At 60.6% G+C, this 57,671-nt stretch carries 39 protein-coding genes, 2 pseudogenes and 2 riboswitches (1 of these 43 cut by a window edge); of the genes and pseudogenes, 23 read left to right on the forward strand and 18 right to left on the reverse strand.

Features of this window, described 5'->3' with window-relative positions; translation table 11 throughout:
- Nucleotides 1–230: 230 nt before the first annotated feature.
- Nucleotides 231–1,097 (reverse strand): LysR family transcriptional regulator, encoded by an 867-nt coding sequence (locus tag FBY04_RS03795; RefSeq protein WP_145314558.1) that lies wholly within the window; start codon nt 1,095–1,097, stop codon nt 231–233.
- Nucleotides 1,098–1,262: 165 nt separating this feature from the next.
- On the opposite strand from FBY04_RS03795, the gene FBY04_RS03800 reads away from it, so the two are divergent.
- The gene (locus FBY04_RS03800; protein WP_145314559.1) at nt 1,263–2,804 is read left to right on the forward strand and encodes an MFS transporter; all 1,542 of its coding nucleotides are present in this window, start codon (nt 1,263–1,265) and stop codon (nt 2,802–2,804) included.
- On the opposite strand, the gene FBY04_RS03805 is transcribed toward FBY04_RS03800, so the two are convergent.
- Nucleotides 2,788–3,198 (reverse strand): MerR family transcriptional regulator, encoded by a 411-nt coding sequence (locus tag FBY04_RS03805; protein ID WP_084322817.1) that lies wholly within the window; start codon nt 3,196–3,198, stop codon nt 2,788–2,790. The two genes, FBY04_RS03800 and FBY04_RS03805, sit on opposite strands and share 17 nt — an antisense overlap.
- A gap of 77 nt (nt 3,199–3,275) precedes the next feature.
- Here FBY04_RS03805 and FBY04_RS03810 point away from each other — a divergent pair, with 77 nt between their 5' ends.
- The gene (locus FBY04_RS03810) at nt 3,276–4,499 is read left to right on the forward strand and encodes an NADH:flavin oxidoreductase/NADH oxidase family protein (RefSeq protein ID WP_084322816.1); all 1,224 of its coding nucleotides are present in this window, start codon (nt 3,276–3,278) and stop codon (nt 4,497–4,499) included.
- A 179-nt stretch (nt 4,500–4,678) separates the two neighbouring features.
- On the opposite strand, the gene FBY04_RS03820 is transcribed toward FBY04_RS03810, so the two are convergent.
- The 5 genes from FBY04_RS03820 to cobW all read right to left on the reverse strand — a co-directional run bounded on the left by FBY04_RS03820 (nt 4,679) and on the right by cobW (nt 13,198).
- On the reverse strand, nt 4,679–6,325 hold the full coding sequence (locus FBY04_RS03820; protein WP_145314561.1) for a phospholipase D-like domain-containing protein: 1,647 nt from the start codon (nt 6,323–6,325) through the stop codon (nt 4,679–4,681).
- Nucleotides 6,326–6,509: 184 nt separating this feature from the next.
- Nucleotides 6,510–7,055, reverse strand: a complete 546-nt coding sequence (locus FBY04_RS03825; protein WP_167362957.1) for a VWA domain-containing protein — start codon at nt 7,053–7,055, stop codon at nt 6,510–6,512.
- A 119-nt stretch (nt 7,056–7,174) separates the two neighbouring features.
- Nucleotides 7,175–8,173, reverse strand: a complete 999-nt coding sequence (locus FBY04_RS03830) for an ATP-binding protein (RefSeq protein WP_145314563.1) — start codon at nt 8,171–8,173, stop codon at nt 7,175–7,177.
- A 165-nt stretch (nt 8,174–8,338) separates the two neighbouring features.
- A complete protein-coding gene (gene cobN, locus FBY04_RS03835; protein WP_145314564.1) occupies nt 8,339–12,133 on the reverse strand; it encodes a cobaltochelatase subunit CobN in 3,795 nt (1,264 codons plus the stop codon).
- Between the two features lie 3 nt (nt 12,134–12,136).
- Complete coding sequence (gene cobW, locus FBY04_RS03840; protein WP_145314565.1) at nt 12,137–13,198, reverse strand: cobalamin biosynthesis protein CobW; 1,062 nt, start codon at nt 13,196–13,198, stop codon at nt 12,137–12,139.
- A 99-nt stretch (nt 13,199–13,297) separates the two neighbouring features.
- Nucleotides 13,298–13,511: riboswitch (cobalamin riboswitch) on the reverse strand.
- A 175-nt stretch (nt 13,512–13,686) separates the two neighbouring features.
- Nucleotides 13,687–13,915, forward strand: a riboswitch (cobalamin riboswitch).
- A gap of 118 nt (nt 13,916–14,033) precedes the next feature.
- On the opposite strand from cobW, the gene FBY04_RS03845 reads away from it, so the two are divergent.
- The 4 genes from FBY04_RS03845 (at nt 14,034) to cobM (ending at nt 16,180) form a co-directional block, all read left to right on the forward strand.
- Nucleotides 14,034–14,225, forward strand: a complete 192-nt coding sequence (locus tag FBY04_RS03845) for a CbtB-domain containing protein (RefSeq protein WP_084322810.1) — start codon at nt 14,034–14,036, stop codon at nt 14,223–14,225.
- Nucleotides 14,226–14,236: 11 nt separating this feature from the next.
- Nucleotides 14,237–14,941 (forward strand): CbtA family protein, encoded by a 705-nt coding sequence (locus FBY04_RS03850; RefSeq protein WP_145314566.1) that lies wholly within the window; start codon nt 14,237–14,239, stop codon nt 14,939–14,941.
- Nucleotides 14,938–15,351 carry a cobalamin biosynthesis protein gene (locus FBY04_RS03855; RefSeq protein WP_084322808.1) on the forward strand — a complete coding sequence of 138 codons (414 nt, stop codon included), beginning with the start codon at nt 14,938–14,940 and terminating at the stop codon, nt 15,349–15,351. Before FBY04_RS03850 ends, FBY04_RS03855 begins: the two co-directional genes overlap by 4 nt.
- A gap of 82 nt (nt 15,352–15,433) precedes the next feature.
- The gene (cobM, locus tag FBY04_RS03860) at nt 15,434–16,180 is read left to right on the forward strand and encodes a precorrin-4 C(11)-methyltransferase (protein ID WP_145314567.1); all 747 of its coding nucleotides are present in this window, start codon (nt 15,434–15,436) and stop codon (nt 16,178–16,180) included.
- A 171-nt stretch (nt 16,181–16,351) separates the two neighbouring features.
- Here cobM and nfuA read toward each other — a convergent pair whose 3' ends face one another.
- From nfuA to FBY04_RS03875, 3 genes and pseudogenes are all read right to left on the reverse strand, one after another.
- A complete protein-coding gene (nfuA, locus tag FBY04_RS03865; protein ID WP_028621370.1) occupies nt 16,352–16,936 on the reverse strand; it encodes a Fe-S biogenesis protein NfuA in 585 nt (194 codons plus the stop codon).
- A 57-nt stretch (nt 16,937–16,993) separates the two neighbouring features.
- Nucleotides 16,994–17,637 (reverse strand): annotated as a pseudogene (locus FBY04_RS03870) (hypothetical protein).
- 172 nt (nt 17,638–17,809) lie between these two features.
- Nucleotides 17,810–20,104: a fatty acid cis/trans isomerase gene (locus FBY04_RS03875; RefSeq protein WP_145314568.1), complete on the reverse strand. Its 2,295-nt coding sequence runs from the start codon at nt 20,102–20,104 to the stop codon at nt 17,810–17,812.
- A gap of 155 nt (nt 20,105–20,259) precedes the next feature.
- Here FBY04_RS03875 and metH point away from each other — a divergent pair, with 155 nt between their 5' ends.
- Nucleotides 20,260–23,970, forward strand: coding sequence for a methionine synthase (gene metH, locus FBY04_RS03880; protein ID WP_084322805.1), 3,711 nt, complete (start codon nt 20,260–20,262; stop codon nt 23,968–23,970).
- A 62-nt stretch (nt 23,971–24,032) separates the two neighbouring features.
- On the opposite strand, the gene FBY04_RS03885 is transcribed toward metH, so the two are convergent.
- Nucleotides 24,033–31,022 (reverse strand): NEL-type E3 ubiquitin ligase domain-containing protein, encoded by a 6,990-nt coding sequence (locus tag FBY04_RS03885; protein WP_145314569.1) that lies wholly within the window; start codon nt 31,020–31,022, stop codon nt 24,033–24,035.
- A gap of 140 nt (nt 31,023–31,162) precedes the next feature.
- On the opposite strand from FBY04_RS03885, the gene FBY04_RS03890 reads away from it, so the two are divergent.
- Nucleotides 31,163–31,381, forward strand: a complete 219-nt coding sequence (locus FBY04_RS03890) for a DUF2970 domain-containing protein (protein WP_084322803.1) — start codon at nt 31,163–31,165, stop codon at nt 31,379–31,381.
- Here FBY04_RS03890 and FBY04_RS03895 read toward each other — a convergent pair.
- Complete coding sequence (locus FBY04_RS03895) at nt 31,378–32,451, reverse strand: ABC transporter substrate-binding protein (protein WP_084322802.1); 1,074 nt, start codon at nt 32,449–32,451, stop codon at nt 31,378–31,380. The genes FBY04_RS03890 and FBY04_RS03895 overlap by 4 nt on opposite strands.
- A 523-nt stretch (nt 32,452–32,974) precedes the next feature.
- Between FBY04_RS03895 and FBY04_RS03900 the strand changes: the two genes are divergently transcribed.
- Nucleotides 32,975–34,633, forward strand: coding sequence for a nitrite/sulfite reductase (locus FBY04_RS03900; RefSeq protein WP_084322801.1), 1,659 nt, complete (start codon nt 32,975–32,977; stop codon nt 34,631–34,633).
- Nucleotides 34,617–35,111 carry a DUF934 domain-containing protein gene (locus tag FBY04_RS03905; RefSeq protein WP_017339176.1) on the forward strand — a complete coding sequence of 165 codons (495 nt, stop codon included), beginning with the start codon at nt 34,617–34,619 and terminating at the stop codon, nt 35,109–35,111. The genes FBY04_RS03900 and FBY04_RS03905 overlap by 17 nt, the downstream gene beginning before the upstream one ends.
- Nucleotides 35,112–35,152: 41 nt before the next feature.
- Here FBY04_RS03905 and FBY04_RS03910 read toward each other — a convergent pair.
- Both FBY04_RS03910 and sohB read right to left on the reverse strand, forming a co-directional pair.
- Nucleotides 35,153–38,999, reverse strand: a pseudogene (locus FBY04_RS03910) (dermonecrotic toxin domain-containing protein).
- A 188-nt stretch (nt 39,000–39,187) separates the two neighbouring features.
- Nucleotides 39,188–40,210 (reverse strand): protease SohB, encoded by a 1,023-nt coding sequence (gene sohB / locus FBY04_RS03915; protein WP_145314570.1) that lies wholly within the window; start codon nt 40,208–40,210, stop codon nt 39,188–39,190.
- A gap of 198 nt (nt 40,211–40,408) precedes the next feature.
- Here sohB and FBY04_RS03920 point away from each other — a divergent pair, with 198 nt between their 5' ends.
- From FBY04_RS03920 to FBY04_RS03945, 6 genes are all read left to right on the forward strand, one after another.
- A complete protein-coding gene (locus FBY04_RS03920; protein WP_084322797.1) occupies nt 40,409–41,119 on the forward strand; it encodes a histidine phosphatase family protein in 711 nt (236 codons plus the stop codon).
- A 64-nt stretch (nt 41,120–41,183) separates the two neighbouring features.
- Nucleotides 41,184–41,498 (forward strand): SCP2 sterol-binding domain-containing protein, encoded by a 315-nt coding sequence (locus tag FBY04_RS03925; RefSeq protein ID WP_145314571.1) that lies wholly within the window; start codon nt 41,184–41,186, stop codon nt 41,496–41,498.
- Nucleotides 41,499–41,791: 293 nt separating this feature from the next.
- Nucleotides 41,792–43,639, forward strand: a complete 1,848-nt coding sequence (locus FBY04_RS03930) for an amidohydrolase (protein WP_145314572.1) — start codon at nt 41,792–41,794, stop codon at nt 43,637–43,639.
- Nucleotides 43,640–44,586: 947 nt separating this feature from the next.
- Nucleotides 44,587–45,450 carry a LysR family transcriptional regulator gene (locus FBY04_RS03935; protein WP_084322794.1) on the forward strand — a complete coding sequence of 288 codons (864 nt, stop codon included), beginning with the start codon at nt 44,587–44,589 and terminating at the stop codon, nt 45,448–45,450.
- A 105-nt stretch (nt 45,451–45,555) separates the two neighbouring features.
- The gene (locus FBY04_RS03940) at nt 45,556–46,695 is read left to right on the forward strand and encodes an SRPBCC family protein (RefSeq protein WP_145314573.1); all 1,140 of its coding nucleotides are present in this window, start codon (nt 45,556–45,558) and stop codon (nt 46,693–46,695) included.
- Between the two features lie 68 nt (nt 46,696–46,763).
- Nucleotides 46,764–47,792: an SMP-30/gluconolactonase/LRE family protein gene (locus tag FBY04_RS03945; RefSeq protein ID WP_371927702.1), complete on the forward strand. Its 1,029-nt coding sequence runs from the start codon at nt 46,764–46,766 to the stop codon at nt 47,790–47,792.
- 109 nt (nt 47,793–47,901) lie between these two features.
- Here the strand turns inward: FBY04_RS03945 and FBY04_RS03950 are convergent, their stop codons facing one another.
- Together FBY04_RS03950 and FBY04_RS03955 are read right to left on the reverse strand one after the other, a co-directional pair.
- Complete coding sequence (locus FBY04_RS03950) at nt 47,902–48,123, reverse strand: hypothetical protein (protein ID WP_145314575.1); 222 nt, start codon at nt 48,121–48,123, stop codon at nt 47,902–47,904.
- A gap of 108 nt (nt 48,124–48,231) precedes the next feature.
- On the reverse strand, nt 48,232–48,474 hold the full coding sequence (locus FBY04_RS03955; RefSeq protein WP_033061630.1) for a DUF465 domain-containing protein: 243 nt from the start codon (nt 48,472–48,474) through the stop codon (nt 48,232–48,234).
- A 216-nt stretch (nt 48,475–48,690) separates the two neighbouring features.
- Between FBY04_RS03955 and FBY04_RS03960 the strand changes: the two genes are divergently transcribed.
- Nucleotides 48,691–49,212, forward strand: coding sequence for a DUF4142 domain-containing protein (locus FBY04_RS03960; RefSeq protein WP_145314576.1), 522 nt, complete (start codon nt 48,691–48,693; stop codon nt 49,210–49,212).
- Between the two features lie 63 nt (nt 49,213–49,275).
- On the opposite strand, the gene FBY04_RS03965 is transcribed toward FBY04_RS03960, so the two are convergent.
- Nucleotides 49,276–49,464 (reverse strand): hypothetical protein, encoded by a 189-nt coding sequence (locus FBY04_RS03965; protein ID WP_090473922.1) that lies wholly within the window; start codon nt 49,462–49,464, stop codon nt 49,276–49,278.
- Nucleotides 49,465–49,666: 202 nt separating this feature from the next.
- Between FBY04_RS03965 and FBY04_RS03970 the strand changes: the two genes are divergently transcribed.
- From FBY04_RS03970 to FBY04_RS03995, 6 genes are read left to right on the forward strand one after another with little or no spacing between them, the layout of a single operon-like run.
- Nucleotides 49,667–50,518 (forward strand): STAS domain-containing protein, encoded by an 852-nt coding sequence (locus tag FBY04_RS03970; RefSeq protein WP_084323447.1) that lies wholly within the window; start codon nt 49,667–49,669, stop codon nt 50,516–50,518.
- A 4-nt stretch (nt 50,519–50,522) separates the two neighbouring features.
- Entirely contained in the window at nt 50,523–50,885 is a 363-nt protein-coding gene (locus FBY04_RS03975; protein WP_084323448.1) for an STAS domain-containing protein, read from the forward strand.
- Nucleotides 50,882–51,286, forward strand: a complete 405-nt coding sequence (locus tag FBY04_RS03980) for an ATP-binding protein (protein WP_145314577.1) — start codon at nt 50,882–50,884, stop codon at nt 51,284–51,286. The genes FBY04_RS03975 and FBY04_RS03980 overlap by 4 nt, the downstream gene beginning before the upstream one ends.
- Nucleotides 51,283–52,293 carry an ATP-binding protein gene (locus FBY04_RS03985; protein ID WP_084323467.1) on the forward strand — a complete coding sequence of 337 codons (1,011 nt, stop codon included), beginning with the start codon at nt 51,283–51,285 and terminating at the stop codon, nt 52,291–52,293. Before FBY04_RS03980 ends, FBY04_RS03985 begins: the two co-directional genes overlap by 4 nt.
- Complete coding sequence (locus FBY04_RS03990; protein WP_145314578.1) at nt 52,286–53,161, forward strand: sensor histidine kinase KdpD; 876 nt, start codon at nt 52,286–52,288, stop codon at nt 53,159–53,161. Before FBY04_RS03985 ends, FBY04_RS03990 begins: the two co-directional genes overlap by 8 nt.
- Nucleotides 53,151–55,094: a response regulator gene (locus tag FBY04_RS03995; RefSeq protein WP_145314579.1), complete on the forward strand. Its 1,944-nt coding sequence runs from the start codon at nt 53,151–53,153 to the stop codon at nt 55,092–55,094. Before FBY04_RS03990 ends, FBY04_RS03995 begins: the two co-directional genes overlap by 11 nt.
- A gap of 93 nt (nt 55,095–55,187) precedes the next feature.
- On the opposite strand, the gene uvrA is transcribed toward FBY04_RS03995, so the two are convergent.
- A protein-coding gene (uvrA, locus tag FBY04_RS04000; protein WP_145314580.1) for an excinuclease ABC subunit UvrA crosses the window boundary here: on the reverse strand, nt 55,188–57,671 show its 3' portion. Its footprint extends 147 nt past the window's final position; 2,484 of the gene's 2,631 nt are visible here — the last part of the coding sequence; the start codon falls outside the window, past its right edge; its stop codon occupies nt 55,188–55,190.

Here is a 57,671-nt window from a genome sequence, read left to right on the forward strand (position 1 = left end):
TTAAGAAGTGCTAAAAATAGCACTCCAAAGCGTGCCTGGCTTCCACCCTTCAACATCAAAGCCGCGACAGCTACCCGTTACGACCGAACAAAAAGTATCACGCCACACGCTTCCTGATTTCCGCGTTCAATGTCGGGTACTTCCTGAAACACAATCGAGTATGTCCAGGTTGGAGTAGGAATTTTCCATTGAAGAAAAAAGGGCTGGGAAAGTCGACATCCTGTCTGTAGTCAGCGGTTTTTGACCCGCTCGATATACCGCACCACCGCCGCCGATTTCTCAAACCGCCGATAAACCAACGACAGCCACGAGCTCGCCTCGCAGCCCTTGATCGACCGGTACAGGACGCCGGGCAATCCGACATGCCCGACCACCGATTCCGGCACCACTGCCACGCCCTGCCCCAGCGACACCAACGCCAGCACCGCCACCAGCCCGCCGGGTTGCGCGCCCAGTTTCGGCGCAAACCCGCCTTCGGCAGCCACTTGCAAGGTGCCGCTGATCTGCTCCGGAAGAATGAACGTCTCGGCCTGCAAATGCTCCGGGCCGATCTCGGTCAACCGGCACAGCCACGACTCGGTCGGCAGCGCCAGCACAAAGCCCTCGGCATCCAGGCGGATAGCCTCCAGGCCTTCAGGCAAGGTCATGGGCGAGCGGACATAACCGATGTCGAATCGCCCCTCGAGCACCATCGTCGGCAACGACACCATGGGGCTTTCGCGCACATTCAGGCTGACGTCCGGACACTCGCGACTGAAGGCCTGTACCTGTTTTTGCAGCAAACCCGAGTACACCGCCGAGGCCACGTAACCCAGCTCGATATGGCCAATGTCCCCTCGCCCGGCGCGTTGGGCATTTTGCTGGGCATATTCGAATTGCCGCACCGTCGCCTCGGCTTCGATCACCAGCGCGGCGCCGGCTTCGGTCAGGCTGACTTCCCGTGTCTGGCGCACGAACAGGCGCGTGCCGAGTTCGTTCTCCATGTCCTGGATCTGCCGGGTCAGGGTCGGCGGCGCGATACCCAGTTGTTCGGCGGCGCGAGTGAAGTTGCCGTGCCGGGCAACGGCCAGAAAATAGCGAAAATGCCGTATATCCATCGGTGCATTAGCTCAAAGGTAATGAAGTTCCGTTTTCCGGCTAACGATGAGGCCAAACGGTCGCGATAAGCTCGCGGTGCAATCACAGTAGAGAGCCCATGCCATGCACGTCAAACCTCTTAGCGCCTCCGCGATCAACGGCCTTGCCCAAAAGGCAATCACATCATGAGCCGTGTCAGTCCTCGCCTGACACTGCTGACAGCATCGGGCGTCTGTTCGCTGATCGTCCTCGACACCAACATTGTCGCCGTCACGCTGCCGACGATCGCCCGGGACCTGGGTGCGAACTTTGCCGACATCGAATGGGTGGTCAGCGCTTACATGCTCGCCTTCGCCGCCCTGCTTTTACCGGCAGGCAGCATTGCCGACCGCTTTGGCCGGCAGAAAACCCTGCTCTGTGGCCTGGGCCTGTTCATTCTCGCCTCGATCGGTTGCGGCGCGGCACCCACGGCGTTGTTCCTCGACATCGCACGGGCGGTCAAAGGCGTCGGTGCGGCGTTATTGCTGACCTCGGCGCTCGCCTCCATCGGCCACACTTTTCACGATGAAGTTGAGCGGGCGAAAGCCTGGGCGTTCTGGGGCGCGTGCATGGGCGTGGCGATGACCGCTGCGCCGACCATCGGCGGGCTGATTACCGAGTACATCGGCTGGCGCTGGATTTTTTACCTCAATTTGCCGGTGGGCCTGTTTCTGATGCTGATGGTCTGGCGCGCTGTGCCGGAATCCCGCGACCCTCAATCGGCACGCCTCGATCCGTGGGGCAGCCTGGCGTTCAGCGCCAGTTTGCTGTGCCTGATCTGGGGCCTGATCGAGGCCAACCGGATCGGCTGGAGCAACCCGACCACCTACGCCCGGATGATCGGCGGCGCGCTGTTGTTGGGTCTGTTCGTCGTGATCGAGCGAATGCAGCAGCGGCCGATGGTTGACCTGCAATTGTTCAAACACCCGCGCTTCATCGGCGCTCTGTTGGGTATGTTTGCCTATGCCGGCTGCGCCCAGGTGATGATGACGCTGCTGCCGTTCTACCTGCAGAACGGCCTGGGTTTCTCGGCCATCGCGTCAGGCCTGGGCATGTTGCCGTTTGCCCTGACCATGCTGATTTGCCCGAGAATCGGCGTGCGCCTGGCCAGCCGTTTTGCCCCGGCGACGTTGATGGCCACCGGTTTGACCCTCGTAGGAAGCGGCAACCTGCTGAGCGCCTGGGCAGTCAGCAGCGGCGGATACCTGCCCTTTGCCCTGGCGATTGCCGTGACGGGCGCCGGTGCCGGACTGCTCAATGGCGATACGCAGAAAAACATCATGGCCTGCGTGCCACGGGAACGTACCGGCATGGCGTCGGGCATGAGCACCACCATGCGCTTCAGCGCCATCGTGTTGGCTATCGGCGTGTACGGAGCATTGCTGTCCAGTCATACCGAGCAATTGCTGCGCACCAGTCTGTCGGCACAGAGTACGCAATGGCTCGACCAAACTCAGGGCATCGCCTCGCGGGTGGTGGCCGGCGACATGACGGCGGCGCTGGGCCTGCTGCCGGAAACCGCTCGCAACGCGGTCGAACCGTTGGCCCGACAGGCGTTCGTCGGTGGCTTCAGTCTCTTGCTGTTGGTGGCCGGCTTACTGGCCTTGCTGGGGGCGTTGGTGGTGGGCACGCTGATGCGCAATCCGATCCCCGCCCCCTCCGCTGCCGTCATCAACGCGAATGCTTGAATGAAGCCAGCACCCGCTCGGCATTGGCATCGCAGCCCATGCCGGCGGGTTTTGCCTGAATATCGTCGATCACCGCCAACAGCTTCGCCTTGCTCTGCGCCAGGTGCAGCTGCATTTCTTCGATCTGCTCGACTTTGCGCGTGAGCCCCGCCAGCAGTTCGTCGTGCTTGAATTCCCCGGTCGCGGTGTCCGGCATCAACTGCTTCAACTCTTCCAGACTGAACCCGGCCTGCTGCGCGCACTGGATGAGGTACAGCGTTTGCAAAACCTGCTCGGGATAATGCCGGTAGCCGTTCGCCCGGCGCTCCACTTTCTGGATCAGGCCCTGGGCTTCGTAAAACCGAATACGCGACGGGTTAAACCCGCTTAACTGCGCCAATTCACCAATCTTCATCTCAGCCTCATTTGCCTGCTTGACATTAAAGTTAACTTTAAGCTTAGCCTCTGCTCTTCACTGATGAGGAGTCAAGCATGTCGCCCTTCCAAGCGTTGAATTTGCCCAACGGCCAGACCATCGGTAATCGCATTGCCAAAGCGGCGATGGAAGAGAACCTTGCCGATACCGGACAGGCGCCGTCCGATGCGCTGTTTCGGTTGTATCAGGCCTGGGCCGGGGGCGAAGCCGGATTGCTGCTGACCGGCAACGTGATGATCGATCGTCGTGCGATGACCGGCCCCGGTGGTGTGGTGCTGGAAGATGAACGCGACATGGAACGCTTTCGCCAATGGGCAACGATTGGCCGTTCCGGTGGCGCGCAGTTCTGGATGCAGCTCAATCATCCGGGGCGCCAGACCATGGCCAACCTCGGCCAGCAAGCGTGGGCACCTTCGGCGGTGGCGCTGGATCTCGGCTCATTTTCCAAGATGTTTGCCGAACCCAAACCGATGTCCGAGGACGATATCGCCGAGGTGATCACGCGCTTCGCCACCAGCGCTGCGCTTGCTGAAAAAGCCGGATTCACCGGCGTGCAGATTCATGCGGCCCACGGTTACCTGATCAGTCAGTTCCTGTCGCCGCTGACTAACCGTCGAACTGACTGTTGGGGCGGCCCCCTCAAAAATCGCGCGCGTCTGCTGCTGGACGTTGTCCGCGCCGTTCGCCAATCCGTGTCGCCGCAGTTTTGTGTGGCGGTGAAGCTCAACTCTGCCGACTTCCAGCGCGGCGGATTCGATGCCGACGATGCCCGACAAGTGATCCAGTGGCTCAACGATTCGCAGATCGATTTGTTGGAGTTGTCGGGCGGCAGCTACGAAGCCCCCGCCATGCAAGGCGAGGCGCGCGATGGCCGGACTCTGGCGCGGGAAGCGTATTTTCTGGAGATGGCCGGCGAACTGGCGAGCGTGGCGCGCATGCCAGTGATGGTGACAGGCGGAATTCGACGCCTGGCGATCGTCGAGCAGGTGCTCGCCAGCGACATCGCCATGGCCGGTATTGGCACGGCGCTGGCCCTTGAACCGCAGTTGGTCAAACACTGGCGCGAAGGCCGGAACAGCCACCCGCAACTGCCGCCGATTCGCTGGAAACGCAAGCCGTTGGCCGCGCTGGCGAGCATGGCGGTGGTGAAATTCCAGCTCCATCGCCTCAGCCGTGGACGCAAGCCGCGGCCCGACGTGTCGGCAGTCTGGGCGCTGATCCTCGACCGCGTGTACATCGGCCGCCGCACGCGGCAGTACCGGCAGGCGATGAGTAAGTAATCGAGCGCGGGCGTGGGAACGAGGCGATGGTGAGGCTGGTGAAGATCAAATGTGGGAGCGGCGGTGCGACGATTCGACTTGCTTGCGAAGGCGTCGTGTCAGCCAACATCAATGTTAAATGACCCACCGCGTTCGCGAGCAAGTCGAATCGTCGCACCGCCGCTCCCACAAGGAGACCTTTATCGCCCGGAGAATCGTAATCTGGACAGCTGCCGCAAATCCCCCGAGAGGTAATAGTCATTGGTCCAGCTGTCATCCGCCGCCAGTGGATGAACCTGCTTCAGTGCAAGCTTTTTGGCGAAATATCGAAAGCGGTAATGCTCGTAAAACCGCAGCAACTCCAAACCGTAACGATCAGCCAGGTCAGTATCGCCGCGAACGATCAGGTAGTTCTCGTCGTTGCCATTGCTGGCCGCAGCACTGAGGTTGTGACTGCCGCTGATGATCGTCGGCGCATCGCTGGTGAAGTCGGTGACTACGGCTTTGGTGTGCACCAGCAGGTTGCCCTTCTGGCCTTTCATGTTTTCGCGAAGCCAGCCCTCCAGCCCGGTGTTGAGCAGTGCGGTTGCGGCGAACTCCGCGCTGCGATCGGCGTGGAAACCGGTAATGCGGCTCGCGGTGTTTTGCAGGCCGTAACGCAAAATGTCGTCGTGGGGCTGGCCAAGCAAGGCGTTGAGGATGTCGTCGGGTAACGCGAACGCCGTGACGAACAGTACGTCTTTTTTCGCGGCGGTGATGATCTCGACGAACTCACGTAAATCGCCCTGACCCGAACGCGGTGAGAAGCCGGCGAACATCGGCTGCTGTGGGTCCATCGGGTTGTGTTGCGTGATCCATTGCCGGGTGGCGCCGACATCGCCCGGTGTCGCCCAGACTTGCTCGAAAGTGCGCAGATAGCTCGCACTGACACTGGCATCATCCAGCACATGCACCACGTTCGCCTGACGATAAACGCCATTGGGCGTGAAGTTGGTGCTGCCGCAGAGCACCGCTTCGGGCTGAAGCTGCCCGGCGGCATCGACCCGGCTCAGCACCATGAATTTGTTGTGGAAAATGTTGTGGGTGATTCGACCGCGCTTGTTCGCCGCCGGGATTTTTTCCAGGCTGGCTTCGTTGATGGCGGTGTCGTCATCGTCGGGTTGCGCGTGATACAGCACGCGAACCTTCACGCCACGCTCGAACGCTGCGTGGACGGCATCGACGATCACCTGCAACTCGTATTCGTAAATGGCGATGTCCAGCGCCCACTGATCATCCACCGCCCGCTCGATGAACCCCAGCAAGCGTCCGAGCAAACCGTTTTCCAGCCATTGCCGAGGCGCATCGGGCCAGGCTTCGATGGGCAGGTTTTTGTTGGCACTGATCAGCGCGTCGAGTTCGGGAAATTTGCGCTGGAACGCCTGACTGGCGGCCACCGCACGGTTGAAGATCACGCTTTGATGCTGTGGCAGGCCATTGTCGGACGTGACGCTGACTTCCAGGTACTCGCCCAGCTGCGGTGCATCAGCGCTGCCGTACGCCAGGTGAACCCGGTAATGGAGGGTCATTCCCGGATTGACTGCGTAATCGGCCCAGCGAAATTTCTGCAACGGCGCAAGATCGCTCGGGGTGGCGTGAAACTGCGGGAATGTATGCGCCTTGCCGGGGAACGTCAGGCTGTTGAAGAGGAACAACCAGGGCTTGCTACCCTGCTGTTTCTCGATGGCGAAACCCAGCAGGCCTGTGCGACGGGATTCGGCCAGGTCCATGGCCAGCAACACGCCGTTGGTGCCGGCGTAGGCTTTGACGCGAAAATCGTCCTGACTGTTTGTGGCGAGAACACGCATGCTTCACTCCTGTGAATGGCTTGCTTTCAGAGCATAGGGCAGCGCTGCGGATTGGTCGTGATTATCCGATACCGAGGTGATGCCTTCGCGAGCAAGCCCGCTCCCACATGGGATCCGTGAACGCCGCAGATCAAATGTGGGAGCGGGCTTGCTCGCGAAGAGGCCAGCACAGACACTGTAAAACTCAACCTGAAATCAACTCATCGATATGCCGATAATCCGCCTGTAGCTCCGCCGCCAACTGCTGCGCCCGCCCCAACCGAATCGGCCCGCGCTCGATATCGATCAACAACCCTGGACACTCCAGCGCCGGCAAACTCGACCACTCCTTCAATCGCCCATCCGTCACCAGCAACAACCGCTGCTGTTCCGCCGGAAAGCGTTTTTGTCGTGCCGCGAGCCATCGCCCCGCCTCGCCGAGCGCCGCCAGCAACGGCGTGCCGCCGCCCGCGCCGAGGCCATCGAGCCAGTGGCGTAAACCGCTGGACGCTTTCAACCCCTGCACTTGCCACGCTGGGGCATGACCGCTGGCCGTCAACAACGCCAGGCGCGCGCGTTGGCGGTAAGCGTCATCGAACAGTTGCGCCAGCAACCCCTTGGCATCGCTCAATGCCTGGTGGCGACGCGTCGAGGCCGAGGCGTCGACGATCACCAGCCACAGTTCGTGGGGCGAACGGGTGCGTAAATGAAACAGCACATCCTGGCGTTGACGAGGACGGCCATTGAGCAAGGTGCCGGGCCAGTTGATCGAACCACTGCGTGCAGCCTGACGTGTGCCCTGTTTGCCGTTGGCCAGCGATCCGGTGCGGGGTCTGGCATTCGCCCCCGCATCAGATCGAGGGCGAATGCCTAGGGCTTTTTTGGCCAGCTCGGCACTTCGCGTCGGGCACCGACCGGCAACGCCTGGGCCGGCATTTCGCCCCATTGGCCCTGGCCTTCACTCGGGTCGGAATGTTGTGGTGAGGGTTGTCGGGCCTGTTGCGGCGCCGGTGGCGATTGTTCGCGACGACGGTGACGCAAGGCGAATTCGGCCACCGCGTCGATATCCTCGTCGGCAATGGCGCTCGCCCCCCGCCACGCCGCGTGGGCACGGGCGGCGCGCAGCCAGACCAGATCGGCGCGCAGGCCATCGACACCCGCAGCGAAACAGCGCTCGGTAATCTGTGCCAGCGCTTCATCGTCGAGGGGAATGCTCGCCAGCGTGCTGCGCGCGTTCTCACAGCGTTCACGCAAAGACTGCTGCTGGCCCTCCCACTCGGCGCAGAACCGTTGCGGATCACTGTCGAAATCCAGACGCCGGCGGATGATCTGGCCACGCTGGGTCGGTGCAGTATGACCACTGAGCGCCACGTTCAAGCCAAAGCGGTCGAGCAGTTGAGGCCGCAACTCACCCTCTTCCGGGTTCATCGTGCCGATCAGCACGAACTTCGCCGCATGCCGATGGGAAATGCCATCGCGCTCGATCAGGTTGGTGCCGCTGGCGGCGACGTCGAGCAGCAGGTCCACGAGGTGATCGGGCAGCAGATTGACTTCATCGACGTAAAGCACACCGCCGTCAGCCTTGGCCAACACACCGGGAGAAAACTGTGCGCGTCCTTCACTCAGGGCCGCGTCGAGGTCGAGGGTGCCGACCAGGCGTTCTTCCGTGGCACCGAGCGGCAAGGTGACGAATTGACCGCTGGCGAGCAGGTCCGCGAGGCCGCGGGCCACGGTGGACTTGGCCATGCCGCGCGGGCCTTCGATCAGCACGCCGCCGATTTTCGGGTCGATGGCGGTGAGGTACAGGGCAAGTTTCAAGTCGTCGGCGCCGACCACGGCGGATAAGGGGAAATGCGGGGTGTCGGTCATCTTCAATTCTCGTTCATGGTCGGTGGGTGGATCAGTGCAATTCACTGACAAACCTCTTACCTGTGGGAGCGGGCTTGCTCGCGAATGCGGCCTGACATTCACCAATGGTGTCAACTGACACACCGCTTTCGCGAGCAAGCCCGCCCCCACAGAGTCGGCGGCGCATCAGCTGTCTTCTTCTATGTCCAACAACAAGTTCTCCAGCGCCTCGCGGTACTCGCCAGGCTCCTTCCACATTCCGCGCTGCTGCGCTTCCAGCATGCGTTCGGTCATGTCGCGCAAGGCATGCGGATTATGCTCGCGAACAAAATCCCGCGTCGCCGGGTCCAGCAAATACGCATCCGCCAGCAACGCGTACTGGTGATCGTCGATCAACTGCGTCGTCGCATCGAAGGCAAACAGGTTATCGACCGTGGCTGCCAGTTCAAACGCGCCTTTGTAGCCGTGGCGTTTCACGCCGTCGATCCACTTCGGATTGGCCGCCCGCGAGCGAATCACCCGGTTCAGCTCTTCCTTCAACGTGCGAATCTTCGGCAAGTCCGGCTGACTGTGATCGCCATGGTAACTGGCCGCCGCTTCGCCGCTCAGGCTTTCCACGGCGGCGAGCATGCCGCCCTGGAACTGGTAATAGTCGTTGGAATCGAGCAAGTCATGCTCGCGGTTGTCCTGGTTTTGCAGCACGGCCTGAACCTGGCTCAGGCGTTGGGCGAACTGTTCGCGGGCGGCGGTGCCTTCGTCGGAACCGCCGTAAGCGTAGCCGCCCCAGTTCAGGTACACCTCGGCCAGGTCCTCGCGGCTTTGCCACAGACGCCCGTCAATGGCGCCTTGCACACCTGCGCCGTAAGCACCGGGTTTGGCGCCGAAGATGCGCCAACCGGCCTGACGCCTGGCCGCCTCCTCATCGAGCCCCGATTGCAACAGCGCTTCACGCTCGGCGCGGACCTTGGCGGCCAATGGATTGAGATCGTCCGGCTCCTCCAGCGCGGCGACCGCTTGCACGGCGGCGTCGAACAGACGGATCAGATTGGCAAACGCATCACGGAAGAAACCGGACACGCGCAAGGTCACGTCGACCCGCGGACGGTCCAGCAGACTCAGCGGCAGAATTTCAAAATCATCGACGCGCTGACTGCCCGTCGCCCAGACCGGGCGCACGCCCATCAGCGCCATGGCCTGCGCGATGTCATCGCCGCCGGTGCGCATGGTCGCAGTGCCCCAGACCGACAGGCCGAGCTGACGCAGGTGATCGCCGTGATCCTGCAAGTGCCGTTCAAGAATCAGGTTGGCCGACTGGAAACCGATGCGCCACGCAGTGGTGGTCGGCAGGTTGCGCACGTCTACCGAATAGAAGTTGCGTCCGGTCGGCAGCACGTCCAGGCGACCGCGACTTGGCGCGCCGCTAGGGCCGGCCGGGACGAAGCGGCCGCTGAGGGCGTCGAGCAGACCGCGCATTTCTGCGGGGCCGCAGGCGTCCAGTCGAGGTGCGACGACTTCGTGCAGGTTGTCGAGGATGGCGCCAACCTCGTCCCAACTCGCCTCCTGTGGGAGAAGGCCCCCTCGCCACAAGGGTTCGGGGTCGGGATTCAGGGTTTGCGCGATGAGTTGCGCGGCGAACAGCTCCAGGCGCTCGCGGGTGTCCCCCGCCGTGCGCCAGGCTTCATCGCCAAGCGATTGCAGTTCAATTGGACGCGGCCCGGCCCAAGGCTCGGCCAACGCACAATCCAGTGGATCAAACCCCAACTCGAACGCCTTGGCCAACGCTCGCAACAGACTTGATTGCGCCCCACGGCCATCGCCACGAGGAATGCGCAACAACGCCAACAACGTATCAATGCGCAAACGCCCGGAGGGCGACTCGCCAAAGATGTGCAGGCCATCGCGGATCTGCGACTCTTTCAAATCGCACAGGTAAGTGTCGAGACGCGGCAACCAGATCGCCGCATCGGCGTCGCTGTCGAGTTTCTCGTCCAGTTGCAGTTCGCGGTCGATGTGCGTGTCGCGCACCAGTTGCAGGATGTCGCGCTGCAACTCCCGGGCGCGACGCGGATCCAGCAATTGCGCTTCGTAATATTCGTCGGCCAACAGTTCGAGGTTGCGCAGTGGCCCGTAGGTTTCGGCGCGGGTCAGCGGCGGCATCAGGTGATCGATGATCACCGCCTGAGTGCGCCGCTTGGCCTGGGCGCCCTCGCCCGGATCGTTGACGATGAACGGATAGATGTTCGGCAGCGGCCCGAGCAAGGCGTCCGGCCAGCAGGTGTCCGACAGCCCGACGCCTTTGCCCGGCAGCCACTCGAGGTTGCCGTGCTTGCCGACATGGATGACGCCGTGAGCGCCATAGGTGTTGCGCAACCAGAAGTAGAACGCCAGATAGCCGTGGGGCGGCACCAGGTCCGGGTCGTGATAGACCGCGCTCGGATCGACCTGATAACCGCGCGCCGGTTGAATGCCGATGAAGGTCAGGCCCAAACGCAGTCCGGCGATCATCATCCGCCCGCCGCGGAACATCGGGTCGCTTTCGGGTGTGCCCCAGCGCTCCAGCACGGCTTGGCGGTTGGCCTCGGGCAAGGCGTTGAACATCGAGTTGTAGTCGTCCAGGGCCAGGCTTTGATGACACGGACGCTGGTCGAGGGTATCGAGGTCGTTGCTGACACCGCCGAGCAATTGCTGGATCAACGCGGTGCCGCTGTCGGGCAGTTCGGCGGGCAGCGGATAACCTTCTGCGTGCAACGCACGAAGGATGTTCAACGCTGCGGCGGGTGTATCGAGGCCGACGCCATTGCCAATGCGCCCGTCGCGGGTCGGGTAATTGGCGAGGATCAGGGCGATGCGTTTTTCGCTGTTCGGCAGCCGCGCGAGATCGATCCAGCGCCGCGCCAGTTCGGCGACAAAATCCATGCGCTCAGGTGCAGGGCGGTAACAGACCACATCGGACTGACTGCGCTCACTGCGCCACGCCAGGTCCTTGAAACTGATCGGGCGGCTGATGATCCGGCCGTCCAGTTCTGGCAGCGCAATGTGCATCGCCAGATCCCGCGGACCAAGACCTTGCTCGCTGGCACGCCAACCGGGTTCATTGTCCTGGGCGCAGATGGCCTGGATCACCGGGATATTGCGGCGGAACGGCCGCAAATGCGGCGCTTCGGGGCTGGATTGAGCGAAACCGGTGGTGTTGAGAATCACCCCTGCTTCGACTTCATCCAGCCAGTCCTCGACCACCGCCAGGCAGCCGGGCTCTTTCAAACTGGCCACGGCAATCGGCAAGGGGTTCAACCCCGCCGTTTGCAAACGCTGGCAGAAAACATCGATGAACGCAGTGTTCGCCGCCTGCAAATGCGAGCGGTAAAACAGCACCGCCGCCACCGGTTGACCGGCTTGCCAGTCGGCGTGCCAATCACTCAATGCGGCGGGGCTTTTTTGTGGGTGATAGATCGCGGTACGCGGCAGGGTTTGCGGTTCGGCCCACGCATAGTCGCGATCCAGCCAGCGATTGGCCAGACAGCGAAACAGATCGAGGGCGTTGGCCATGCCGCCCTGGCGCAGGTAATGCCAGAGCCGGTCGCGGTCTTCGACGCCAACCGTGCTGAGGTCGCTGAGCTCCGGGTCCGGGCGATCATCGCCGGGCACCAGAATCAGCTGCACGCCGCGCTGCGAAAGCTCGACCAGACGCTCGACGCCGTAACGCCAATAGGCAATGCCGCCATGCAGCGAAATCAGAATTACCTTGGCGTGGCGCAGCACTTCATCGACATACAGGTCGACCGACGCATGGTTCTGCACCTGCATCGGATTGGCCAGGCGCACGCTCGGGTAATGGTCCGGCAATTGCTGCGCCGCTTCGGCGAGCAGCGCCAGGCTGGAATCACCGCTGCACAGGATCACCAGCTCGGCGGGGGTTTGTCCAAGGTCGGCAATGTTGTCGTCCGACACGAAAGCGCCGGGCTGGGTCCTGAGCAGGTGCATGGGTTAAACGCTGAGCGCGGCGCGCAGTTGCACTTCGAGTTGCGCGGCGTCCAACTCCTGACCGATCAACACCAGACGCGTGGTGCGCGCTTCATCAGTGCCCCACTGACGATCGAAGTGCTTGTCGAAACGCGTGCCCACGCCCTGGATCAACAGACGCATCGGTTTGTTCGGGATGGCGGCGAAGCCTTTGACCCGCAGAATGCCGTGCTTGACCACCAGTTGGGTCAGCGCGTCCAGCAGCAGGCTTTCGTCGGCTTGTGGCAGTTCGATGGAAATGGAGTCGAACGCGTCGTGATCGTGATCATCTTCGCCTTCATGGTGGTGATCATGATGGCTGTGACGGCTGTCGATGTGCTCTTCGGAACCGGCGCCGAGGCCGATCAGCACGTCCAGTGGCAGGCGACCGCTGCTGGCTTCGATGACTTTCACCGCCGGCGGCAGTTCTTCGGCGACTTCCAGGCGTACGCGAGCCAGGTCTTCCGGGCTGATCAGGTCGGCCTTGTTGAGAATCACCAGGTCGGCGCTGGCCAGTTGGTCGGCGAACAGTTCGTGCAGGGGCGATTCGTGGTCCAGGTTCGGGTCGAGTTTGCGCTGGGCGTCGACCTGATCCGGGAAGGCCGCGAAAGTGCCGGCGGCAACAGCCGGGCTGTCGACCACGGTGATCACCGCGTCAACCGTGCAGGCGCTGCGGATTTCCGGCCACTGGAAGGCTTGCACCAAAGGCTTTGGCAGGGCCAGGCCGGAGGTTTCGATCAGGATGTGGTCAAGGTCGCCGCGACGAGCGACCAGTTCGCGCATCACCGGGAAGAATTCTTCCTGGACGGTGCAGCACAGGCAGCCGTTGGCCAGTTCGTAGACCCGGCCGTTGGCTTCTTCTTCGGTGCAGCCGATGGAACATTGCTTGAGGATTTCGCCGTCGATGCCCAGTTCGCCGAACTCGTTGACGATCACCGCAATGCGGCGGCCCTGAGCGTTGTCCAGCATGTGCCGCAGCAAGGTGGTTTTGCCCGAGCCGAGGAAGCCGGTAACGATGGTGACGGGGAGTTTGGCCAGTGTTTTCATCGGATGCCCTTTGGCAAGGTGGCGGGCATACGGGACGACGACCGCTGCAACGAATGCGCGCGCGGAAGATTTCGCCACCGGATCACCCCGCCCGGTTGTAGTGAGAATTCGTGTCGAGGCAGGTCTCCTGGCTGACGGTGTGCCAGTCGCTGGACTGGCGTTTGCTGCGCCTTCCCGCGGGCTCCAGGGCTGGAGCGTGCAGTGGCGTGGCAGCGAACATCACCGTTCACAGTTGCGGGGGCAGCCGCGGCATCGACCGCGTTCCCTTCTTAGCTTCGGCAAACGCCGAAGAACCTCGAAAGCGCAAGGCTACGCATCGTCTTGGGGCGGGTCAATGTCTGTAGGCGCTGACGAAGGCTGCGATCTTTTGATTTTGCTTTTAAAAAACAGGATCAAAAGATCGCAGCCTTCGGCAGCTCCTACAAATCATCATTTCAATCCCAATTGAGAACCCCTGCCAATTGACGCCCAACCCCTGCCCATGCTCTCCTACGCACCTTGTTACGGGTGCCCTTCACAGGGTGAAACGGGAAACCGGTGAATCATGTGCTTTACTCAAAGCCATGTCAGTCCGGTGCTGCCCCCGCAACGGTAAGCGAGCGAAGCGTCAGATCCACTGTGCCAGCAGTTAGGCATGGGAAGGTGACGCTTGCAGGTTTCGGCTGACGCCCAAGCCCCTCGCGAGCCCGGAGACCGGCCCGCAACACAAAGTGACGTTCTGTTCACTGAATAACAAACCCGCGGTGGGCGGGCGCTGTTTGAATCTCTGCGAGCCCGATTCGCAGGGATCTTCCATGCGCTCTATTCACCCGCTGACAGACCAGAGGGAAGCGCCATGTCGATCATCAGCAGCACCGGCCACAGCACCGCCAGCACCACAACAACCCTGAGCCAACGCCTGACCGCCGCCGTGTGTGCGTCGATTCTTGGCGCGTGCCTTGTGTATTTCGCCGGTTTTTCGCACATCGAAGCAGTGCACAACGCAGCGCACGATACCCGCCACAGCTCTGCCTTCCCGTGCCATTGAGACCTGCCGACATGATCAAGCGTATTGCGCAAACCGCGGGTTTCACCGGGCTGCTGGCCGCCCTGTTGCTGACTCTGCTGCAAAGTTTCTGGGTCGCCCCGCTGATTCTGCAGGCTGAGACTTACGAAAAATCCGAGCCGGCTGCGGTTGAAGTTCACGAACACGCCGCCGGTACCGCCGCTCACACCCATGATGCCGAAGCCTGGGAGCCGGAAGACGGCTGGCAGCGCGTGCTGTCGACGACTGGCGGCAACCTGGTGGTGGCTGTCGGTTTCGCGCTGATGCTCGCCGGCCTCTACACCTTGCGTGCGCCAACCAAAACCTCCCAGGGTCTGCTTTGGGGTCTGGCTGGTTACGCGACGTTTGTACTGGCGCCGACCCTGGGCCTGCCACCGGAACTGCCGGGCACTGCCGCGGCGGACCTGGCACAACGGCAAATCTGGTGGATCGGCACTGCAGCGTCCACCGCTGTCGGCATCGCGCTGATCGTGTTCAGCCGCCACTGGCTGATGAAGATCCTGGGTGTGGCGATTCTCGCCGTTCCTCACGTCATCGGTGCGCCGCAACCGGAAGTGCACTCGATGCTCGCGCCGGAAGCCCTGGAATCCCAGTTCAAAATCGCTTCGCAGCTGACCAACGTGGCGTTCTGGCTGGCCCTTGGCCTGATCAGCGCCTGGTTGTTCCGCCGCAAAAGCGATGGCCAATACCACGCATGACGGATACCGGCACAGCGCCGACTTTGGTGGTCGGCCTGGGCTGCCAGCGCGGCTGCCCCGTCAGCACGCTGCGGGCGTTACTCGATCAGGCATTACAGGCGCATCAAATCGGACTTCACCAGATCAAGGCCCTGGCCAGCATCGACCTGAAGCGCGACGAGCCTGGCCTGATCGAACTCGCCGCACAACTCGCGCTGCCCTTGATGTACTTCAGCAGTGAGCAACTGGCTGGTTATCAACCTCAACTCAGCCACCGCTCGGACATCGCTTTTGAGCGCACCGGCTGCTATGGCGTAGCGGAAAGCGCCGCCCTCGCCCTCGCAGAACAACTGGCTCAGGCACCGGCAAAACTGTTGATCTCACGACAAAAATACGCCCAGGCGACCCTGGCATTGGCCAGCGCTGCGTAAAATCCTCGATAATCCCGCCCTCGATCATGAGCAATCTTCATCTGTAGCTTTGCCCAGACCCTTTTTCTGACAGGAAACGACGATGACCGTCTACTTCATTGGCGCAGGTCCCGGCGACCCGGAACTGATCACCGTCAAAGGCCAGCGGCTGATCCGCAGTTGCCCGGTGATCATCTACGCCGGCTCCCTGGTACCTGCCGCGGTGCTGGAAGGCCATCGCGCCGAACGGGTGGTCAATAGCGCCGAACTGCACTTGAAACAGATCATCGAACTGATCAAGACCGCCCATGCCAATGGCCAGGATGTGGCGCGGGTGCATTCAGGCGACCCAAGTCTTTATGGCGCGATTGGCGAACAGATTCGCTACCTGCGCGAACTCGATATTCCGTTTGAGATCATTCCCGGTGTCACCGCCACGGCGGCCTGCGCGGCGCTTTTGGGTGCGGAGCTGACATTGCCGGACGTGTCACAGAGCGTGATTCTGACTCGCTACGCTGACAAGACTGTGATGCCCGCGGGTGAAGAGTTGGGGAGTCTGGCGCAGCATGGGGCGACCATGGCGATTCATTTGGGGGTCAATCATCTGCAGAAAATCCTCGTGGAATTGCTGCCACATTACGGCGCGGACTGCCCGATTGCGGTGATCCATCGGGCGACCTGGCCGGATCAGGATTGGGTAGTAGGAACGATTGCGGATATTGCCGGGAAGGTCGAGGCGAAGGGGTTTCGGCGCACGGCGTTGATTCTGGTGGGTCGGGTGTTGGGGAGCGATCACTTCAGTGAGTCATCGCTGTATCGCGCCGGGCATGCGCATTTGTATCGACCGTAGGGCCCCATCGCGAGCAAGCCCGCTCCCACATTAAATCTTCAGCGAACACAACATCTGTGAACGACGGCGAACAAATGTGGGAGCGGGCTTGCTCACGAAGGCGTCAGTGAAATTCACCCATAAAAAAACGGCACTCACGGGTGCCGTTTTTTCGTTTCTGCAGCGAACACCTTAGTAGTAGGCGTTTTCTTTCTGCGTATGGTCGGTCACGTCGCGAACACCTTTCAGTTCGGGAATGCGCTCGAGCAAGGTGCGCTCGATGCCTTCACGCAGGGTGACGTCCGCCTGGCCGCAGCCTTGGCAACCGCCGCCGAACTTCAGCACGGCGATGCCGTCATCAACCACATCGATCAGGCTGACCTGACCGCCGTGGCTGGCGAGCCCCGGGTTGATTTCGGTTTGCAGGTAATAGTTGATGCGCTCGTTGACCGGGCTGTCGGCGTTGACCATCGGGACTTTGGCGTTTGGCGCCTTGATGGTCAGCTGGCCGCCCATGCGGTCGGTGGCGTAGTCGACAACCGCGTCGTCCAGGAAAGCTTCGCTGAACGAATCGATATAAGCAGTGAAGCTTTTCAGCCCCAGCGCGGTGTCTTCGGGTTTTTCTTCGCCCGGCTTGCAATAGGCAATGCAGGTTTCGGCGTATTGGGTGCCAGGCTGGGTGATGAAGACGCGGATGCCGATGCCCGGGGTGTTCTGCTTGGAGAGCAGATCAGCCAGGTAATCGTGGGCGGCGTCGGTGATGGTAATAGCGGTCATGGAAACTCCTCGCAGGCTTGGGCGCAGTTTACGCCAATCATCGCGCCGTACAAAGTCCTAGTATTTTTGTCGGGAAAGCGCCAGTTCGCCGCGATCAGGCAGTTCGCCGCCAATCCGCGCTTTAAGCCACCGATAGCTGCTTTTTTCCACCCATTCGTAACTTGCCCACGACGCCACGCCAATGGTCGCAACGCAAACGGTGAACATGACGTAGGGGTTTACGCCATAACGTTGTGCGACAAAACCTCCGGCAGACAGCACCAACACGTGCATCAGGTACATCCGGCGGTTCTCGAAAAAGCGTTCCAGCGCCATGCACGCCAGCGCCAGCAATGGCAACCATAAAACGGGTTTGATCCAGCCACGGCGGTAGGTCATGCCGATGGCAATCCCCAGCAGAAACTCATAAACAATGTCCGAACGGTAAAACTCGCTGATCCAGCCGTAACCGGTCCACGCCTGGCACACTGCAAACAGCAGCGCAGCGACGATCAGCAACCGTGCCTGCAAACGGAACAGCAACGCCCGGGACAGAAACCGCCCCGGCGGCAGCGACTTGCCCTCGGTGGACAGGAATATCACCAGACCACTGATAACGAAGAAGACATCAACGCCCACCGCGCCTTTGTCGATGAACATCTGACCGATCGGCCCACCGTCCAGGCCGAGAGAGCGCGCAGTGCCTGTACCGAAATCAACATCGACCGCCCTGCAAACCACCGCATTTCCCTTGTAGGAGCCGGCTTGCTGGCGATGGCGGCGTCACGTTCAACATCAAGGTGACTGCGAGGAAGCCATCTCCAGCAAGCCGGCGCCTACAGGGGATCGGCGGTATCCATGAAACTGGGACACCGAGCCCTCATCAAAAGTCGATCAAAGATTCTCGTAGCGGTTCATGTCCAGCACGCCCTCTTCCACCGGGTCGGTTTCGTGGACGTACGTGCTCAGGTCATGGAAATAAAACCAGAACTGCGGATGGCTGCGGCGAATCCCCCAGCGTTCGACGATTTTCTCGAAACGGTTGGCGTCCTTGGCATTTTCCATCGCCTCCACAAACGCTGGCACTTGCCCGGCGGGAATGTTGAACATGAAGTTCGGGTAGCTGCTGAGCACGCCGGGGAAAATGGTCAGGGTATCGAGCCCTGGCTGATAGCGCAGCGACTCGCCCAGCAGAAACGCCACGTTGCTGTGCGCGCGGTTGCGCAACAGACTGTAAACCTCACGCTTGCCGCTCTTGGCCTCAATACGCAACATCGTTGCTTCCGGCAGTTGATCGATCACCTTGAGGCCCGCTGCCGGGCGCGACGTCAGGCGGCTCAAGGCCTGCTCGGCACTTTGCAGGTCCGGATCGATATTCGGCCTCGAGCAATAAGCGCCGTCACAGCGGTTGATCGGATCAGGCCTGGCGTTGAGCTCGCCGTAGCGAGCCAGCAGCTGCATCGCAAAGTCGTGTTTCGGGTCTTTCTCGTCGAGTTTCAGCGCGGTCGGTTTGTCGTTGTCGATGGCTTCATAGTCCAGCCACATCTTGAATTTTCCGCCGCTCTGATACCAGTCGTCGAGATAACCGTCCCGCGAATCGGCGGGCATCAGGCGCAGGAAATTCTGCTCGGCGCCGTTGCGAATCAGGTCGAAGTACAGGCGCGTCTGCGCTTGATGGGAAACGTTGCCGAACACGTCGAAATTGACCGCCAATTGATAATACGTGCGCTCCAGCAGCGGAAAATCGAACAGCCACATCGTTTGCGGGACTTCGCCGATCAGGCCCTTGTCCACCGAGGCGCTGTCGAAATGCCGGAAGATGGTCAGCAGCGCGTTATCGTTGCCTGCCCACAAGGTCGACCAGCTCGGCGCGGGCGCATCGGCGTAGTTGTCGCGACGCAGCGCCTCGTACTCGTTGCGCTTGTCGCGGTAGTCATGCCACAGGCTCAGGACACTGCCGACGTCATCGTTCTGGCCCGGCATCGCCAGCAATGGCGTGGCCTGCCCGCGGTAGTTCGGGTCGATGATGTAGAGGTCGTGTTCCGGCGCCTGGAACAGCGCCCAGAAGTTATCGCGGATCACGTCGGTGGCGATCTGGCCGCGGCACACCGGCCCACGGATAAACGTGCGCACGAAGTACTCGGCGTTATCGAGCATGAACTGATAACGCGCCTGCGCCGGGATCGCCTCGAACGTGGTGAATGGATTGGCCCGGCGCTCCGGCCCGTAACCCGGCAACGCGTTGACCTGCCAGTTGCCGTTGTAGAACAGGCTTTTGATCCGCGCCATCTTCGCCGCGCTCAGCGGATAAGTGATGTGGGTCTTCTGCACGATCACACCCGGCACCGGCCACAAGCGGTAATACACCTGGGTGCCCGGATCGTCATTCGGGCGGCGCGTGTTGATCAGGTCAATCGGCTGGCCGGTCGGCGTGCGCGAACGCACCCACTGGAAGAAATGCCCCGGCTCGCCGTCCTTGAAGTAAATGTGGGCGAGGAACCAGTGCTCGAACAACCAGCGCCCCACCAGGCTCTGGCGGGCGCCCGGCGAGTTGAGCAGGTTTTCCCATTGCACCACTTGCAAGGCTTCTTTCGCCGACGGCACCAGACCTTGCTCATCGATCGGCGCGCCCGAGGCCAGCCAGCGTTGCAGCGTCTGGTACTGCTGATCGGTCAGGCCGGTGACCGCCAGCGGCATGCCTTCCTTCGGATGAGCGCCGGCGTAACCGTCGAACTCGGCCGGCATCGCGCAACTGTTTTCCCGGTTCAGACCCAGGACGATGTCTTCCGGCAACCTGGCGTTGGGCGTCAGCGGCGTTTTGTGCCCCAGCTCCAGCATCCGCGCCATCAACGCGGCTTGGCTGCCCTGAGCGTCGAGCACCGGATAGAAGCCTTTTTTCTGCCAGGCGTGCTTGCCGAAAGCGTCATAAAACAATCGGGTCGGCGCGGCAGCCTGCCTGCGTTCGCCGTCGTAGACAGGGACTTTCGACGCGCCGCGCGCAGCACCCTCGCCGCTGCCCAGATTGAGCTGACAGGCGGCGTCATTGCAGGCATGGCAGGCCACGCACTTTTCGGTGAAGATCGGTTGAATGTCGCGGGTATAAGAAATGGCAGCGGAAACGGCCGGATCCTGCGCGGCGGCGCCCCAGCTTAAAAACAGCAAAACACTGCTGATGACGCGAAAAGACATGTCCCTGGTCCTGATCGTGAAAAAACGCCGCGATTCTACCGGTATGGCCTCGCTGCCAACATGAGCGATATTCATGCAAAAACCGCACATGCTCTAAAAGCGCACAGGTTTGCTATGATCCCGGCCCTTCGTCATGGTCTTTCCGAGTAGTCCCAATGTCCGATCGCAGTGTTCGCCTTCAAGCTCTCAAGCACGCCCTCAAAGAGCGCATCCTGATTCTCGATGGCGGTATGGGCACGATGATCCAGAGCTACAAGCTCGAGGAGCAGGATTACCGTGGCAAACGCTTCGCCGACTGGCCGAGCGATGTCAAAGGCAACAACGACCTGTTGGTGCTGACGCGCCCGGACGTAATCGGTGGCATCGAAAAAGCCTACCTGGATGCCGGCGCTGACATTCTGGAAACCAACACCTTCAACGCCACCCGGATTTCCATGGCCGATTACGGCATGGAAGAACTGGCCTACGAACTGAACGTAGAAGGCGCTCGCCTGGCGCGCAAGATCGCCGACGCGAAAACCCTCGAAAACCCGGACAAGCCGCGCTTCGTCGCCGGCGTGCTCGGCCCGACCAGCCGCACCTGCTCGCTGTCGCCGGACGTCAACAACCCCGGCTACCGCAACGTAACCTTCGATGAACTGGTGGAGAACTACACCGAGGCCACCAAAGGCCTGATCGAAGGCGGTTCCGACCTGATCCTGATTGAAACCATTTTCGACACACTGAACGCCAAAGCCGCGATCTTCGCCGTGCAAGGGGTGTTCGAAGAGCTGGGCGTCGAGCTGCCGATCATGATTTCCGGCACCATCACCGACGCCTCCGGCCGCACCCTGTCCGGCCAGACCACCGAAGCGTTCTGGAACTCCGTGGCCCACGCCAAGCCGATTTCGGTCGGTTTGAACTGCGCCCTCGGCGCCAGTGAGCTGCGCCCGTACCTGGAAGAGCTGTCGAACAAGGCCAACACCCACGTGTCGGCGCACCCGAACGCCGGCCTGCCGAACGAATTCGGCGAGTACGACGAACTGCCGTCGCAGACCGCCAAGGTCATCGAGGAATTCGCCCAAAGCGGCTTCCTCAACATCGTCGGCGGTTGCTGCGGCACCACGCCGGGCCACATCGAAGCCATCGCCAAAGCCGTGGCCGGTTATGCGCCGCGTGAAATCCCGGACATTCCGAAGGCGTGCCGCCTCTCGGGCCTGGAGCCGTTCACCATCGATCGCAGCTCGTTGTTCGTCAACGTCGGCGAGCGGACCAACATCACCGGTTCGGCCAAATTCGCCCGCCTGATCCGTGAAGACAACTACACCGAAGCGCTGGAAGTCGCCCTGCAGCAGGTCGAGGCCGGCGCCCAGATCATCGACATCAACATGGACGAGGGGATGCTCGATTCGAAGAAGGCGATGGTGACCTTCCTCAATCTGATTGCCGGTGAACCGGACATCTCCCGCGTGCCGATCATGATCGACTCCTCCAAATGGGAAGTGATCGAAGCCGGCCTGAAGTGCATCCAGGGCAAGGGCATCGTCAACTCGATCAGCATGAAGGAAGGCGTCGAGCAGTTCATTCATCACGCCAAACTGTGCAAACGCTACGGTGCCGCCGTGGTGGTGATGGCCTTCGACGAAGCCGGCCAGGCCGACACCGAAGCGCGCAAGAAAGAAATCTGCAAACGCTCCTACGACATTCTGGTCAACGAAGTCGGCTTCCCGCCGGAAGACATCATCTTCGACCCGAACATCTTTGCCGTGGCCACCGGTATCGAAGAACACAACAACTATGCCGTGGACTTCATCAACGCCTGCGCCTACATCCGTGACGAGCTGCCGTATGCGCTGACCTCGGGCGGCGTGTCCAACGTGTCGTTCTCGTTCCGTGGCAACAACCCGGTGCGTGAGGCGATTCACTCGGTGTTCCTGCTGTATGCGATCCGCAATGGCCTGACCATGGGCATCGTCAACGCCGGTCAGCTGGAGATCTACGACCAGATCCCGGTGGAACTGCGCGACGCCGTCGAAGACGTGATCCTCAACCGCACCCCGGAAGGCACCGACGCCCTCCTCGCCATCGCCGACAAGTACAAGGGCGACGGCAGCGTCAAGGAAGCCGAGACCGAAGAGTGGCGCGGCTGGGACGTCAACAAACGTCTGGAACACGCGCTGGTCAAGGGCATCACCACGCACATCGTCGAAGACACCGAAGAATCGCGCCAGTCGTTCGCGCGCCCGATCGAAGTGATCGAAGGCCCGCTGATGTCCGGCATGAACATCGTCGGCGACCTGTTCGGCGCCGGCAAAATGTTCCTGCCGCAGGTGGTGAAATCCGCCCGCGTGATGAAGCAGGCCGTGGCCCACTTGATCCCGTTCATCGAACTGGAAAAAGGCGACAAACCGGAAGCCAAGGGCAAGATCCTCATGGCCACGGTGAAGGGCGACGTGCACGACATCGGCAAGAATATCGTTGGCGTGGTGCTGGGCTGTAACGGCTATGACATCGTCGACCTCGGCGTGATGGTGCCGGCAGAGAAAATCCTGCAGGTGGCCAAGGAGCAGAAATGCGACATCATCGGCCTCTCCGGCCTGATCACGCCTTCGCTGGATGAAATGGTCCACGTGGCCCGCGAGATGCAGCGTCAGGATTTCCACCTGCCGCTGATGATCGGTGGCGCGACCACCTCCAAGGCGCACACGGCGGTGAAGATCGAGCCGAAGTACAGCAACGACGCGGTGATCTACGTCACCGACGCCTCCCGCGCCGTAGGCGTTGCCACGCAATTGCTGTCCAAGGAATTGAAACCGGCGTTCGTCGAGAAGACCCGCCTGGAATACATCGACGTTCGCGAGCGCACCGCCAACCGCAGCGCCCGCACCGAACGCCTGAGCTATCCGGCCGCCATCGCCAAGAAGCCGCAGTTCGACTGGAGCACCTACGTGCCGGTCAAACCGACGTTCACCGGTTCCAAAGTGCTGGACAACATCGACTTGAAAGTCCTGGCCGAATACATCGACTGGACACCGTTCTTCATCTCCTGGGACCTGGCCGGCAAATTCCCGCGCATCCTCGAAGACGAAGTGGTCGGTGAAGCCGCTACCGCGCTGTACGCCGACGCCCAGGAAATGCTCGCCAAACTGATCGACGAGAAACTGATCAGCGCCCGTGCGGTGTTCGGTTTCTGGCCGGCCAACCAGGTGCGCGACGACGACATCGAAGTCTACGGCGATGACGGCAAGCCATTGGCCAAGCTGCATCACCTGCGCCAGCAGACCATCAAGACCGACGGCAAGCCGAACTTCTCCCTCGCCGACTTCGTCGCGCCGAAGGACAGCGAAATTACCGACTACGTGGGTGGTTTCATCACCACCGCCGGCATCGGCGCCGAAGAAGTGGCCAAGGCTTATCAGGACGCGGGCGACGATTACAACTCGATCATGGTCAAGGCGCTGGCCGACCGTCTGGCCGAAGCTTGCGCCGAATGGTTGCACCAGCAAGTGCGTAAAGAGCACTGGGGCTATGCGAAGGACGAAACCCTCGACAACGAAGCGCTGATCAAAGAGCAATACACCGGCATCCGCCCTGCCCCGGGTTACCCGGCGTGCCCGGATCACACCGAGAAAAGCACCCTGTTCGCCTTGCTCGACCCTGAAGCCAGCGAGATGCAGGCCGGCCGCAGCGGCGTGTTCCTCACCGAGCACTATGCAATGTTCCCGGCGGCGGCGGTCAGCGGCTGGTACTTCGCTCACCCGCAAGCGCAGTATTTCGCCGTGGGCAAGATCGACAAGGATCAGGTCCAGAGCTACACGTCGCGCAAGGGCCAGGAGTTGAGCGTGACCGAGCGCTGGCTGGCGCCGAACCTCGGCTACGACAACTGATTGATCCGAAGCCGTGGGCTCTGAAGGCAGATGTGCTGACTCCAGAGCCCACGGCTGGCCGATCAGGCCTGTGCACCCAACACGGCTATCTCACGCTCGCTGAGCGTGGTCAGCAGTTGCAGGCGGTTGGCTTTATTGACGGTATCCAGGGCGTCCATCTCCTGTAGGTAGGCCGTATTGAGCTCCGGGTACTTGTCCTCCAGCTCACTGACCTTGTCCTGAAAACCCTGCTGCACCCTGGTAAATTCCCCAGGGTATTTCTCCTCCAGATAGTCTCGCCAGTATTTACGCGCGGTCAGTTGTTCGATGAACACGGGCGTCTTTTCCTCGGCGATGATCTTTGCGTACGCTTCGTCCAGATCCGCTGGCGCCACCTGCGCCAGGTTCTCATACACCATGCCTTTGGGCTGACTGGGCAATTCAAGACGCTGAGCCAGACCGATTCGATAGGCCAGGCGAATCTCGGCAGGATCGATAGCGGGCCTGAGCTGGATGCGCGTTTTGGCGATCTCCTCGACCTGCGCCAGGCGAAACAGGTTTCTCGACAGTTTCAGCAGCTCGCGACCTTTGTGTTCGGGGGCAATGGCCTTCAAGGCATTGAACTCATAGACCTCGATTTCCAGCTCGTTGAACAACAATATCCGACCGTCACCACAGGTCGCGCGATTCCTCAATGCCTTCGACAGAACCATCAACCGTTCGCTCAGCGCTTGATCGCCATAAGCGGCTTCAAGGACACGCCAGACGCGCTGCGTGAGATCCAGGCGATCGGCGGCAAAGTCCCGGGTGTGCTGAAGTTGCGAGAGAATGTATGAAAAGTCCTGGGTGGTGTCCTGCTCCATCAAGGCATTCCACATCCGGTGTTTTTCCGAGTCTGCCGCCACGCCGGAAAACCACCGCGCTTTTTCTACCTCCGGCGTCTCATGGTCGGGATGATCCTCCAAGTCAGAGCTCTCGGAACCGTCGACCGATTCAGGCCCGTAGCCCTCAAGCAGTCGCTCAATCTCTTGCGCGGTGAACCCCAAGCCACGGCCAGTGTCCGCCAGGTACTCCTGCAGTCGTAACATTTCATCCAGTTCCAGATTGACGTTGTCGGTCAAGTTGGTGCCGGCCATCAAAGTTTCGTGCTGAGGCAGCAAGGCAGCGCGAGGAATGACCTCTATCTGGTTGCCACTCAGGTTGAGGGTTGTCAGCGCCGGCGCTTCCAGCACACCCTCCGGCCATTCCCAAAGATTGTTATTGCTCAGATTCAGCCCCTGCAACTGGTCAAGATCAGTGACATCAAAGCTGGCGATGCGGTTCTCGCTCAAGTCCAGCCATTGCAAATGCCTCAGCGAGCGCAACTGGCGCGACAACTCATCACTGGCACGCAGATCGTTATATGTGGCGCTCAACCGGGTGAGGTGTTCACATTGCCCCACTGCCTCGGGCAAGGTGCCCAGGCCGTTGTGATTGAGTGTCAGACTGCGCAGCCGGGGAAACGAACGCAGGAACGCATCCGAGCTTTCCGTGAGTCCGACACCGCTCAGGTCCAACGCACCGACCTGCTCGAACGTGACCGGCAAGGCAGGCAAATCGCCGATGATCAGGCCGTTAAAATCAAGGACAGCATCAGTCGGCGCTCCCTCCGCCGCAGGAACATCTCGCAAGGTGGCTCGCCAGCACTCCACGAGCTGATCAGCCGCCCGGCGGCGGTCTACCGCGCCCACCCAACCCTGGCGACTGCGAACGGCAGGGACATCGATCCAGTCATTCAAGTGCTTGATCAATTGCATCTGCTGTTGCTGCCACTGAATAAGCCGGGCTTCAATTTCCAGAGCCGTCATGCCCTGGGCAAGCCATGCTTCGATTCGTTCAACGGCTTGCGCATCACCCAGCTGGGGATCAAGGCGCTGCAGCCTGGCGGCTGAGGTCTGGGGCAAATCACCTTCGCCTGGTTCCAGGTGCAAAGGCAATAAAAGGTCCGGGTGCTCCGATACTTCATCCGGAAAGAACTCCGGATCGCCACCGGTTCGTCCGGCGGACAGGTGCGCTGGTGAAATATCCATCGGGTTGCGGGACGCCGTGCGTTGCGCGTATGCCCGCACCGCCGTCACCGCTTGCGGGCTCAGCCGGCAACCTTGCAGCGAGGTCCCCATCAACAGCTGATCATGCCCGGTCAGGGCCGCTGCCGGGATGTCAGTAATGGCGCTGTGATTCAAGGCCAGACGGCGCAGGTTGGGCAACGTCAACACGCCTTCGGGCCAACTGCGGATATGGGTATGACTCAGGTCCAGGCTCTGCAGGCGGGTCATCGAACCGACCTCAAGAGCATCGACCCGGTTGTACGCCAGGCTCAGCGTTTTCAGGTGGGTCAAACGGTTCAACCGTGCTTGCGCTGACGCCGTGATTCTCATCTGATTGAATGAGAGGTTCAATTCACTGAGTTCCCGGAGCGAATCAATGGCCTGTGGCAGTCCGGTCAGTTGGTTGGAGCTGAGGTTGAGGGACCGCAGTTGGGGAAATCCTCTCAGAAACTCATTGACCTGCACGCTCGAAAGCCCGCTGCCAGTGAGGACCAGGCTGCGCACATGAGGAAAGACCGTATCGCCAAGCGCGGGTAAATCACCCAGCGGCCCAAACCCCGTCAGGTCCAACAATTCGTTCACCGCGTCACCGTGCGACCACGACGGGCCCGCCATAGGTTCCGCAGGTAAATACCGGGAACGCAGTCCCTTGCGAGCGCATTCGCGGATTCTTTCAGCGATCAGCTCACGGTGCGAGATCTCCATTTGCCTGCCATCGACCCGCACAACCCTGCCCTTCCAGGCGTCCAATGACTGATTGAATGCCAGATGCTGCTCGTGCAGTGCATCAACCTGTTCCAGTAATGCCCGCCCCGATACTCCGTCGCGACTGAAACGCGCCATTGCGTCTGATGCAAAGGTGTAATCATTCGGTGCCAGCTTCCTCAAACGCCCTCCACAGTACTGGGCAATCATTTGCGGTTCGTCGACCAGATGTGCCGGGTTGTCATGCACATAATCATAGGCTTTCATGAAAGCTTGCGGCTCCAGGGCCGCCCAATCCAGCTGCAAGCACCGCCATATCGACTCCCGCCCGCTGAACAGTTCGTCAGGCAGCAACTTGATCGGCATTCGCTGTAGATCGAGGGTTTCAAGCCTGTTCAGGCCCGACACCCCGGTCGGCCACTCGGTCAGATTCCCCGCCAACCTCAAGGACCGCAGATTCGTCAGCGTGCCGAAGTCCATTGCGCCCATATCGCCCCTGAGCGACAGCTGCTCCAGTTGAGTCATGCCCTGGAGCGCCTGCACCAACTGCGGTGCATAGGTCTCCAATGCGCCATCGAGCGTCAGCTCGGTAATCTCGGTCAATTCAGGCAGTTTTTCGGCCAGGGCTGCCATGTCCCGCACTTTCACGGAGAGATCCAGCTTTTTGATCTTTGGAAACCGCTGAAGCAGTTCATTGCCCGAGTTCCCGATAAGCTGGCCACTGTCCAGTTGCACATTACGCACATGGGTGAAGTCGGCATCCCACTCGGGCAACGTGTCAATACCGCTTAAATTCAGATCAAAAGCCGGCTCCAGTCCTCGGTAAAGACCATAACGCCAGCACTGGATCAACCCATCGGCGATCACTCGGCGAGACTGCCCACCAGCAGGGGTCGGCACGACAGCGTCGACCCAGGTGTTCAATGAGGTTTCCAATGCGTCGAATTCCCGTTGACGGTTGTTCAACAGATTGAACACTTGCTGATCGGTGTCTCCCGCGCTCAGGCGGCTTCTGACGAATTGACTGGCATGCGCATCGGAGATGTTCGGGTAAAGGTTCCGTACCCTGGAGACCAATGCACCATCGTGGAAGCCGACACCACGACCACTGGCCAGGTAACCCAGGCGGCCATTGGGCAGACGCAGGGACGGCCCGGTGGCATTTAACGGGCGCTGTTTCAAGATCAGCGCCATGTCGTCGCGATGAGTGCTGGCATGGTTCGCCAGTTTTTTTTGCAAGGCCTGGCCTTGATTGCCTTCCAGGGTTGCCCGTGTCGCTTGGGGCAAGAACTCCAGCAGCGATTCATACAGATTGCGGCCATGGGCGGGGATGTTGTTAAGAGGCCTGCCCTGGGCGTCATAGGCCCGAAAATATCCGTCGCCCTTGACCAGGTAATTGCGAATCGTCGCACTGTCGCCGCCAACGCTGTCCAGCAATGGGCCCTTGATCGAGCCGGACCGCAGCTCCACGCGCCTATCTGTCGACCAGTCGGGCAACTGCTCCAGGCTGTGCAACGCCAGACGATCGCTGGCCACAGACGCCATGTTCTCCAGATGTAATCCGCAGAGCGCCCGGTTCAGGGCGCCCTGCTGTAAATGGGCGCGAATTTCTTGCGCCTGGCGCAAGGGTATTTTTGCGCTGCTGCGCAATTGGGACAGCTCGGCGGCACTGGCATTGCTCAGCACCTGTCGCGCCCCCTCCGGCGACAGTGTGGGGAAACTGCGCTGCAGTCGTTGAATATCGGCATTGGTCGTCTGCTGGTCGGTGAGCAGTCGGTCGAACAGGGCCTTTTGGCTATCCAGGGCGCGGTTGGCCAGGCTGTCCCTGAACATCTGCACGCGGTCCGCGCCTTGTTGTGCGCTGCGCACGCCGAGCAACCGGGTGATTTGTGGCTCGTCTAGCGCCCGTAATACGCGCTCCGGCAATTTTCCGGCCTGCACTTCGGCTCGGGTGATCTTGATCGCAGGCTTCACACTGTTGCTTGCCGACGCTGAACCGAAGCGCTGCGAGGCACCCCAGGGTTCCGGTCCCTCGAAGACTTCCAATACTTCCTCGACGGGCCAGTCTGGCAGCCCCACAGCCAGCGGTACGACAGCCTCGTAAGCACTGCCCAGTTCATTGCCGTTGCGGATCCGATCAATCAACTCGTTCACTTGTTGGTCAGCCTTGAACGACCTGATGGTCTCGGCCAATAGCGGCGGCGGTGGCTGAAGATCGATGTGCATCTGGCGCAACGCGTCATCACTGACCCCGCTGGCCTCGGCAATTTGCTGTAACTGCGCATCAGAAAAAACGTCCATCTGCGGCCCGATTCTGCGCAACAACGTTGGGCGATCCCACTCCAGCGGTCGTTCAAGGGTGTGATGCCAGGCACCGAGTCGGTTATGCCGCAAGATCGGTTGATAGGCCTGGGGATCGCCGGGGTGCTGGATCCGCCATTTTTTCAACACCGGGTCGAAGGTCTTTTCGTAGACATTTCCCTCGTGTCGAATACAGGTCTTGTCCCCGACCTTATACTGCCCCAATGCATTCGGCTCGAGCCCCTCCAGAGACACACTGCTCTTGTAGGGGGCCAGATCGGGACTCCACAAACGCGATTCACCAAAAGGCGTGGCGACCTTGGCCATCCCGTTGACAAACCGCGAGTTGATGATCGGCGGCGCCTTGCTGGCGACCGCGCCCAACACGGCCATGAAGGCTACGTTCTGCACAACTGACTTGAGATGGCCCCACGCCTCCTCGGCGTCACCCTCTTTCCACGCCTCCGCCCCTTGGTAAACCTCGTAGGTCAATTGCACGGCGGTGAAGGCGAGCATGACCTCACCCAGCCCCGGCACGAAAAAGGCTGCCACGTTCAAGACGCTCAAACCCCATTCGGCATAGTGTTCAAGTCGCGTTATCCAGGCTTCGTGGTCAACCTCGGCGGTGGGTATTGCCAGCAACCTGGCATTGGACTTCAGCCTGGCCAGATGAAACTCATAACGGGCTGCAAACACTTCGCCATCAATGAAGGTTTCATCCATCCCCAGGTCAACATTCTCGTTCCACACCTCTACATACATGCCATTGAGGAACGCGCCCGGCGCATAGGGCGGGCCGGGGTAAACCGGAGCCGGGTCCCACTTCTGGACCTTGAGCTGGCGCTTGAGCCGGTGGAAAAAACGCCCTGACTCATCTTGCGCGACAAAGCCGGCAAAGAACCGCTGGTACGTGACGGAGCGCAGCTTGATCGCAAGGTCTCGGGCAAACTCGCGGCCCGAGGCATACGCCTTGAGGGGGCTGACGGGATCGCCCGGAATGTAGACGATGATCCGTGAATCAGGAATCAGCTTGGCCAGTTCGGGTGTGAACGGCAGCACAAAGAGCCAGGGATTTTGCAGGGTCGCTCTGACTTTGCGCGATGCCGCGCCAATAATCAGCACGTCGTTCAGCGTCGAGCCAAACACCTGCAACCGACTGTAAATGGCCGACTCCCCATTGAGCCGCCCCCCCGAGGTACCGTCGAGTATCGCTAACACCGTGGCATGGTCCGCGGCGTCAATGTCCGACCTCATTCGAGCGATGTGCGCCTGCACGCGCATCCGCTCCTTGTCCGCCGCCATCGTCTGCTGGCGTACAGTCGCAGCCTTGTCGGGCGCATCGAATACCGTACTCAGATGGTTCTGATACTGCTTGCCCACGTCCAGTTCCCGGCACAGGCTGGCGAACGCTGCGGGCTTGATCGATAACTTGTCACGGATGCTGTAGCGCACCTTCGCGAACGGGTAGCGAGTGCTTTCATCGTAAAGGTGCTGCTCCAGTGCCCCTACGGGCGCCAGCGCGCTGGTCTCCTGCAGGGCAACGCCGTCGAAGGGCTCATCTTCTTCGAAGTTGCGCAGTGCCGCCTGCAACAGTGACTGCTCTTCGGCCAGGTTGGGCGAACGCATATGAAACAGCGCCGTGTCGACAACATCCGGCGCCTGACCGAATTTTTTCTGCAACGCATCCGTCAGCAATGGCTTGGCGAACTCGGTGATGCCTTTGAAATCCTTGAGAGTCGTGGCCAGCGCCTGGCTGGAAGCGTTGCTCTGTGCCTGACTGTCGAGCAAGGCCTGGCGCAAGGCCTGTGACGCCTTGGCATAGAGCTCGGGGGAAGTGTCGATGAATCGCTGGGCGGGATTACGCGCTTGCGTCATGGCCTGGAGATGGGAGGTGGTCAGGTGACGCGTCCAGTCGGGGACGCGGCTCTTGATAAAGGGGACGTGAATCCCGGGCTCTGTGGGCGTGGAAGGGTCCGGCATGATGTTGCTCCTGATGCTCGATTGAGAGCGCATCAGGACATCACAGCCATCCGGCGGTATGGCGGTACATATTTATAGGGGGGGAAATGGGCAGGTTGTTTGGCTATGCTGATAGCTCAGACCTTGCTGAAGAGGGATTTATGGACGATCCAGTCGACAACAAACCACCAACGTTGTGGCAGATGCTGCACAGCGTCATGGCGGCGGCATTCGGGGTGCAGAGCGGGAAAAACCGGGCGCGGGACTTCACCCACGGCAAACCCAGTCATTTTGTGATTCTGGGGATTCTGTTCACGACGGTGTTCGCTTTGTCGCTCTACGGCATCGTGCAACTGGTGCTGTTGCTGGCCGGGGTTTAGCGCATCAGGGTTTGCAGGCTGAACGGATAGCGATAGGACGTCGGGCGGCCCTTGGCCGATAGACGGCGGAAGTCCACGCCGTAATCCGGCGAGTCCCCCATGGCCAGCATTCGCCTGGCGGTGGCCTTGTCGACCAGTTGCAGCAGCGGAATCTGGCGATCACGGCCGCCATACTGGCTGATGTCCACACCCCGATCGAGATCATGCAATGCCACCAGGGCCCAACCGCCTAGGGTGAAATGTCCGCCCAACAAGACGCTCAATCGTCCGTCCACTTTCGCCTTCAGCGCGGCGGTGGAGGTGTTGACCGCGCTGAAAAACGCGTCCTTTCCGGGCACGCCGCCCGTCTCTGAATACGCCTGCATGGCGCCAAACGCCATTTCGTCATTGGCGGACCACACCAGCGACACCTTCGGGTAGCGCCGCAACAGCAATTTCGCCTGTTCATACGCACGGTCCCGAGTCCAGCCGCTGTAAACCAGTTGCCGCAAACGTACCTCGGGATGCTCGGCCAACGCGCGCATCATGCCTTGCTCGCGCAGTTGCGCCGATGGCGTGATCTTCAGGCCGGAGAACGCCAGCAACTCGATCACCTCACCGGGCGCCACGGGCGGATGCTGGCGGATCAGCTCTTTTAGCATCAGGTAGCCACCCTCCTCATCGTTGGGCACCAGGCTGCCCAACCGGTCGGGGCGCTCGCCCAACAGACTCAGTTGATTGGCGGTCAGCGACGCGTTGACCATAAACAGCTTTACACCGCTGCCCTGAGCCATACGCAGGACTTGCGGGGCAATGTACTGTTCGTTGACGAACACCAGATAGTCCGGGCGATCGGGGCCTTGCAGCGCCAGACGGGCTTGCGCCAGCATGAGCTCCGGCATGCGTCGGGAATAGAGAATTCGCAGGTCAATCCCCAGGTCCGTGGCGGCTGCCTGCATGAATTGCGAATAACTGACCCAGAAGGCTTCATCCACCTTTCCCGGATTCAGGAACAACACCGATTCCGCACGCGCAACAGGGCCGTAAGTGATGCCCAGCATCAGCAGGAAAGTGCAGAAGAACTTCAACATTGATCGTCCGAGCCCCGGAAATTCGCTGCGCATTATAGCCAGCGAACCTCCGTAAAACGGCGTTTATTCCGGTTTTTGTCCGACAATCGTCAGCGTCGGGCCCGGACGGGGTCGGTTATTGATGGCTGACCCAGAATACCGCGGTGCCTACGACCAGAATGATCAGAAACAGAATGGCCCACGCATCGACCGTACTGTCAGGCTTTGAAGCTTTGGTAGGGTTGCTCATTGCATCGCCTCTTGTCGGTTTTATCGGTGATTGCATAAAGACTCGTCCACAGTAAAGACGAGGATTGCCCGCACGACAAATACGGGTTTATCAATAACAGTTCTCGTTAGTCGTTTTGGTTCTTTACATATACTCAAACATCACTTTTGCGCATAACTCCAAACTGGTATCTTGCCCCGGCTCCGTAGGGAGTGCGCGGCCGTGCGCGCAGAATTGCCGAGGCAGTATCGGAGATGTCAGCAAGCGAAAATCGCAACTGGATCCGACCGGCCCAAGCCTGAGAACAGGACTTATATGTACGTATACGACGAGTACGATCAGCGGATCATCGAGGACCGCGTCAAGCAGTTCCGTGATCAGACCCGACGCTATCTGGCAGGCGAGCTGAGCGAAGAAGAATTCCGCCCTCTGCGCTTGCAAAACGGGCTTTATATCCAGCGTTTCGCGCCGATGTTGCGGGTGGCGGTGCCTTACGGCCAGCTGACTTCGCGCCAGACGCGAATGATGGCGAAGATTGCCCGCGACTACGACAAGGGCTATGCCCACATCAGTACCCGCCAGAACGTGCAGTTCAACTGGCCGGCGCTGGAAGACATCCCGGACATCCTCGCTGAACTGGCGACCGTGCAGATGCACGCGATCCAGACCAGCGGCAACTGCCTGCGCAACGTCACCACCGACCAGTTCGCCGGTGTCGCTGCCGATGAGCTGATCGACCCGCGCCCATGGTGCGAGATCGTTCGCCAATGGACGACGTTCCACCCGGAATTCGCGTACCTGCCGCGTAAATTCAAGATCGCCATCAACGGTTCGACTTCCGACCGTGCGGCCATCGAAGTCCATGACATCGGCCTTGAGCCGGTGCACAACGCCGCGGGCGAACTGGGCTTCCGTGTGCTGGTCGGCGGTGGCCTGGGCCGTACCCCGGTGGTCGGCGCGTTCATCAATGAATTCCTGCCGTGGCAAGACCTGTTGAGCTACCTCGACGCCATCCTGCGTGTTTACAACCGCTATGGCCGTCGCGACAACAAGTACAAGGCGCGGATCAAGATTCTGGTCAAGGCCCTGACGCCTGAAGTCTTTGCGCAAAAAGTCGATGCGGAAATGGAACACCTTCGCGGTGGCCAGACCACGCTGACCGAAGCCGAAGTGCATCGCGTCGCCAAACACTTCGTCGACCCGGACTACAAGGCACTGGACAACCAGACCGCCGAACTCGCCGAACTCGACAAGCAACACCCGGGCTTCGCCCGCTGGCGCACCCGCAACACCCTGGCGCACAAGAAGCCGGGTTATGTCGCCGTGACCCTGTCACTGAAGCCGACCGGCGTTGCGCCGGGCGACATCACCGACAAACAGCTCGACGCCGTGGCCGACCTGGCCGATCGCTACAGCTTCGGTCAACTGCGCACCTCCCACGAGCAGAACATCATTCTGGCCGACGTTGAACAGAGCCAGTTGTTCGCCATGTGGGGCGAATTGCGCGAGCAAGGTTTCGCCACGCCGAACATCGGTTTGCTGACCGACATCATCTGCTGCCCTGGCGGTGATTTCTGCTCGCTGGCCAATGCCAAATCGATCCCGATCGCCGAGTCGATCCAGCGCCGTTTCGACGACCTGGACTACCTGTTCGACATCGGCGAACTGGACCTGAACATCTCCGGTTGCATGAACGCCTGTGGTCACCACCACGTCGGCCACATCGGCATCCTCGGGGTGGACAAGAAAGGCGAAGAGTTCTACCAGGTGTCCCTCGGCGGCAGCGCCAGCCGCGATGCGAGCCTGGGCAAGATCCTCGGCCCGTCCTTTGCCCAGGAAGCCATGCCTGACGTGATCGAAAAGCTGATCGACGTGTACATCGAACAACGTACCGAAGACGAGCGCTTCATCGACACCTATCAGCGTATTGGCATCGACCTCTTCAAGGAACGCGTCTATGCAGCGAATAATTAAGAACAACGAAGTCGTCGACGAAACCTGGCACCTGTTGCCCAAGGACTTCAACATCGACGAGATCAGCAACTGCGACGACCTGATCGTCCCGTTGCAGCTGTGGCGCGAACACAGCCGCATGCTCAAGGCCCGCGATGGCGGCCTGGGTGTGTGGCTGGATGCCGATGAAGAAGCCGAAGAAATCGGTGAAGACGTCGCGAACTTCCAGGTCATCGCCTTGAACTTCCCGGCCTTCACCGATGGCCGCAACTACTCCAACGCCCGCCTGCTGCGTGACCGTTACGGTTTCAAAGGTGAATTGCGGGCGATTGGCGATGTGCTGCGCGACCAGCTGTTTTATATGCATCGCTGCGGTTTCGACGCGTTTGCCATTCGCGCCGACAAAGACCCGTACGAAGCGCTGGAAGGTCTCAAGGACTTCTCGGTGACCTATCAGGCCGCCACCGACGAACCGCTGCCGCTGTTCCGTCGCCGCTGATCGTCACACCTTGAACCCCGCCCGGGGTTCAAGGTTCTCCCCTACTGTGCGCTTATCGGAAAGGGTCTGCCCATAGTCTCCCAATCCCGATAAAACCGGGCACGATCCTCAAGTGCCGCGAACAGCGTAAACGGGTTTTCAGGGTCGACCTCGGCCGCTTCAATATCCTGAACCAGTCGCGCCCATAGCGCCTCTGACGCCTCGGCGTCGCCGAGAAGTCGCCACACCCTCGCCTGCAATGCAAAGTAATCGACCCTGAAGTCCGCCGTCAGCGTCAGGCCGTCCATTATTCTCAAGAACCTGCTGCCGAGCGGCCTGGCTGCCAGCCTCTGCCACGTCGATGCTCGGGCTTCCCGTTGCCCGCTATCGCCTTCGCGTAACCACTCGATGGGGTTGCCGTAATTGGGGCCAGGGTCGCTCAACCACACGTTGATTCCTGTTCGCCTCCGGTGGTCCACGAGACGCAACAGGGTGTCCTCGTCCGTTAACTGATTGCCCTGCAACAGCACGCGGTCTCTGGCGATAGCTTGATTCAGGACCTGTTGCGGAACCCGGTTTATCCAGTTATTGCGTAAGTCCAGGCTCAGCAGACAAGGCTCGTCCATAATCCCGACCGGACAAGACCTGATCCGGGTACGTCTCAAGTCGAGCCAGCGCAAGTCGCTCATTCCCAGCACCAACGGCGGGACACCTAGCGGGTTATCGCTCAACACCAAAGTACGTAAACGGGTCAGATCAGTCAGTTGAGAAGCCGCGCGTTCACTGAAAGTCAGGTTTGTCGACCTGAGATTCAGCGTAGTGAGATGCCGCATTTGATTGATTGCAGGAGGCAAGGAGCGTTGCGCGTCGCTGCCTCGGTTGAAGTGACTCAGGTCGACACTTTCCAGATTCAGCACTTCAAGGTTTGGAAAACCCTCAAGAAACCCGTTCAGGCTTTCCTCTTCGGTCAGGTGGAAGCCACGCATCGATAACTCGAGAACGTTGTTGAACCGAACATTCAAATTGGGTAACCGGTGGTAGTTCTCGAAGTCGAGATCCAGCTTGACGCCGCGTACCTGATCCCCTGCCAGGAGAAGATCCTGCTGTGGTCCGCGCTGTTGCCAAATGTCGACCAACTGCTCGGCCAACTCATTTCGAACTGCACGTTCGCTTTGTATTTCAATCTGCCCGAGCTGAACGTTATAGGCTTCGATTTGTGCAGCGTTCAGTCCCGCCGCTCCGGGATCATTCAGGGTCAGAAAATCGAGATCCATGCCATGGACGTCGCTCTCCACCTGATCTACCCAGCCGGTCAGGTCGGTGTCGAGTTGCTGCAACTGTTGCTTCAACCACTCAATGTGAGCCTGTGCGTTCAAGCCTTCCCGCAGAAGAACCGCATCCGCCTGGGCATCGGTGAATTCCGGATAGATCTCTTTGAGTTGCAGCCGCATCATCTGCTGCGTCAGCGCCTCGGTCTGGGGCGTTGCCGGAAAGCCGCCGCCTCTGAGCCCCCGGGCGTCGAAGGGTAGCCTGGCGTCCATTCGCCCGAGGCCGAGTCTGAATTCTGAGCGGGGTAAAGCCTGATCACCGATTTTCAGCCGCAATTCACTGGCCGGATCAAGCGACACCAGATGCAACGCTGATCGCTCGTCCTCTGACAGCACACCCAGCAGCGCGTGGTAGAGGTCGGTCTGCATACCGTGATGCAGGTAATGATCGCGGGTCTTGATCAGGTGTCGGACATCCGCTGCATCAAGTGGACCACTGCGGTCCAGTACGCTTCCGATGGCAGTCTGATCGAGTACATCGATCCGAAGGCTTTTCGGCCAGCCGGGCAGATTCTGGAGTGAGTGCAAGGCCAGTGTGTCCGACTCCGGGTTAACCGCGGAACGAAGATAAAGGCCTTCATAGGCTCGATTGAGACGTACATGTTGCTGGTATTGCCGTGCCTTGCTGTCCAGGCGTGCGAACACTTGCCTGGCCTCCGTCACGTTGGGCGTCGCTTGGAGATTCACGCCGTAGCGGTCGAGCATTTGCTCAATGGCGTTTTTGGGCAGGCCCGGATATTCGCGTTGAAACAGCCGCACCCACTCATGCTCCGAGTGTTGAAGCGCTGCGTAACGGCTGTTGAACGGCTCGGCTGCGCTCCCCGGACCAAGATCCTGATCGATCTTGAAGCGACTGATGGTGTCAGCCAGCAGAGGCGTCGGTGGATGACCCGTGTGCATCAGCCGCAACATATCGTCGTAGATCGCGCTGACTTTGCCGATCTGTGCCAGGACGTCATCGCTCAAAGACGCCACGGATGAGCCGATGCCGCGGATCAGTTCGACCCGTGTCGGCAGTGTCAGGCTGGTTGGTTGTAGCGTTGGGGCAACGGGCATTTCCGGCGTAGGCCTCACACCTCCTTCTTCCGGATGGGCCACCGCAGTTTCACCCTTCAGCGCCACTTCTGCGGCTATCGGCAATGCATTGAGCAAACCAAAAACGGTGCGCGTCACACCTTCCGACCGTTCGTTCGAGGTTTTACCGTTGACCACCTGATCCAGACCGTAACCCGCGTCAATAAGCCCGGCCAGCGCCAATATTCCCTCGCCCCCCCGGAACGAACAGTGCCAGGGGTCCGAATCGGTTGATCCATTGCACAAGCGGTTCAACGACTGCACTTAAGTTGTCGCGATTGACCTGGGCATCGCTTCGGATGCTGTCGAGGCTGGCCAGGGCTGCCTGTTTCATCGTCAGCACCAGTTGCGCAAACGGATCGGTCGCCGGTGGCGGATCGTCGTAGCCGATGTACTCGTCCGGCCCCCAGTAACCGTCGTTGTTGAAGAAACCGGCATTGTTGGTCAGTCGGTGTTTCGCCGGATACTGCGCCATGCCATCCAGCGCCGTCAGCACACCGGCGTGAAACGTCCCGTCCTCGCGATCGCCTTCGGCAAAGTGCGAGGCCAATGCCTGTTTTGTCGTGCTGACCTTGCCCTGCGCGACGATCCAGTGGTGCATTTGCGTGGCGTTGGCGAACTCATGCAAGGGTGACGAGTTGCCCGGTATGTACAACAGCACCCGGGCACTGGCGGTGTCGCGCAAGGCCCAGATATCGGTCGCGGTATAACGGTACAGTTTCAAACGGCCGGCTTTGACGTACGAAGAAACGCGAGTCGGCGCTTGCAGTTGCTTGATGGTCAGCGTTTCCCAAGACTGGTCTGGCGGCAAGCCTGCCGCCTGCATCACCAGCTCCAGGCCTTTTTGAGTCAAGCGTTGTTCATGAAGCTGCAACCAGGCGGTCATGACGAACGCCGCTTTGACCGACGTTCTCAAGGGGTAAGGACTGGCAGCAGCGAGCACGTCGTCCGACGGCCAGGCGTGATCAAGGTACGTTTTATAGAGCCCCTGCAGGTCCAGCTCCCACACCCATCGTTTGAAATCCGCCGGCCTCAAATCGATCTGAGTCAGCGGGCCATAGGATTGTGGAGCCGTTTGGCGATAGATGCCTTCATACGTCTCATGATTGCCGCGGCCATGATCGGCGAATTCATCGACATTCTGTACGATCCGCACGGAAGGCCCGATGTCCGGCGACGTGTACAGACCAAAGGCCGTTTCAGCAAAACGCCCGTCTCCAATGGTCTGGTAATTGGCAAGCAGGGCTTGCAGCAGTGACCGCGAACTGGCCACTTGCCCCTGCTCGATACCCTCCTGTGCAGGATGGCCCTTGTAGTGGTAATCGAGCGTCACCAGCAAGGCAGTCTGCGGATCGATGTTCGCCCCCCACTTTTCCTTGATCAAGCGCTCGCCAAACTGGCTGGGGGATTGTGGCAGTGCGATGTCCACGGCGCTTTTCAGTTCATCGCGCATTTGCAGAGACGGCACCGGAGAAGGGCCGGCAACGTCGAGAGGAAGTTCTTTCATGGTGCATTCCGTTGCAGTCATTTCAGGACCACCACCCTACCCGACCCGTGCCCCCGAAAAAGCGGGAGCGATTGACAGGGACGATAGGATATTTCGCTGCTTGGGCACGGAAAGCAGAGCTTCTGAAGGGCAAAAAAAATGAAACCGTGGAGGGAATCCACGGTTTCATTTGTTTGAAGCTATAAAAGTTACCAGAAGCGTTGCTGGGTCAACCGGCTCCACCAACTCAGCAAAACGCGATCGACCGAACCGCTGGCCGCCATGCCGATGCGTTCCTGAAGGCTTTTGCGTTCGGCGTAGTGCAGGTGATAAAGCTCGGATTTCTTCGCCCGTTCGGCCAGATATTCATCGCTGGTCTTGAGTTCATCGACCAGTTGCTTGTCCAGCGCGGCAACACCGAGCCAGATTTCGCCGGTGGCCACTTCGTCGATCGCCAATTGCGGACGATAGCGGGAAACGAAGTTCTTGAACAACTGATGGGTGACGTCCAGGTCTTCCTGAAATTTCTCGCGGCCCTTTTCGGTGTTTTCGCCAAACACGGTCAGGGTGCGCTTGTATTCGCCGGCAGTGAGGACTTCAAAGTCGATGTCGTGCTTCCTCAGCAGACGATTGACGTTCGGCAACTGCGCCACCACGCCGATCGAGCCGAGGATCGCGAACGGGGCGCTGATGATCTTCTGGCCGATGCACGCCATCATGTAGCCGCCGCTGGCCGCGACCTTGTCGATGCACACGGTCAGCGGCACGCCGGCGTCGCGGATGCGCGCCAGTTGCGAGGACGCCAGGCCGTAGCTGTGGACCATGCCGCCACCGCTCTCCAGACGCAGCACCACTTCATCCTTGGGCGTGGCCAGGGTCAGCAGCGCGGTGATTTCGTGGCGCAGGCTCTCGGTGGCCGAAGCCTTGATGTCACCATCGAAATCCAGCACGAACACCCGGGATCTGGCTTCGGGTTTTTTCTTTTGCTTTTTCTCGGTTTTCGCTTCGACCTTGCGCAAGGCCTTGAGCTGATCCTTGTCGAGCAAGGTCTGCTCCAGGCGTTCACGCAGCCCTTTGTAGAAATCATTGAGTTTGCTGACTTGCAACTGGCCGACCGACTTGCGCCGACCTTTACTGCGCAACGACGCGAAACTGGCCAGGACCACCAGAATGGCGATCACCAGTGTCACGGTTTTAGCCAGGAAACTGGCATATTCGGACAGAAACTCCACAGAGACTCCTCAATACAATGCGCTTCATCGCGCGCGGGATAACATCAGCATACCCATGCGCCGGCCCGGCGACCAGCCGTGAAACCTCTGGCAACGAGCTGTAACGGGCATTTCAAACAAGCGTATGTTTTTTCATTGACAGCTCACCCTCATCCTCATAACCTCGCCAAACCTTCAACGTACCGGGATGACGCGGACGTGGGCAGTATCTATTTGATTCGACATGGCCAGGCCTCCTTTGGTGCAGACGACTATGACGTTCTGTCGCCGACCGGTATTCGCCAGGCAGAAGTCCTCGGCCAGCACCTCGCCGGGCTGGGTATCCGCTTTGATCGCTGCCTCTCGGGTGATCTGCGCCGCCAGCAACATACCGCCAGCAGCGCACTGGAACAGTTCGCTGCCGCAGGCTTGCCGGCGCCGATCGTGGAAACCGATTCCGCCTTCAACGAATTCGACGCCGACGCGGTAATCCGCGCGCTGTTGCCGGCCATGCTCGACGACGAGCCCGAAGCGCTGGAGATCCTGCGCAACGCCGCGCAGAACCGTGCCGAATTCCAGCGTATTTTTGCCCTGATCATCGAGCGCTGGCTCGCCGGCACGTATGACACCCCGGGCCTTGAAAGCTGGCTGGGTTTTGTCGAGCGGGTGCAGGCCGGTCTGCACCGGATCCTCGAAAGCGCCGACAACTCACAGAAAATCGCCGTGTTCACCTCCGGCGGCACCATCACCGCCCTGCTCCACCTCATTACGCAAATGCCTGCCCGGCAGGCATTTGAACTTAACTGGCAAATCGTCAACACCTCGCTCAACCACCTGAAGTTTCGTGGTCGCGAGGTGGCACTGGCTTCTTTCAACAGTCATGCGCATCTGCAGCTGTTGAAAGCCCCGGAACTCATCACGTTTCGCTGAGTCCGGACTATTGTGACCCTGGCTGTAATCACCCAGCTCTTATTACCCAAGAAAGGATCGAACCATGACCTCCGTAGCTGATGCCGTACAAGCAATGAAAGCCAAGTTCAACCCAGCCGCTGCTGCCGGTCTGGACCTGGTCTTCGGTTTCCGCATCGACGACACCAAGAACTTCTCGCTGATCGTCAAGGACAGCACCTGCGAGCTGAAAGAAGGCGAAAACCCTGACGCCCAGGTCACTCTGGTGATGGACGGCGAAACCCTGGAAGGCATCGTTGATGGTTCGACCGACGGCATGCAGGCGTTCATGGGCGGCAAGCTGCGCGCTGAAGGCGACATGATGCTGGCCATGAAACTGTCCGAGCTGTTCCCAGGCTAAGACGGCGGCTCCCGCGCTCGGGAGCCTCTCTGGCTGCACACGAATCCCGCCCCTTGTGGCGGGATTCGTCGTTTTTCACCTATGGAAATCGGCTACCGGCGGATTTGCCGTCTATATTCCTTCTGGCCGCATGCGTCAGACATCGGCTGTTCAATCCGATCATTTTTGCGGAGAACATTGCCATGCCCCCACCTGACGACCACAAAGGCTTTAATCGCCGACATGTACTGCAAGGCCTTTCGGCAGGTGCCGTCGGTGCCTGGATCAGCCCTCTATTCGCAGGGAGTAAAACCATGCCAGATACCCCGGCCGACCTCATTCTGTACAACGGACGCCTGCACACCGTCGATCGCAAGAAACCCCAGGCCAGTGCCGTCGCCATCAAGGACGGGCGCTTCGTGGTGGTCGGTAGCGACGCCCAGGCCATGGCGCTGCAAGGTCCGGGCACACAAATCATCGACCTGCACGGCCGGACGGTGATTCCCGGTCTCAACGACTCGCACTTGCACTTGATCCGTGGTGGTTTGAACTACAACCTCGAGTTGCGCTGGGAAGGCGTGCCATCGCTGGCCGATGCCTTGCGCATGCTCAAGGATCAGGCCGACCGCACGCCCACGCCGCAATGGGTGCGGGTGGTGGGTGGCTGGAACGAGTTCCAGTTCGCCGAAAAACGCCTGCCAACGATTGAGGAACTGAACAAAGCTGCGCCAGACACACCGGTGTTCGTGCTGCACCTCTACGACCGCGCCTTGCTGAACCGCGCCGCATTGAAAGTGGTCGGCTACACCCGAGATACGCCGAACCCGCCGGGCGGTGAAATCCAGCGCGACGCCAATGGCGACCCGACCGGCATGCTGATCGCCCGCCCCAACGCGATGATTCTCTACTCGACCCTGGCCAAGGGACCGAAACTGCCGCTGGAATATCAGGTCAACTCGACCCGGCAGTTCATGCGCGAACTCAATCGCCTCGGCGTCACCAGCGCCATCGACGCCGGCGGTGGTTATCAGAACTACCCGGACGACTATCAGGTCATTCAGCAACTGGCCAAGGACCAACAGCTCACGGTGCGCATCGCCTATAACCTGTTCACCCAGAAACCCAAGGAAGAACTGACCGACTTCAAGAACTGGACCAGTACCTCCCATTACGGCCAGGGTGACGACTTCCTGCGACACAACGGCGCCGGAGAGATGCTGGTGTTTTCGGCGGCGGATTTCGAAGACTTTCTCGAACCTCGTCCGGACCTGTCGCAAACCATGGAGCAGGAACTGGAGCCCGTGGTCCGCCACCTCGTCGAGCAACGCTGGCCATTCCGCCTGCACGCCACGTACAACGAATCCATCAGCCGCATGCTCGATGTGTTCGAGAAGGTCAATCGCGACATTCCGTTTGACGGTTTGCCATGGTTTTTCGATCACGCCGAAACCATCACTCCACAGAACATCGAGCGGGTCAAAGCCTTGGGCGGCGGGATCGCCATCCAGGATCGCATGGCGTTCCAGGGCGAGTACTTTGTCGACCGCTACGGCGCCAAGGCCGCCGAGCACACGCCACCGATCGCGCGGATGCTCGCCGAGGGCGTTCCCGTCGGCGCCGGCACCGATGCCACGCGGGTGTCGAGCTACAACCCCTGGACTTCAATGTACTGGCTGGTCAGCGGGCGTACCGTTGGTGGTCTGGCGTTGCACCCACAAGGTTTGAGTCGCGACACCGCACTGGAGCTGTTCACCCACGGCAGTGCCTGGTTTTCTTCCGAGCAAGGCAAGAAGGGTCAGATCAAGGTCGGGCAACTGGCGGATTTGATTGCGCTGTCGGCGGACTATTTCCATATCGAGGATGAGGCCGTGAAATGGATCGAGTCGGTACTGACGATTGTCGATGGCAAGATTGTCCATGGCACCGCCGAGTTTGAAAAACTCGGTCCACCGCCTGTGCCGGTGGTGCCGGAATGGTCACCGGTGGTTAATGTGCCGGGCCATTGGAGACCGCTGGCGCCGATGACGGCGCAGGCTCATCAATGCGTCGGGGCTTGTGCGGTGCATGCTCACCGTCATGAACGGGCGCGGTTGTCTTCGGCACCGGTCAGTGATTTTCAGGGCTTCTGGGGAGCATTTGGCTGTTCGTGTTTTGCATTTTGAGTTGAACCGCTGAAGAGCGCTTTCTGCGGCTGTGATTGAAATTTTGTCTGCGGGGGGATGCCTCGTCGGTCCCTGCTGCCGGCAATTTCGGTTACGGGGTAGATAGCTGAGCTGACCTTGCGGATGTACCCAAAACCCCTGTAGGAGCTGGCTTGCTAGCGATGGCTGAGCTTCAGGCGACGCAGGTTTTGATGGTGTACATATCCGTTACTGCGGTAACGGCGGCTATTGGTTCCGCTTTTACAGCGGGTTACTTGGAAAAGCGCCAAGTAACCAAGCGCCTGCGCCCCTGACGTACGGTGGCTCGCCTAGGCTCGCCATACCCTCGCTCCGGTCCTGCTCCGTGGGCCCGCCGCCATCGGCCATCCATGGCCGGGGGCGGCTAACCCGGCATCCTTGCCGGGTTGCCCACTGCGCAGAACCTGCGCTCGGCCTTCCGACGGGGCAGATCAAGATCAAGATCAAAAACAAAGCGAGGCGGCCTGATAGCCGACCTGTTTTCCGTCAACGCCATCGGCGGTGAACACCCATGTCATGCCCGCCAACAATCCCCTGTGGGAGCTAGCCTGCTAGCTCCCACAGGGGGAATGCGCACAATCCAAGAGCCAGGTCGGCCCGAATGCCGCCTCGCGGAGCTGTGGTGGTAGTCGCCCCATCGAGAGGCCGAGTGGAGGTTCTGCGCAGTGGGCAACCCGGCATGGATGGCCGATGGCGGCGGGCCCACGGAGCAGGACCGGAAGGAGGGCATGTCGAGCCACAGCGAGGCACCGAACGAAAGGGGCAAAAGCGCTTGGTTACTTGGCGCATTTCCAAGTGACCCGCCGTAAGGGCGGAACCAATAGCCGCGGTTGCCGCAACAATATGTACACCTTCATCGCGAAAAAGCCATACAAACGACTCCAACCGTATCCGTTTACAATGCCCAAATCTCCCGCACCGGCCACCCCATGGACATCGACCTCGCCCGCACCTTTCTGGAAATCGTCCGCCACGGCAGCCTCGTCGCCGCAGCGGAAAAACTCCACGTCACCCAGACCGCGATCACCGCACGTGTACAGAAACTCGAAAACCAGCTGGGCAGCACGCTGTTCGTGCGTAACCGCGCCGGTGCTCGCCTGACCCCGAACGGCGAAGCCTTCGTGGTCTACGCCAATCAACTGGTCGAAACCTGGGAAGCCGCGCGCCGGGACTTGCCGCTGCCTGAGGGTTACCACGACGTGCTGCACATCGGCGGAGAAGTCAGTCTGTGCAACCCGTTGATGCTCAGTTGGGCCGCCGAACTGCGGGAGAAAATTCCCGGCCACGCATTGCGCATGGAAATCCGCGACGGCGAAAACCTGCTGCGCCAATTGGAACTGGGGGTGCTGGACGCGGCACTGGTCTATCAGCCCGAATATTGGCCCCGTCTGCAAGTCGAGCAAGTGCTGGAAGAAAAACTGATTCTGGTGCGCCTGGCCGGCAAACCAGCCCCCTACGTGTACATCGACTGGGGCCAGGACTTTCGCCGTCAGCACGATGCCGCGTTACCAGAGAAAGCCAAGGCCGCGCTGAGCTTCAACCTCGGCCCCCTGGCCTTGCAATACATTCTGGAAAACGGCGGCAGTGGCTACTTTCGTACCCGGGTGGTGCAGAGTTACCTGGAAAGCGGCGTACTGGAACAAGTGCCAAAAGCCCCGGAATTCAGCTACCCGACCTATCTGGTCTACTCCCGCGACCGTGACTCGGCCACCCTGCAACACGCCTTCGACTTGCTGCGCGAAGTCATCCAGTCAGACGATGACTGGTCGCAACGCTGGAACCCGCTGACCTGAGTCTGCTTTACACCGGAACATGGCGTTTGTGTCCCTCGCTTCGGCCCGCCGGAAACGGCGGGATCGTCTAATCTGCGGGGACAACAATAACCACAGGTGAACGCAGTGAGGCAGACCACCGAGGCTTTTCGCAGCCGCTATCGCGCGGACATTCATCCACGCTACAACCCTTGGCTGCACGGAGGGTTTGTGCTGCTGTTCGGCTTGCTGGCCATCGGTGCATTCTGGAGCAGCGTGCATCAGGTGCTACCGCTGGAATGGCTGGCGGTGCCGCTGACATTGCTGTTCTTCAACTTCGGCGTGTACACGGTGCATCGCCACCTCGGGCATCACAAAAAAAACTTCGCGCGGATGTTCTATGCCCGCCATGCCGGTGACCATCACAGCTTCTTCGCGCCCGGCCACATGACATACGACAGCGCCCGCGACTGGCGAGTGATCCTGTTTCCAGCCTGGCTGATCGTGGTGCATACGCTCGTCATCACCCTGCCCGTCTGGTGGATGCTCAAGCAGTTCGATGCCAACGTCGCCGGTCTGGTCGGCGGCTGTCTGGTCCTCGGTTACCTCACCTATGAAGTGTTCCATGCCTGCGAGCACCTGCCGCCCTCGAACCCGGTGACGCGTTGGCCGTGGATCCGTCAGATGCGCCGCCTGCACGAACTGCATCACCGCCGGGAATTGATGCAGGAACGCAACTTCAACATCGTTTTTCCACTGACGGACTACCTGTTCGGCACCCTTTATTGGGAACCGGAGCCCACGTACCTGACGAGAACGCCCATGACCCGCATGCAGCATCAGATCACTATTGCCGGCAACCCGATTGACGTGCTCGCCTACGCCAGCACCGCGACCCGCTGGCCGGAGTGGCACCCGTCGTCGCTCAAGGTCGAGGGCCAAAGCGGTCCGCTGCATGCCGGATCGCGCTTCGAAGAAGACATCAGGGCCGGCGGGCGTGAGGGGCATTTAAGCTGGGCGGTCAGCGAGTATCTGCCCGGTCGGCGCTGGAGTGCTCGCGCTCAGGGCGATCATGGCCTGTCGCTGGAGGTGACCTACGAATGTGAGGCCGAGGGCGATGGCACGCGGTTTGTCCGCACCCTGGAGTACCAGTTCAGCGGCCTGGGCATGCGCATTGCCAACCGTTTTTTGCTGAAGCGGCGCATCGATCATGAATCCGCCGCGTCGATGCTGGCCTTGCGCGAAATGGCCCACAAACATTTGGCTCCGACGGGAGTCACCGTGTGAGGAGAACCGTCAAGTTTCGCCATGTCGTGCTGCTGGTGATCGTGGCCATTGCCGCGTTTCTGCTGCTGATGCCGACCAAGGTGCAACCGGTGGCCTGGACGCCGCCACCGGCGCCTTCACTCACCAGTGGGCCGTACGCCGACAACCAGCGCCTCAAAGGTATGGAGCGTGTGGGCGCCGACGATATCGACGGGCCGGAAGCCTTGCTGCTGGAAGACAATGTCCTCATCACCGGCCTGCATGACGGCCGGCTGATTCGCACCAGCCTCGACGGCAGGGACACAAAAGTGCTGGCCGACACCGGCGGCCGGCCGTTGGGCCTGGCGCGTCACCCCAATGGTTTGCTGGTGATCGCCGACGGCGTCAAAGGCTTGCTGTCGCTGGACGCTCAGGGCCGATTGATCGCGCTGACCACGACGGTAAATGGCGTGGACTTCGGGTTCACCGACGACGTGGTCATCGACAAGTCCGGGCACTACGCCTATTTCAGTGATGCTTCCAGCCGCTTCGGGTACGGCCACGACGGCGAGGCGATCATCGAGCACGGCGGCGATGGTCGCTTGCTGCGCTATGACTTCCAGACCGGTAAAACAGCGGTCCTGCTGGATAAACTGGAGTTTGCCAACGGCGTGACCCTGGGACCGGACGATGCTTTTGTGCTGGTCAACGAAACCGGTGCCTATCGCATCAGTCGATACTGGCTCAGCGGTCCGAAGGCCGGCACCCACGATCTGTTTATCGACAACCTGCCGGGCCTGCCGGACAACCTCGCGTTCAATGGCCGGGACCGCTTCTGGGTGGCGCTGTATGCCCCGCGCAACGCGCTGCTCGATGCCACGGCCGCGCATCCCTTCGTGCGCAAGATGATCGTGCGGGCGATGACCGTTCTGCCCAAACCGGTGGAGAAGCGCGGGTTTGTATTGGGGCTGGATGTCGAGGGCAAGGTGATTGCCAATCTGCAGGACGGCAGCAGCGATAATTACTCGCCGATCACCACGGTGCGCGAGTATGGGGAATGGTTGTATTTCGGATCGTTGAAGGCGACGCATATGGCGCGCTTGCCGCTGAGCACCGCGTTGTCACAACCACCGAAATAACCTGTAGGAGCCGGCTTGCTGGCGATGCAGGCAACTCGGTGTAATGTGTTGACCGAGTTGATGCTATCGCCAGCAAGCCGGCTCCTACAGGTTATGTGCCGTTCAAACGTTACCGCGGATCCATCTCGCCATTTCGCACTGCGTTATCGGTTTCTTCATGCACGCGCTCCGGGTCGAGATCGGTGCCGTCGTCCTGGTCCAACGGCAGTTCGTCGATACCCGGTTCATCTTCAGGGTTGACGGTGATGCGCCCCGGGCTCAAGGGCTCGGGATGAGTGGGGATGGGATCGTAGCCGCCCTGCTCTTCGCTCGGGAACTTTGGGTCATTCATGAGGCACCTCGAATGGAGCCGTAAAGTCGGACTCTGATCATTCGAGGTGCCGGGATTTATCGCCGTTCCAATTTTTCAGCCACCGGTCGTCGGTGGCTGGACGGAGTTTCAGGATGGAGTCTGGAGCCGATCAACGATCTTTTGCTTAACCTCCACTCGCTTCGCCTTGAGCTTCTTCAGTGCGTCATCACTGGGCGCATCCGATTGGGCGGTTTCAGCCTTTACCACCTCGGCGTCCGCCTGCGAATACTTGTTGATCAGTGAATCCAGTAACGGATCCTTGGTGCGTTTTTGCTGGATATCTTCCTTTGAAAGTTTCAAGTCCTGATAAAGGTCGTGTGGCACCGGCATGGAACACCTCCGTTGGTTGATCGGTGGCAAACGCGATCGATTGCGTTCACCAACTATCAGAATGGCCTCGGTCCGCGGGTTCTGTCGACCGCCTATCAGACCAGCGGTGTCCGTTCGTCGTCCTGCCGCAAACCCGATAAAACCTTTGCCCGTCCGTCGACCTCCACAGATTAACGATCACTCGATCGCCCATAAAAACCTGTGTGGAGAAAACCAATGGACGGATTCACCCTGCGCCACCTCACATTGGCCGTAGCCTTGAGCACCAGCATGGGCGCGGCCTTCGCGGCCACTGACAATGACTTCGTCGACAAGGCGGCCGCTGGCGGCATCGCCGAGATCGAAACCAGCCGGCTGGCCCTGGAAAAAAGCGCCTCGGCCGACGTCAAAGAGTTCGCCAACATGATGATCACCGATCATTCCAAGGCGAACGATGAACTGGCAGCCATTGCGAAGAAACACGACATCGAGGTGCCTGACACCACGACATTGGTGAAGCAGGCCAAGGAAAAAATCCTCGACATGCGTGACGAGTCGTTCGACGCCGCGTTCGCCGACAATCAGGTCAAGGCGCACGAAGAAACCATCGAATTATTCAAGAAAGAAGCCAACACCGTGACCGATGACAAAGTCAAAGGCGCCACCGAACTGAAAGGTTTCGCACAAAAAATGTTGCCGGGCCTGGAAAAACACCTGTCTGCGGCGAAAAAACTGCAAGCCGCCCATCCAGGCAAGTAACGCGCACCAAAACAAAAATACCGCCTCCAGGGAGGCGGTATTTTTTTGCGTCGGTAACCGGTACTAGCCGCCGTCGGTATCGATGTCGGCGTCCGTCTCCTCGCCAGGTTTAGCGCGATCCGGATGCGGCTTGAAGCCCGGGCTGAACTCATTGTCGTTGTCGGTGTTGCGATTCTTCTGGTCAACCGCTTTATCGGCGCTTTCCGGTTCGGCGGTTTTAGCGTTTTCCTCAAGCTCACGTTGATCGGTCATATGCACCTCTTTCATCACTGGCATCGCGCGGCTGAAACACCGGCCTTGTGAATTCGAAGCTTTGCGGCAGGCATCGTTCCATCGGTGCGCCGGATGAAAATATCCCGCGGGAGAAAACAACTATTTCATACGAGAAATGTCACTGACTTGCACCGGTCGTTTTTTGAGGAATCGACGCACACTTTTCAGGGAGTCAAGGCACATGGCAGCACTGCAAACCACCACACTCAATGCGATGAAGACAAATCAGGCGCAACTCCTTGCCGATTGGGCCCACGGCCTTGAGACCAGTGGTGCCACACGCAATATAAAAGAGCTGGATCTGAAGCAGCAGACTTCGGAATTCCTGCAGTTGATCATCGCCGGCCTTGAAAACGGCAACAGCCAGAATGTAGCGGCGCCAGGCTGGGACGAGATTCGCCAGTTTCTGGAAAAGCTCTCCCATAGCCGCGCCCTGCTCGGCCAGGACTCGCAGCAGACCGCCAGTTTCATCTTCGCGCTCAAAGGCCCTCTGTTCGCACTGTTGCAAAATCATTACCAGGACGACCCGGCACTGTTGGCCGAACAACTCTGGGAAGCCTCCGAACTGCTCGATGCGCTGGGCATGCACACGATCCGCACGTTCCAGAAATCCCGCGAAGCGGTGATCAAGCGTCAGCAGGAAGAACTGCTTGAATTGTCGACCCCGGTGGTCAAACTCTGGGACGGCGTACTGGCGCTGCCAATGATCGGCACCCTCGACTCGCAACGCACCCAGGTGGTGATGGAATCGCTGTTGCAGCGCATCGTCGACACCGGCTCGGAAATCGCCATCATCGACATCACCGGCGTGCCGACCGTCGACACTCTGGTCGCCCAGCACTTGCTCAAAACCGTGACGGCCATTCGCCTGATGGGTGCCGATTGCATCATCAGCGGTGTGCGTCCACAAATCGCCCAGACCATCGTGCACCTGGGGCTGGACCTGCAAGGCGTGGTCACCAAAGCCAACCTGGCCGATGCGCTGAAACTGGCCCTGACCCGACTGGGCATCACCGTCAGCAAGGCGGACTGAGCCGATGGAGCGTATTCCGATTTTGCAGATGGGCAACTTCCTGCTGGTGACCATTCAGGTCGACATGCATGACCAGTTGGCCCTGACGCTTCAGGATGATTTGTCCGAGCGCATCAGCCGGACATCCGCCCGGGGCGTGCTGATCGATATTTCTGCGCTGGACATGGTCGATTCGTTCATCGGCCGGATGATCGGCACCATTTCCGGGCTGTCGAAAATCATGGATGCCCAGACCGTGCTGGTGGGCATGCAACCTGCTGTCGCCATCACCCTGGTGGAGCTCGGCCTGACCTTGCCCGGCGTCAGCACGGCGCTGAATGTCGAACGCGGGATGAAACTGCTTCAGGATCGAGTACGCGAGCAATGACCGTGCGCAGCAGCGGCAGCCAGCCTATTCAAATCGAGCAGGACGTCGTGCTGGCCCGGCAAATGGCGCGCAAACTCGCCCAGGAATGCGGCATGCGCCTGATCGACCTGACCAAACTGGTGACTGCCGTCAGCGAGCTGGCGCGCAACACCATGGTGTATGGCGGTGGCGGTGACATGGACTGGCAAATTCTCGACGAAGATGCGCGCACCGGTTTGCGCCTGGTCTTTCGCGACGAAGGCCCGGGCATCCTCGACATCAAGTTGGCAATGACCGACGGCTGGACCTCCGGCAGCGGCCTGGGGCTGGGCCTGACCGGCGCCAAGCGGCTGGTGGAAGAGTTCGAACTCGACACCGAGCCCGGCAAAGGCACGCGCATAACGATCACCCGATGGACATGAATATCGGCGGTTCGATGACGCAGGTATTAATCATCGAAGACAGCAGCCAGATCGGTCACGCTCGCCGCACCGCTCAGCACCTCGCAGAAAAAAACGGCTTTGACGCTACGGATGCCGGGCGTGTGGCGCTGGTGGCCACCGAGCTTGCCAGCAACATTCTCAAGCACGCCACCCGGGGCGAAATGCACCTGAGAGTGGTGCCACGCCTTTCAGGGGCGGGCATCGAAATGCTCGCCATCGACCGTGCCAAAGGCTTTGATTTGCAGGCGTGCCTGGCCGACGGGTTTTCCACCCGCGGCACCCAGGGCATTGGGCTTGGCGCAGTGTCGCGCCAGACCGACGTATTCGATACCTATGCCGATGCGCGTGGTGCGGTGCTGTTGACGCGCTTTTACCCGCGCAGCGACAAGGCACCGGACCGACGCGTCGGCGTCAGCCAGCATTCGCTGCATGACGATCCGGCCTGCGGTGACGTCTTTCACCTGGCCTTCGACGGACCACGCATCAGTGCGCTGGTGATCGACGGCCTGGGGCATGGCGAAGAAGCTGAACGTGCCGCCCGCGCCGGCGAAAAAACCTTTGCCCGGTCGCCGTTCACTTCGCCGGTGCTGTTGCTCGAGGACATCCATATCGCCATGACCGGTACCCGTGGCGGTGCGCTGGCCATCGCTCAGTTCGATGGCGAGGCCAACGCGCTGAGATTCGTCGGCATCGGCAACATCGGCGCCTGCCTGATCGCCCCGGACAAATCCCGCGGCATGGCCTCCCACCCCGGCATCGTCGGCGGGCAATACCGCAAGGCGCAGCCGTTTGACTATGCACACGTGAACGGGCATTTGTTGATCATGTACAGCGACGGTCTGCAGTCCCGTTGGAACCTGCAGGATTACCCCGGCCTGGTGCACCGCCATCCCGCCGTGATTGCCGCCATTCTGCACCGCGATTTCTGCCGTGGACGGGACGACGTTACGGTGTTGGTCATCGCTCTGGAGACAGCCCATGGCTGAGATACCCCTGAGTCAGATCGACGAACAAGCTGCGCTGATCGCGCAGTTGCAAAGCGAAGCCAACGCCCTGCGCGAAGAGCTGGACGAGACCAACCAGGGCGTGCTCGCGCTGTACGCCGAGCTCGAAACCCAGGCTGAACAGTTGCGCCAGGCCTCGGACCTGAAAAGCCGTTTCCTGTCGTACATGAGCCACGAGTTCCGCACCCCCCTGGGCTCGATCCTGAGCATCGCCAGTATCCTGACCGATGAACTCGACGGACCGTTGAGCGTGGAACAGCACAAGCAGGTGGCGTTCGTCAGCACCGCCGCACGCGAGCTCAGCGACATGGTCGACGACCTGCTGGACCTGGCGAAAATCGAAGCCGGGCGCATCACCATATCGCCGGCCTGGTTCGACATGTTCGACCTGTTCGCCGCGCTGCGCGGCATGTTCCGCCCGATTGTCGATGCCAGCGCCGTGGACCTGATTTTCGAAGAACCCGTCGGCCTGCCACGGCTTTATACCGACGACAAGAAGCTCGCGCAGATACTGCGCAACTTCATTTCCAACTCGTTGAAGTTCACCACCCGCGGCGAAATCCGCGTTTCGGCGCGGCTGGAGGGCAGCGACCAGGTCCGCTTCGCCGTGACCGATACCGGAATAGGTATCGCGGCGGAGCTGCATGGCGCATTGTTCGAGGACTTTTCCCAAGTCGACTCGCCCCTGCAAAAACGCTTGCGCGGCACAGGCCTGGGTCTGTCCTTGTGCAAACGCTTCGCAGCACTGCTGGGAGGTGACGTCGGGGTGGAGAGTACACCGAGGGTCGGCTCGACCTTCTTTGTGATCATCCCGCTGGCCATCGCCATGGAGCCCGCCGATGAAACGTGATATCCGCCTGCTGATCGTCGATGACAACGCCGCCACGCGCTACGCCCTGCGTCGACGTCTGGAACCGCATGGCTACGCCGTGCTTGAAGCGGGTACGGGTGGCGACGGGCTTGCCCTGATCGACAGCGAGTTCATCGACGCGCTGATCCTCGACGTCAACCTGCCGGACATGAGCGGCTTCGACATCGTGCGCAAACTGCGCTCCGAGGCCGCCACCGCCCTGCTCCCGGTGATCCACGTGTCCGCCGCGTCCATCCAGACCGGCGACATCATCACCGGCCTGGACGCCGGTGCCGATGCCTACCTGATCCACCCCGTGGACCCGGATGTGTTGCTCGCGACCTTGCGCACGCTGCTGCGGGTTCGCGATACCGAAAACGCTCTGCGTGAAAGCGAAGCGCGTTTTCGCGAGATTTTCGTCAACGTCTCGGCACCCATCGCCGTGCTGGACGCCCAGTTCAAGGTGCATGAATGCAATCACGCGTTCGCCCGGCTGATTCAGGACAATCACGACCCGGACGCCTTGCGCGAGTGCTTCGCCGACCAGCAGGAGATCATCCTCGACGAACTGCGTATGCGCCTGTCCGCTGGCGAACGCTGGAAAGGCACGCTGAACATGCGCGTCGAAGGTGAACTACGGGAAACCGAGTGGCAGATCTCGCCCTATCGCACGCCGGAGCTGAGCCTGGTGTTCGTCGAGGACGTCACTGAACATCGCCACCGTGAACGCTCGCACCTGGCCCGGCTGGATGATGCGACGTCGCAGCTGGAACATGAAATCGCCGAACGGGTGCGTACCGAAGCGCAGTTGCTGCAGGTGCAGAAGATGGATGCGCTGGGCAAACTCACCGGCGGCATCGCCCATGACTTCAACAACTTGCTGACCGGCATCATCACCAGCCTGGAGCTGATCCAGAAACGCGTCGCCAACGGGCGCACCGACAAGGTCGTTCTGTACGCCGAAGCGGCGCTGAACTCGGCCACCAGCGCCGCGTCGCTGACTCATCGCTTGCTGGCCTTTGCCCGCCAGCAACCGCTCGATACACGGCCGGTGGACATCAACGAACACATCCGTTCGCTGGAAGAATTGCTGGTACGCACCATCGGCGAACACATCGCGCTGAAACTCGAACTGACCTCCAAAGCTGCGATTGCGCTGGTCGATCCGATTCAACTGGAAAGTGCGGTGCTGAACCTGGTGATCAACGCCCGCGATGCGCTGCCCCTGGGCGGCAATATCTGGGTCAGCACCTACGCTGCGTACTCCCACGGGGACCTGAAACTGGCGGACGGGGCGTACGTCGCGCTGTCGGTACGCGACGACGGGACCGGCATCGAACACAGTGTGATCGACAAGGTGTTCGACCCGTTTTTCACCACCAAGCCGCTGGGCCAGGGCACCGGGCTGGGGCTGTCGAGCATTTACGGTTTCGCCCGGCAATCCGGGGGCGACGCGCACATCCGCAGCGTGGCGCGACGCGGCACCGAAGTGACCATCATGCTGCCTGCCTCGGCGGACCCGACCTCCGTTGAAGAAGAACCTTCAGTCGTGGACCCGCAAGGCTCCGGCGAGCACGTGCTGATTGTCGAAGACATGCCGGCGGTGCGCATGTTCGTTGCCGAAGTGCTGGCGGATGCGGGTTATCGCTGCACGCAGGTGGGCGATATCGAAGGTGCGCTGGAACGTCTGCAAAACGACCCTTCCATCAATCTGATGCTGACGGACGTGGGCTTGCCGCGCATGAATGGCCGGGAACTGGCGGACGTCGCCCGTAGCTGGCGAGAAGGGTTGCCGATCCTGTTCATGACCGGCTACGCGGAAAATGCCCTTAACCGCCAGGTGTTCCTCGGCAATGGCATGGACATGCTGATCAAACCGTTCCAGATCAGCGAACTGCTGGACAAAGTGCGCCGCACTCTCGACAGCGCCTGAAGATCAAAAGATCGCAGGCTGCGCCAGCTCCCACCGGTGTACGCCGACTCAAAATGCAGGAGCTGCCGAAGGCTGCGATCTTCTGATTTATCCTTACCCAAGAACCCTGGCCAAGAAAGGAGCAGTCCGGCTCTTTTTGCTCTTGGCGACTTTCTGCGGCGTACCCGCCAGCACAATCCTGCCGCCCTGATCCCCAGCCCCCGGCCCGATGTCGATCACCCAGTCACTCTGCGCCACTACGCGCATTTCATGTTCGACGACAATCACCGTATGCCCCGCCATGACCAACGTATTCAATTGTTCGAGCAAGCGATCGACGTCCCGGGGATGCAACCCGGTGGTGGGCTCGTCGAGCACATACAAGGTCGCGCCGCGCTGGTTGCGTTGCAGTTCGGTGGCCAGTTTGATCCGCTGGGCTTCGCCGCCGGACAACTCGGTCGCCGGCTGCCCGAGGCGCAGATAACCCAGACCGATATCCCGCAGCACTTCCAGCGAGCGACGGATACCCGGCTCCTCAACGAACACCTCGACCGCTTCGTCCACCGTCAACTGCAACACCTGCGCAATGTTCAAACCCTGCCAGTTGATCGCCAGCGTTTCGGGGTTGTAGCGTGCGCCGTGGCACGTCGGGCATGGCGCGTAGACGCTGGGCATGAACAGCAACTCGACGCTGACAAAGCCTTCGCCTTCGCAGGTCGCGCAGCGGCCCTTGGCGACGTTGAAGGAGAACTGACCGGCATCGTAGCCCTCGGCCTGCGCCTCGGGTGTGGCGGCGTACAGCTTGCGCACGTTGTCGAACAGCCCGGTGTAGGTCGCCAGGTTAGAGCGCGGCGTGCGACCGATGGGTTTCTGATCGACTTGCACCAGACGCTTGATCGATTCCAGCCCTGCGCTGACCTGGCCGCCACTGACCTGCGGTGCGTCATCCTCAAGGCTCAGCTCTTGCGGTTCGCTGTTACTCGCCGAACGCCCGAGATGCGCGCCCACCAGTTCCAGCAGCGCCTGGCTGACCAGGCTTGATTTACCGGAACCCGAAACGCCGGTCACCGAAGTGAAACAGCCCAGCGGAAACTCGGCACTGAGGTTGCTCAGGTTGTTGCGGGTGATGCCCTCCAGTCGCAGCCAATCGGTCGGCTTGCGGCTGGTTCGCGGCTGACTGACCTGATCGGCGAACAGGTACGCGCGGGTCTGCGAGTTCGTCACTTCGGCCAGCCCCTGTGGCGGCCCGCTGTACAGGACGCGGCCGCCATGCTCGCCCGCCGCCGGGCCCACATCGATCAGCCAGTCGGCACGGCGCATGGTTTCCAGGTCATGCTCGACCACGAACAAGGTGTTGCCCGCGGCTTTCAAGCGCTGCAAGGCTTCGAACAGCGCTTCGCCATCCGCCGGATGCAGACCGGCCGACGGTTCATCCAGCACGTAAATCACCCCGAACAACTGTGAACCCAATTGCGTCGCCAGTCGCAACCGCTGCAACTCACCGGACGACAACGTCGGCGTGCTGCGCTCCAGCGCCAGATAACCGAGCCCCAAGTCGGTCAGCGTGCTGACCCGCTCCAGCAAATCCTGAGCGATCCGTTGTGCGGCCAGGCGTTTTTCCACCGACAGGTTGGGCGTGTGGCGCACATCCGGCGCGTTGGCGTGACCACTGGCGCCGTGGGCCACTCGCTGCTCACGGGCCTCGCGGGTCTGGTCGTGGCTCAACACCTCGCCCGCCTCATCGGCCTGTTCGAGGTAACTGTGAGCGGCCACCGGCTTCAAGACTTCGGCCACTTGCAGCAAGGGCATCTGCGATAACTCGCCGATGTCGTAACCGGCGAACGTCACCGACAACGCCTCGCGCTTGAGCCGTTTGCCGTCGCACAGTGGGCACGGACTGCCGAGCATGAATTGCGAAACACGCTTCTTCATCAGCGCGCTTTGCGAATGGGTGAAGGTGTGCAGGATATAGCGCCGGGCACCGGTGAAGGTGCCCTGGTAACTCGGCTCCATTTTGCGCTTGAGGGCGACTCTGGTTTCTTCCGGTGTAAGCCCGGCATACACCGGAACGGTCGGGGTTTCCTCGGTGAAGAGAATCCAGTCGCGCTGCTTTTTCGGCAGGTCGCGCCAGGGTTTGTCGACGTCGTAGCCCATGGTCACGAGGATGTCCCGCAGGTTCTGTCCCTGCCACGCCGTGGGCCAGGAAGCGACCGCACGCTGGCGAATGGTCAGGCTGGGGTCCGGGACCATCAGCGCTTCGGTGACTTCGTACACCCGACCCAAACCATGGCATTCAGGGCAAGCGCCTTGGGGTGTGTTGGGCGAGAAGTCTTCGGCATAGAGCATCGGCTGCCCCGGCGGATAACTGCCGGCGCGGGAGTACAGCATACGGATCAGGCTCGACAACGTGGTCACGCTGCCCACCGAAGAGCGGGTGCTCGGTGTGCCCCGCTGTTGTTGCAAGGCGACTGCGGGCGGCAGGCCTTCGATGGAATCGACGTCCGGCACGCCGACCTGATCGATCAAGCGTCGCGCATACGGCGCCACGGACTCGAAATAGCGCCGCTGCGCTTCGGCGTACAGGGTCGAGAATGCCAG

This window comes from Pseudomonas sp. SJZ080 (genome assembly GCF_007828295.1).
GTDB classification, from domain to species: Bacteria; Pseudomonadota; Gammaproteobacteria; order Pseudomonadales; family Pseudomonadaceae; genus Aquipseudomonas; species Aquipseudomonas migulae_A.

Bases quoted from the DNA above. Each gene is read 5' to 3' on its own strand.
- FBY04_RS03875 (WP_145314568.1), bottom strand. From the start codon at position 20,104: ATGTCTTTTCGCGTCATCAGCAGTGTTTTGCTGTTTTTAAGCTGGGGC.
- FBY04_RS03810 (WP_084322816.1), top strand. From the start codon at position 3,276: ATGTCGCCCTTCCAAGCGTTGAATTTGCCCAACGGCCAGACCATCGGT.
- FBY04_RS03855 (WP_084322808.1), top strand. From the start codon at position 14,938: ATGACGGATACCGGCACAGCGCCGACTTTGGTGGTCGGCCTGGGCTGC.
- cobW (WP_145314565.1), bottom strand. From the start codon at position 13,198: ATGAAAACACTGGCCAAACTCCCCGTCACCATCGTTACCGGCTTCCTC.
- FBY04_RS03955 (WP_033061630.1), bottom strand. From the start codon at position 48,474: ATGCCGGTGCCACACGACCTTTATCAGGACTTGAAACTTTCAAAGGAA.
- FBY04_RS03805 (WP_084322817.1), bottom strand. From the start codon at position 3,198: ATGAAGATTGGTGAATTGGCGCAGTTAAGCGGGTTTAACCCGTCGCGT.
- FBY04_RS03820 (WP_145314561.1), bottom strand. From the start codon at position 6,325: ATGCGTGTTCTCGCCACAAACAGTCAGGACGATTTTCGCGTCAAAGCC.
- FBY04_RS03995 (WP_145314579.1), top strand. From the start codon at position 53,151: ATGAAACGTGATATCCGCCTGCTGATCGTCGATGACAACGCCGCCACG.
- cobM (WP_145314567.1), top strand. From the start codon at position 15,434: ATGACCGTCTACTTCATTGGCGCAGGTCCCGGCGACCCGGAACTGATC.
- FBY04_RS03960 (WP_145314576.1), top strand. From the start codon at position 48,691: ATGGACGGATTCACCCTGCGCCACCTCACATTGGCCGTAGCCTTGAGC.
- FBY04_RS03990 (WP_145314578.1), top strand. From the start codon at position 52,286: ATGGCTGAGATACCCCTGAGTCAGATCGACGAACAAGCTGCGCTGATC.
- FBY04_RS03795 (WP_145314558.1), bottom strand. From the start codon at position 1,097: ATGGATATACGGCATTTTCGCTATTTTCTGGCCGTTGCCCGGCACGGC.
- FBY04_RS03905 (WP_017339176.1), top strand. From the start codon at position 34,617: ATGCAGCGAATAATTAAGAACAACGAAGTCGTCGACGAAACCTGGCAC.
- FBY04_RS03950 (WP_145314575.1), bottom strand. From the start codon at position 48,123: ATGAATGACCCAAAGTTCCCGAGCGAAGAGCAGGGCGGCTACGATCCC.
- FBY04_RS03965 (WP_090473922.1), bottom strand. From the start codon at position 49,464: ATGACCGATCAACGTGAGCTTGAGGAAAACGCTAAAACCGCCGAACCG.
- FBY04_RS03970 (WP_084323447.1), top strand. From the start codon at position 49,667: ATGGCAGCACTGCAAACCACCACACTCAATGCGATGAAGACAAATCAG.
- FBY04_RS03885 (WP_145314569.1), bottom strand. From the start codon at position 31,022: ATGCCGGACCCTTCCACGCCCACAGAGCCCGGGATTCACGTCCCCTTT.
- FBY04_RS03975 (WP_084323448.1), top strand. From the start codon at position 50,523: ATGGAGCGTATTCCGATTTTGCAGATGGGCAACTTCCTGCTGGTGACC.
- FBY04_RS03925 (WP_145314571.1), top strand. From the start codon at position 41,184: ATGACCTCCGTAGCTGATGCCGTACAAGCAATGAAAGCCAAGTTCAAC.
- metH (WP_084322805.1), top strand. From the start codon at position 20,260: ATGTCCGATCGCAGTGTTCGCCTTCAAGCTCTCAAGCACGCCCTCAAA.
- FBY04_RS03900 (WP_084322801.1), top strand. From the start codon at position 32,975: ATGTACGTATACGACGAGTACGATCAGCGGATCATCGAGGACCGCGTC.
- cobN (WP_145314564.1), bottom strand. From the start codon at position 12,133: ATGCACCTGCTCAGGACCCAGCCCGGCGCTTTCGTGTCGGACGACAAC.
- FBY04_RS03845 (WP_084322810.1), top strand. From the start codon at position 14,034: ATGTCGATCATCAGCAGCACCGGCCACAGCACCGCCAGCACCACAACA.
- FBY04_RS03935 (WP_084322794.1), top strand. From the start codon at position 44,587: ATGGACATCGACCTCGCCCGCACCTTTCTGGAAATCGTCCGCCACGGC.
- FBY04_RS03945 (WP_371927702.1), top strand. From the start codon at position 46,764: ATGCCGACCAAGGTGCAACCGGTGGCCTGGACGCCGCCACCGGCGCCT.
- FBY04_RS03800 (WP_145314559.1), top strand. From the start codon at position 1,263: ATGAGCCGTGTCAGTCCTCGCCTGACACTGCTGACAGCATCGGGCGTC.
- FBY04_RS03850 (WP_145314566.1), top strand. From the start codon at position 14,237: ATGATCAAGCGTATTGCGCAAACCGCGGGTTTCACCGGGCTGCTGGCC.
- FBY04_RS03830 (WP_145314563.1), bottom strand. From the start codon at position 8,173: ATGACCGACACCCCGCATTTCCCCTTATCCGCCGTGGTCGGCGCCGAC.
- FBY04_RS03930 (WP_145314572.1), top strand. From the start codon at position 41,792: ATGCCAGATACCCCGGCCGACCTCATTCTGTACAACGGACGCCTGCAC.
- nfuA (WP_028621370.1), bottom strand. From the start codon at position 16,936: ATGACCGCTATTACCATCACCGACGCCGCCCACGATTACCTGGCTGAT.
- FBY04_RS03890 (WP_084322803.1), top strand. From the start codon at position 31,163: ATGGACGATCCAGTCGACAACAAACCACCAACGTTGTGGCAGATGCTG.
- FBY04_RS03985 (WP_084323467.1), top strand. From the start codon at position 51,283: ATGAATATCGGCGGTTCGATGACGCAGGTATTAATCATCGAAGACAGC.
- FBY04_RS03980 (WP_145314577.1), top strand. From the start codon at position 50,882: ATGACCGTGCGCAGCAGCGGCAGCCAGCCTATTCAAATCGAGCAGGAC.
- FBY04_RS03895 (WP_084322802.1), bottom strand. From the start codon at position 32,451: ATGTTGAAGTTCTTCTGCACTTTCCTGCTGATGCTGGGCATCACTTAC.